The 56581-nt window shown below is 58.4% G+C and carries 53 protein-coding genes (1 of these 53 cut by a window edge); 30 read left to right on the forward strand and 23 right to left on the reverse strand.

The window, feature by feature from the left end; genetic code table 11:
* Window positions 1-210: 210 nt before the first annotated feature.
* Together nfuA and gntX are read right to left on the reverse strand one after the other, a co-directional pair.
* Window positions 211-786, reverse strand: a complete 576-nt coding sequence (gene nfuA / locus AB3U87_RS19185; protein ID WP_125289892.1) for a Fe-S biogenesis protein NfuA — start codon at window positions 784-786, stop codon at window positions 211-213.
* Between the two features lie 59 nt (window positions 787-845).
* Window positions 846-1526, reverse strand: a complete 681-nt coding sequence (gene gntX / locus AB3U87_RS19190; protein ID WP_370734939.1) for a DNA utilization protein GntX — start codon at window positions 1524-1526, stop codon at window positions 846-848.
* A 34-nt stretch (window positions 1527-1560) separates the two neighbouring features.
* Between gntX and bioH the strand changes: the two genes are divergently transcribed.
* Together bioH and AB3U87_RS19200 are read left to right on the forward strand one after the other, a co-directional pair.
* The gene (gene bioH, locus AB3U87_RS19195; RefSeq protein WP_394150133.1) at window positions 1561-2337 is read left to right on the forward strand and encodes a pimeloyl-ACP methyl ester esterase BioH; all 777 of its coding nucleotides are present in this window, start codon (window positions 1561-1563) and stop codon (window positions 2335-2337) included.
* Window positions 2338-2479: 142 nt separating this feature from the next.
* Complete coding sequence (locus tag AB3U87_RS19200) at window positions 2480-2749, forward strand: YdgH/BhsA/McbA family protein (RefSeq protein WP_253461199.1); 270 nt, start codon at window positions 2480-2482, stop codon at window positions 2747-2749.
* Window positions 2750-2767: 18 nt separating this feature from the next.
* On the opposite strand, the gene AB3U87_RS19205 is transcribed toward AB3U87_RS19200, so the two are convergent.
* From AB3U87_RS19205 to greB, 5 genes are all read right to left on the reverse strand, one after another.
* Entirely contained in the window at window positions 2768-4477 is a 1710-nt protein-coding gene (locus AB3U87_RS19205; protein WP_370734938.1) for an alpha-amylase family glycosyl hydrolase, read from the reverse strand.
* A 95-nt stretch (window positions 4478-4572) separates the two neighbouring features.
* Entirely contained in the window at window positions 4573-6876 is a 2304-nt protein-coding gene (feoB, locus tag AB3U87_RS19210) for a Fe(2+) transporter permease subunit FeoB (RefSeq protein WP_394150136.1), read from the reverse strand.
* 14 nt (window positions 6877-6890) lie between these two features.
* Window positions 6891-7115, reverse strand: coding sequence for a FeoA domain-containing protein (locus AB3U87_RS19215; protein WP_253457602.1), 225 nt, complete (start codon window positions 7113-7115; stop codon window positions 6891-6893).
* 224 nt (window positions 7116-7339) lie between these two features.
* A complete protein-coding gene (locus AB3U87_RS19220) occupies window positions 7340-9655 on the reverse strand; it encodes a Tex family protein (protein WP_301251846.1) in 2316 nt (771 codons plus the stop codon).
* A 98-nt stretch (window positions 9656-9753) separates the two neighbouring features.
* Complete coding sequence (gene greB / locus AB3U87_RS19225; protein ID WP_253457608.1) at window positions 9754-10233, reverse strand: transcription elongation factor GreB; 480 nt, start codon at window positions 10231-10233, stop codon at window positions 9754-9756.
* 290 nt (window positions 10234-10523) lie between these two features.
* Between greB and ompR the strand changes: the two genes are divergently transcribed.
* Both ompR and envZ read left to right on the forward strand, forming a co-directional pair.
* Window positions 10524-11243 (forward strand): osmolarity response regulator transcription factor OmpR, encoded by a 720-nt coding sequence (gene ompR, locus AB3U87_RS19230; RefSeq protein ID WP_001157751.1) that lies wholly within the window; start codon window positions 10524-10526, stop codon window positions 11241-11243.
* Entirely contained in the window at window positions 11240-12589 is a 1350-nt protein-coding gene (envZ, locus tag AB3U87_RS19235; protein WP_253457611.1) for a two-component system sensor histidine kinase EnvZ, read from the forward strand. The genes ompR and envZ overlap by 4 nt, the downstream gene beginning before the upstream one ends.
* Before the next feature lie 58 nt (window positions 12590-12647).
* On the opposite strand, the gene pckA is transcribed toward envZ, so the two are convergent.
* The 4 genes from pckA to AB3U87_RS19255 form a co-directional block, all read right to left on the reverse strand.
* Entirely contained in the window at window positions 12648-14261 is a 1614-nt protein-coding gene (pckA, locus tag AB3U87_RS19240) for a phosphoenolpyruvate carboxykinase (ATP) (RefSeq protein WP_394150140.1), read from the reverse strand.
* Between the two features lie 286 nt (window positions 14262-14547).
* The gene (gene hslO / locus AB3U87_RS19245) at window positions 14548-15426 is read right to left on the reverse strand and encodes an Hsp33 family molecular chaperone HslO (protein WP_394150142.1); all 879 of its coding nucleotides are present in this window, start codon (window positions 15424-15426) and stop codon (window positions 14548-14550) included.
* Between the two features lie 23 nt (window positions 15427-15449).
* On the reverse strand, window positions 15450-15851 hold the full coding sequence (gene hslR / locus AB3U87_RS19250; protein ID WP_301251843.1) for a ribosome-associated heat shock protein Hsp15: 402 nt from the start codon (window positions 15849-15851) through the stop codon (window positions 15450-15452).
* A gap of 140 nt (window positions 15852-15991) precedes the next feature.
* Complete coding sequence (locus AB3U87_RS19255) at window positions 15992-18130, reverse strand: intracellular growth attenuator family protein (protein WP_301251841.1); 2139 nt, start codon at window positions 18128-18130, stop codon at window positions 15992-15994.
* 406 nt (window positions 18131-18536) lie between these two features.
* Here AB3U87_RS19255 and nudE point away from each other — a divergent pair, with 406 nt between their 5' ends.
* Complete coding sequence (gene nudE / locus AB3U87_RS19260) at window positions 18537-19103, forward strand: ADP compounds hydrolase NudE (RefSeq protein ID WP_253457626.1); 567 nt, start codon at window positions 18537-18539, stop codon at window positions 19101-19103.
* Window positions 19104-19185: 82 nt separating this feature from the next.
* Here nudE and mrcA read toward each other — a convergent pair whose 3' ends face one another.
* Complete coding sequence (mrcA, locus tag AB3U87_RS19265) at window positions 19186-21732, reverse strand: peptidoglycan glycosyltransferase/peptidoglycan DD-transpeptidase MrcA (protein ID WP_253457629.1); 2547 nt, start codon at window positions 21730-21732, stop codon at window positions 19186-19188.
* Window positions 21733-21848: 116 nt separating this feature from the next.
* On the opposite strand from mrcA, the gene pilM reads away from it, so the two are divergent.
* The 12 genes from pilM (at window position 21849) to trpS (ending at window position 31775) form a co-directional block, all read left to right on the forward strand.
* The gene (gene pilM, locus AB3U87_RS19270) at window positions 21849-22673 is read left to right on the forward strand and encodes a pilus assembly protein PilM (RefSeq protein WP_394150145.1); all 825 of its coding nucleotides are present in this window, start codon (window positions 21849-21851) and stop codon (window positions 22671-22673) included.
* Complete coding sequence (locus AB3U87_RS19275) at window positions 22673-23212, forward strand: PilN domain-containing protein (protein ID WP_253457637.1); 540 nt, start codon at window positions 22673-22675, stop codon at window positions 23210-23212. Before pilM ends, AB3U87_RS19275 begins: the two co-directional genes overlap by 1 nt.
* On the forward strand, window positions 23205-23702 hold the full coding sequence (locus AB3U87_RS19280) for a HofO family protein (RefSeq protein WP_253457640.1): 498 nt from the start codon (window positions 23205-23207) through the stop codon (window positions 23700-23702). Before AB3U87_RS19275 ends, AB3U87_RS19280 begins: the two co-directional genes overlap by 8 nt.
* Window positions 23692-24144 (forward strand): hypothetical protein, encoded by a 453-nt coding sequence (locus AB3U87_RS19285; RefSeq protein ID WP_394150147.1) that lies wholly within the window; start codon window positions 23692-23694, stop codon window positions 24142-24144. The genes AB3U87_RS19280 and AB3U87_RS19285 overlap by 11 nt, the downstream gene beginning before the upstream one ends.
* Window positions 24044-25306: a DNA uptake porin HofQ gene (gene hofQ / locus AB3U87_RS19290; protein WP_394150149.1), complete on the forward strand. Its 1263-nt coding sequence runs from the start codon at window positions 24044-24046 to the stop codon at window positions 25304-25306. Before AB3U87_RS19285 ends, hofQ begins: the two co-directional genes overlap by 101 nt.
* Window positions 25307-25695: 389 nt before the next feature.
* Window positions 25696-26217 (forward strand): shikimate kinase AroK, encoded by a 522-nt coding sequence (aroK, locus tag AB3U87_RS19295; protein ID WP_034934892.1) that lies wholly within the window; start codon window positions 25696-25698, stop codon window positions 26215-26217.
* Between the two features lie 38 nt (window positions 26218-26255).
* Window positions 26256-27347: a 3-dehydroquinate synthase gene (gene aroB, locus AB3U87_RS19300; RefSeq protein WP_394150151.1), complete on the forward strand. Its 1092-nt coding sequence runs from the start codon at window positions 26256-26258 to the stop codon at window positions 27345-27347.
* A 62-nt stretch (window positions 27348-27409) separates the two neighbouring features.
* On the forward strand, window positions 27410-28417 hold the full coding sequence (locus AB3U87_RS19305) for an SPOR domain-containing protein (protein ID WP_301251834.1): 1008 nt from the start codon (window positions 27410-27412) through the stop codon (window positions 28415-28417).
* A gap of 119 nt (window positions 28418-28536) precedes the next feature.
* Window positions 28537-29355, forward strand: a complete 819-nt coding sequence (gene dam / locus AB3U87_RS19310; protein WP_253457652.1) for an adenine-specific DNA-methyltransferase — start codon at window positions 28537-28539, stop codon at window positions 29353-29355.
* Window positions 29356-29408: 53 nt separating this feature from the next.
* Window positions 29409-30095, forward strand: a complete 687-nt coding sequence (rpe, locus tag AB3U87_RS19315) for a ribulose-phosphate 3-epimerase (protein WP_125289868.1) — start codon at window positions 29409-29411, stop codon at window positions 30093-30095.
* Window positions 30079-30756 carry a phosphoglycolate phosphatase gene (locus AB3U87_RS19320; RefSeq protein ID WP_253457655.1) on the forward strand — a complete coding sequence of 226 codons (678 nt, stop codon included), beginning with the start codon at window positions 30079-30081 and terminating at the stop codon, window positions 30754-30756. Before rpe ends, AB3U87_RS19320 begins: the two co-directional genes overlap by 17 nt.
* A gap of 17 nt (window positions 30757-30773) precedes the next feature.
* The gene (gene trpS, locus AB3U87_RS19325) at window positions 30774-31775 is read left to right on the forward strand and encodes a tryptophan--tRNA ligase (protein ID WP_125289866.1); all 1002 of its coding nucleotides are present in this window, start codon (window positions 30774-30776) and stop codon (window positions 31773-31775) included.
* A gap of 59 nt (window positions 31776-31834) precedes the next feature.
* Here trpS and cysG read toward each other — a convergent pair whose 3' ends face one another.
* The 3 genes from cysG to nirB are packed head-to-tail and all read right to left on the reverse strand — an operon-like array spanning window position 31835 to window position 36111.
* Window positions 31835-33199, reverse strand: a complete 1365-nt coding sequence (gene cysG, locus AB3U87_RS19330; protein WP_301251828.1) for a siroheme synthase CysG — start codon at window positions 33197-33199, stop codon at window positions 31835-31837.
* Window positions 33200-33256: 57 nt separating this feature from the next.
* Window positions 33257-33583 carry a nitrite reductase small subunit NirD gene (nirD, locus tag AB3U87_RS19335; protein ID WP_394150155.1) on the reverse strand — a complete coding sequence of 109 codons (327 nt, stop codon included), beginning with the start codon at window positions 33581-33583 and terminating at the stop codon, window positions 33257-33259.
* On the reverse strand, window positions 33580-36111 hold the full coding sequence (gene nirB, locus AB3U87_RS19340) for a nitrite reductase large subunit NirB (RefSeq protein ID WP_301251827.1): 2532 nt from the start codon (window positions 36109-36111) through the stop codon (window positions 33580-33582). Before nirB ends, nirD begins: the two co-directional genes overlap by 4 nt.
* A 219-nt stretch (window positions 36112-36330) precedes the next feature.
* Here nirB and AB3U87_RS19345 point away from each other — a divergent pair, with 219 nt between their 5' ends.
* Window positions 36331-37611: a cytosine deaminase gene (locus AB3U87_RS19345; protein ID WP_394150157.1), complete on the forward strand. Its 1281-nt coding sequence runs from the start codon at window positions 36331-36333 to the stop codon at window positions 37609-37611.
* Window positions 37612-37641: 30 nt separating this feature from the next.
* Here AB3U87_RS19345 and tsgA read toward each other — a convergent pair whose 3' ends face one another.
* Window positions 37642-38823: an MFS transporter TsgA gene (gene tsgA / locus AB3U87_RS19350; RefSeq protein WP_253457673.1), complete on the reverse strand. Its 1182-nt coding sequence runs from the start codon at window positions 38821-38823 to the stop codon at window positions 37642-37644.
* A gap of 266 nt (window positions 38824-39089) precedes the next feature.
* Between tsgA and ppiA the strand changes: the two genes are divergently transcribed.
* The 4 genes from ppiA (at window position 39090) to argD (ending at window position 42206) form a co-directional block, all read left to right on the forward strand.
* Complete coding sequence (gene ppiA / locus AB3U87_RS19355; protein WP_253457676.1) at window positions 39090-39662, forward strand: peptidylprolyl isomerase A; 573 nt, start codon at window positions 39090-39092, stop codon at window positions 39660-39662.
* 72 nt (window positions 39663-39734) lie between these two features.
* Complete coding sequence (locus tag AB3U87_RS19360; RefSeq protein ID WP_301251824.1) at window positions 39735-40295, forward strand: putative adenosine monophosphate-protein transferase Fic; 561 nt, start codon at window positions 39735-39737, stop codon at window positions 40293-40295.
* Between the two features lie 32 nt (window positions 40296-40327).
* Complete coding sequence (locus tag AB3U87_RS19365; protein ID WP_253457682.1) at window positions 40328-40903, forward strand: aminodeoxychorismate synthase component II; 576 nt, start codon at window positions 40328-40330, stop codon at window positions 40901-40903.
* Window positions 40904-40988: 85 nt separating this feature from the next.
* Entirely contained in the window at window positions 40989-42206 is a 1218-nt protein-coding gene (argD, locus tag AB3U87_RS19370) for a bifunctional acetylornithine/succinyldiaminopimelate transaminase (RefSeq protein ID WP_394150159.1), read from the forward strand.
* Between the two features lie 94 nt (window positions 42207-42300).
* Here argD and AB3U87_RS19375 read toward each other — a convergent pair whose 3' ends face one another.
* Complete coding sequence (locus tag AB3U87_RS19375) at window positions 42301-44379, reverse strand: YccS/YhfK family putative transporter (protein ID WP_253457687.1); 2079 nt, start codon at window positions 44377-44379, stop codon at window positions 42301-42303.
* Window positions 44380-44437: 58 nt separating this feature from the next.
* Window positions 44438-45070 (reverse strand): cAMP-activated global transcriptional regulator CRP, encoded by a 633-nt coding sequence (crp, locus tag AB3U87_RS19380; RefSeq protein WP_017803012.1) that lies wholly within the window; start codon window positions 45068-45070, stop codon window positions 44438-44440.
* A 305-nt stretch (window positions 45071-45375) separates the two neighbouring features.
* Here crp and AB3U87_RS19385 point away from each other — a divergent pair, with 305 nt between their 5' ends.
* Window positions 45376-45780, forward strand: coding sequence for an OsmC family protein (locus AB3U87_RS19385; RefSeq protein ID WP_253457690.1), 405 nt, complete (start codon window positions 45376-45378; stop codon window positions 45778-45780).
* Here AB3U87_RS19385 and AB3U87_RS19390 read toward each other — a convergent pair.
* The 3 genes from AB3U87_RS19390 to AB3U87_RS19400 all read right to left on the reverse strand — a co-directional run bounded on the left by AB3U87_RS19390 (window position 45773) and on the right by AB3U87_RS19400 (window position 48070).
* Window positions 45773-46642, reverse strand: coding sequence for a phosphoribulokinase (locus AB3U87_RS19390; protein WP_125289852.1), 870 nt, complete (start codon window positions 46640-46642; stop codon window positions 45773-45775). The genes AB3U87_RS19385 and AB3U87_RS19390 overlap by 8 nt on opposite strands.
* 221 nt (window positions 46643-46863) lie before the next feature.
* On the reverse strand, window positions 46864-47079 hold the full coding sequence (locus tag AB3U87_RS19395) for a YheU family protein (RefSeq protein ID WP_253457694.1): 216 nt from the start codon (window positions 47077-47079) through the stop codon (window positions 46864-46866).
* Window positions 47036-48070: a hydrolase gene (locus tag AB3U87_RS19400; RefSeq protein ID WP_301251899.1), complete on the reverse strand. Its 1035-nt coding sequence runs from the start codon at window positions 48068-48070 to the stop codon at window positions 47036-47038. Before AB3U87_RS19400 ends, AB3U87_RS19395 begins: the two co-directional genes overlap by 44 nt.
* An 83-nt stretch (window positions 48071-48153) precedes the next feature.
* Here AB3U87_RS19400 and AB3U87_RS19405 point away from each other — a divergent pair, with 83 nt between their 5' ends.
* The 5 genes from AB3U87_RS19405 (at window position 48154) to tauD (ending at window position 52466) form a co-directional block, all read left to right on the forward strand.
* On the forward strand, window positions 48154-48756 hold the full coding sequence (locus tag AB3U87_RS19405) for a LysE family translocator (protein ID WP_301730892.1): 603 nt from the start codon (window positions 48154-48156) through the stop codon (window positions 48754-48756).
* Window positions 48757-49033: 277 nt separating this feature from the next.
* Window positions 49034-50011 (forward strand): taurine ABC transporter substrate-binding protein, encoded by a 978-nt coding sequence (tauA, locus tag AB3U87_RS19410; RefSeq protein ID WP_253457700.1) that lies wholly within the window; start codon window positions 49034-49036, stop codon window positions 50009-50011.
* A 9-nt stretch (window positions 50012-50020) separates the two neighbouring features.
* Window positions 50021-50788 (forward strand): taurine ABC transporter ATP-binding subunit, encoded by a 768-nt coding sequence (gene tauB, locus AB3U87_RS19415; RefSeq protein ID WP_253457703.1) that lies wholly within the window; start codon window positions 50021-50023, stop codon window positions 50786-50788.
* A complete protein-coding gene (gene tauC, locus AB3U87_RS19420) occupies window positions 50785-51612 on the forward strand; it encodes a taurine ABC transporter permease TauC (protein ID WP_253457706.1) in 828 nt (275 codons plus the stop codon). The genes tauB and tauC overlap by 4 nt, the downstream gene beginning before the upstream one ends.
* On the forward strand, window positions 51609-52466 hold the full coding sequence (gene tauD / locus AB3U87_RS19425) for a taurine dioxygenase (protein ID WP_125289843.1): 858 nt from the start codon (window positions 51609-51611) through the stop codon (window positions 52464-52466). Before tauC ends, tauD begins: the two co-directional genes overlap by 4 nt.
* A 10-nt stretch (window positions 52467-52476) precedes the next feature.
* Here tauD and AB3U87_RS19430 read toward each other — a convergent pair whose 3' ends face one another.
* Window positions 52477-53202, reverse strand: coding sequence for an NUDIX hydrolase (locus AB3U87_RS19430; RefSeq protein WP_253457709.1), 726 nt, complete (start codon window positions 53200-53202; stop codon window positions 52477-52479).
* A 210-nt stretch (window positions 53203-53412) separates the two neighbouring features.
* Between AB3U87_RS19430 and prs the strand changes: the two genes are divergently transcribed.
* Both prs and AB3U87_RS19440 read left to right on the forward strand, forming a co-directional pair.
* The gene (gene prs, locus AB3U87_RS19435) at window positions 53413-54285 is read left to right on the forward strand and encodes a ribose-phosphate diphosphokinase (protein ID WP_394150164.1); all 873 of its coding nucleotides are present in this window, start codon (window positions 53413-53415) and stop codon (window positions 54283-54285) included.
* A complete protein-coding gene (locus tag AB3U87_RS19440; protein WP_370734926.1) occupies window positions 54275-55762 on the forward strand; it encodes a nicotinate phosphoribosyltransferase in 1488 nt (495 codons plus the stop codon). Before prs ends, AB3U87_RS19440 begins: the two co-directional genes overlap by 11 nt.
* 37 nt (window positions 55763-55799) lie before the next feature.
* Here the strand turns inward: AB3U87_RS19440 and AB3U87_RS19445 are convergent, their stop codons facing one another.
* Window positions 55800-56581: the 3' end of an ABC transporter ATP-binding protein gene (locus tag AB3U87_RS19445; protein WP_301251817.1), read on the reverse strand. Its footprint extends 1120 nt past the window's final position; the window shows 782 of its 1902 coding nt (coding positions 1121-1902); its start codon lies beyond the right edge, outside the window; its stop codon occupies window positions 55800-55802.

The raw sequence follows: 56581 nt of genomic DNA on the forward strand, positions 1-56581 counted from the left end.
AGAAGCAGAAGCAGAAGCAGAAGCAGAAGCAGAAGCAGAAGCAGAAGCAGAAGCAGAAGCAGAAGCAGAAGCAGAAGAGTTGGGCCTGTGCAGCCATTTAACCAATCGGTATCAGAATTTATGTCCTGATTTTTTAAGGCATGAAAGAGGCTGTATAAAAAAACCGGGCGGCCCATGACTCACCCGGTTCATTGCGGTAGTTTAGCGCACTCAGTAGAAAGAGTGTTCGCCACGCTGGTGCTCGGTCAGATCGCGCACACCTTTCAGCTCGGGGAAGGTCGCCAGCAGCTCTTTCTCGATACCTTCTTTCAGCGTCACATCAACCATTGAACAGCCGTTACAGCCGCCGCCGAACTGCAGGATAGCGAAGCCGTCGTCGGTGATTTCCATCAGCGATACCTTGCCGCCGTGGCTCGCCAGCTGTGGGTTAATGGTGGCCTGGAGCTGATATTCCACGCGCTCGATCAGCGGCGCGTCGTCGCTCACCTTACGCATTTTGGCGTTTGGCGCCTTCAGCGTCAGCTGGGAACCCAGATTATCGGTGACGAAATCAATCTCGGCGTCTTCCAGGTAGGGCGCGCTCAGTTCATCAACGTAGGCGGAGAGCTTCTCGAACTTCAGCTCGGTGTCGGTGGCTTCTACCGCATCGGGTGGGCAGTAAGAAACGCCGCATTCCGCACCGGGCGTACCCGGATTGATAACGAATACGCGAATCTGGGTGCCCTCTTCCTGTTTTGACAGCAGTTTTGCGAAGTGCTCTTGCGCAGAATCAGTAATTCGGATCATGGCGATTGCTCAATAGTTGACTAAATTAGTGGGTTTATTTTACGCTCATCGCCGACGCTCTACAAGGTGCGGCAAAGGCACAGGACCTGTACGCTGGCCGCACCCGCACGCAGCAGGAGCCGGGCGATTTCTTCAACGGTGCTGCCGGTGGTGACGACGTCATCCAGTAAAGCGATATGCCGTCCTTTCACCTCGATTTCAACCTTAAAGGCGCCCCGCAGATTACGCCGTCTGGCGCGGGCCGATAAAAAGTGCTGAACCCGTGTCCTTTTTTTCCGGCTCAGGCCGCCCGGCGCGCAGGGAATGGCAAGCCAGTGCGCCAGATAGCGGGCCATATCGTCCAGCTGATTATAACCACGCCGCCAGGCGCGGCTGCGATGCAGCGGAACGTAGAGCAGCAGATCGGGACGCTGGAGCCTGCCTTCACGACGGGCCGTTAACCAGGTTAGCAAAATCAGGCGCGCCAGCATCACCGATAGTGCTGTTTGCTGCGAAAACTTCAGTTTTTTGACCAGCTCTTTTAGCGGCGGCTGCCAGTCGGCGACGAAAATCAGCCGCTGCCACGAGGGCGGATGACGCTGGCAGCGGCCGCACTCCTCATTGGGATAAAAGGTAGATAAGCCACAGCGCGGACAGCAGCAGGGCGGTTTCAGGGCGCGCTGGCAGTAACTGCATATACCGTGATGGGCCAGCGTCAGCGGCATCCGGCATAGCCAACAGGCGGCGGGCATTGTTAGCATAGCGTCCTCCATGACAAAAACAGGATAGTAATAGATGGCTCAGCTTTACTGGCAGACAATCGGCACGGGAGATCGCGATCTTGTGATGCTCCACGGATGGGGACTGAACGCGGGCGTCTGGCAGAACATCATTGCGCGACTCAGCCCGCATTTTCGTCTGCACCTGGTGGATCTGCCCGGCTATGGCCGCAGCGAAGGGTTTCCGGCGATGGGCGTGGAGGAGATGGTGGCGAACCTGCTGCCCTTTGCGCCTGCCCGCGCCGTCTGGCTGGGCTGGTCGTTAGGCGGCCTGGTGGCGAGTTCGCTGGCGTTGCAGCATCCGCAACGCGTCAGCGGGCTGGTCAGCGTGGCTTCTTCACCCTGTTTTACCGCGCAGGACGACTGGCCGGGCATCAAACCCGAGACGCTAAGTAATTTTCAGCAGCAGCTGAGCGAGGACTTTCAGCGTACCGTCGAGCGCTTCCTGGCGCTGCAAACGCTGGGCACGGAAACGGCCAGGCAGGATGCGCGCCAGCTCAAAAGCGTGGTGCTCTCGCTGCCTGCTCCGGAAGTCAGCGTGCTGCAGGGCGGGCTGGAAATTCTGCGCACCGTCGATCTGCGCGAACCGATGCAGGCATTACAGGTGCCGCTGCTGCGTATTTACGGCGCGCTGGACGGCCTGGTGCCGCGTAAAATCGCGCCGCTGCTGGATGCGCGCTGGCCCGACAGCGAAGCGGTTATCATCGACAAGGCCGCACACGCGCCTTTTATTTCCCATGCCGAAGCGTTCTGCGAGCAACTGATTGATTTTGGATTGAAATTGCCGCGTTAATTTTGTTCAGAAAACTGGCGAATTGCGGGTTACCGATAATAATTATCAGGGGCTGCTGACCGCTTTACCTCTGAGTGGACAGGCTTCCTGTCCAGCATTCTCATCCGGCAGCCGACGACAATAACATTAACCGGGAGTGTCTCTGATGAAATTAAAAACGATGGCCGTTGCCTTTCTGGCGCTGTCCCTGCCTTTTGCCGCGCTGGCGGCGAAAGAGGTGACCCGAGAAGAAGTCAAAACCATGAACCTGGAAAAAATCGGCACGGTGCACACCACGGCGGAAACCACTTCGCCAATGGATGCCAAAGCGGTGCTGTCGAAGCTGGCGGATGAGAAGGGCGGCAAATACTATCTGATTATCGCCGGCCGTGAACACGGTAAATTCAGCGCGACCGCAGACGTTTATAAGTAAGCTTTCGGCAGGCAGAATTCATTCTGCCTGCTGTTTCTCTCCCACGTTTTTCAGCCACAGAAAGTGCCACGGCGGCAGCGTCAGCGGATGATTACTGTTAAAAATGCTGTTACCGGCAATATTACGGTAGAGCCGATTGTCCGGCAGCGTCCAGCTAACTTCTTTACCGCTCAGATTATAAATACAGAGCATCTCTTCATGCGTCTGCGCCGATCGACGTCGCAAAATAAACAGTGAGTTATCGCTTTCCAGCACTTCGGCAGGGTTATCGGGATGAAAAGCGGGCTGGCGCGTTCTTAACTGAATCAGCTGGCTCAGCCCATGGTACACCTTATGGCGTAAAGAGCGGGTATCGCTGAGCGCGGCTTCAATCTCGCCGATAGCGTATTTTTCGCGGTTAATGGCCCGGTTGTGGCCCGCTACTTTTACCCCTTCCATATCGTTACGTGAACCCAAAATGCTCTGAATATAAACCGCCGGCACGCCGGGAAAAGCCAGCAGGACCGCATGCGCCAGCATAAAGCGCTGGAAGCGCACCTCGTCGCTGTCCTCTTTTTTATTCAGCGCATCCATATAGGTAACGTTGATCTCATAGGGGCTGCTGGTGCCGTCAGGATTGTTTTTATAGGAGATCAGCGCGCCTTCAAGCGCCAGATCCCTGACCAGCGACACGATTTCGGTTTCCGGCAGGATGCCGCGCAGCGGATTCAGGCCGATGCCGTCGTGCGAGGCCAGAAAGTTAAACCAGGTGGTGGTGCCGTTGCCGACGCCCAGCGAGGCTGCCCACTGCTTGAGCGCGCGTGAGGAACCATAATGGATAGCGTGCAGCAACAGCGGCGGCAGCGAGAACTGATAGACCATCTGCGCTTCATCGCGCCCGTTGCCGAAGTAGCTGATATTGTCTTTATGCGGCACGTTGGTTTCGGTAATGATCACCGTGCCGGGCGCAACTTCCTCCGCGATAGCGCGGAACAGCTTCACCAGCAGGTGCGTTTTTTCCAGATGGATGCACGAGGTGCCGGGCGTTTTCCACATATAGCCCACCGCATCCAGCCGCACGTAGTCCGCGCCCTTTGCCAGATAGTCGAGCAGCACCCTGACCATGCTCAGCAGCACCTCTGGCCTGGCGAAATTCAGGTCGATCTGATCGGCGCTGAAGGTGGTCCAGATAAAACGGGTTTCGCCGTTTGCCAGCGTAAAAGGCGTCAGCAGCGGCGAGGTTCTGGGCCGCGTTACCGCGCTGAGATCCGTGCCGGGCGGCATACTGATAAAGAAATCGTCCCAGCCGGGATCCTGTGCCAGATAGTGCTTAAACCAGGCGCTGTGGGCAGAAATATGGTTGCAGACGAAATCGAACATCAGCCGCGTATGCTGATGCAGTTCCGCCACGTCTGACCAGTCGCCGCAGATGGTATTGACCCGATGATAGTCAATGACCGAAAAGCCATCGTCGGAGGAGTAGGGGAAAAAAGGCAGAAGATGAACCAGGGTAAAGCACTTGAGATGCTGCTGATAAAAGCGGGAGAAGGTGCGCAGCGTGGGCGCCTCGCGCTCGCGGAACTGATCGGCGTAGGTAATCAGCACCACGTCTTTTTCGTCCCAGTGCGCTTTACGCTGGTAGCCGAGTTCTTTTTGCGTCTGCCTGATGGCTTCCGTCAGCTGGTTCAGCGTATCGGCGGGAAAAGCGCCCTCATAGATCTTATCGATTAAGTTATTGATAATTTCCATTTTTATAAAGTGAGCCACCGCATTGGTTTACAGCCACGTAATGTTCACTGTAGACCCTGGAAGCGAAATCGCAACTTCCTGCGGCGGCTGACGCTTTAGTGGCAGCTGCCTTTTTTACTGCATCCCATGCAGCCATTGGCATCAAGGGTTCTGACCGACAGCCGGGCTGGCGGCAGCCTGATGTTTTTCATCACCGCCAGCAGCAGCAGATTAAACAGGGCGACCGCGACCAGGACTATCGCGCTTGACTGCGGATGGCTGGTGAAGGTGGCAAGCTGATAAAACGTTGCCGCCAGGCTGTAGGCCAGGCTCAGCCCCCAAAAGTTTGAGAACAGCATCCAGCCGGTGCTGCTTTCGCGCGCTACCGCGCCCATCACCGACACGCAAGGCACGTAAAGCAGCACGAAAATCAGATAGCTATAGGCGGCGGTATCGCTGGCAAATTTGCTGTGCATCATGCCCATCGCGCCGCTTGCCATATCGCCGTCGCCTTTGCTGGCATCAAGCGGATGCAGCAGCACGCTCAGGCTGAATGTTTCCTTCACGCTTTGCCAGGTTTCCGTTACCGCCCCTTTCAGCTCCGCCAGCAGGCTATAGCTCTGTGGATCGAAGGTTTCTTCGTGCAGCGCCTCGGCGGTATAAAGCGTATTCAGCGTGCCGATAACCACTTCTTTCGCCATCGCGCCGGTGAGCAGCCCGACCGTAGCCTGCCAGTTATCGCTGCTGACGCCAATCGGAGCGAGCAGCGGGGTCAGCTGACGGCTTACCGTCGCCAGTGCCGAATCATTGATGCTGGAAACGGGCTGGCCGCTGAACGAAAAGCTGTTCAGACCGCCGATAATCACGCTCACGATCACGATGACCTTGCCGGCGCGCAGCACAAAGCTTTTCAGCCGCTGCCAGGTTTGCAGGCACAGGCTTTTCAGATGCGGCACGTGCCAGGCAGGCATTTCCATCATAAAAGGCGTCGCCTCGCCGCGCAGCAGCGTGTGCTTCAGCACCAGGCCAGTGACGATCGCGGCCAGGATCCCCAGCAGATAGAGGCTGAATACCACCAGCGCACCGTGCTGGCCGAAGAAAGCCGAGGCGAAAATGGCAAAGATAGCCAGCCGCGCGCCGCATGACATAAAGGGCGCCATCAGCAGCGTAATCAACCGTTCGCGCGGCGCGTCAAGCGTGCGGGTGCCCATCACCGCAGGCACGTTGCAGCCGAAGCCGACGATCAGCGGCACAAAGGATTTGCCGGGCAGCCCCAGCGCCTGCATCAGCCGATCCACGACAAAAGCCGCGCGGGCCATATAGCCGGAATCCTCCATAAAAGAGAGAAACAGATACATCAGGCCAATCTGCGGGATCAGCGGCATCACCGTATTGATGCCGCCGCCGATGCCCTGCGCCAGGAACAGCGTCAGCATGCCAGGGAAGTGCAGCGTTGCGCCCAGCCACTGCATGCCGTCGACAAAGATGGCCGCGCTACCCTGTTCAAACAGCGGTTGCAGCGCGCCGCCCAGGTTGATGGCGAGAAAGAACATCAGATAAATCACCGCCAGGAAAATGGGGATACCCAGCCAGCGATGCAGCACCAGTGCGTCAAGCAGCCCGAAGAGACGAGGCGGAATGGCCGTCTGTTTTCCCCTGGCGCGCTGGCACAGCTTTTCAATCGCGGCATAGCGAGCCTGGCTGATGGCAAGCGGCGCTGCTTCCGGGCCGATTTGCGCCGCCAGCGCTGCGGCGCGCTCACCGGCCTGAATACGGCACCAGACGTCGCCTTCCAGCATCTGCAGGGCCAGCCAGCGCCGACGCGAAAGCGGCAGCTGAACCGGCATGGCGGCCTGGAGCGTGGCAACGTGGCGCTCCGTTTCTTCGGGATAATCAACGGTCAATACCCTGGCCCGACCGTCAAAGTCGTCAATCGCCGCCTTCAGCCGATCAATGCCCGTGCCGCGTGTGGACACCAGCGGCAGTACAGGGCAGCCCAGCGCTTTTTCCAGCTGCGCCACATCAATATGGATATGCTGACTTTCCGCAATATCCAGCATGTTCAGCGCGACGATGCAGGGTACGCCCAGCTCGCGCAGCTGTAGCGTCAGGTACAGATTGCGGGCCAGGTTGCTGGCGTCAACCACGTTGATCAGCAGATCCGCCTCGCCGCTCAGAATATAGCTACAGGCGATCTGCTCATCCAGCGAGCCTTGCTCCGACATGGTGGTCAGTGAATAGGTGCCAGGCAGATCCACCAGCTGCACCTTGTGCTGCGCGGTGGTAAAGGAACCTTCCTTGCGCTCCACGGTGACGCCAGCCCAGTTGCCGACGCGCTGGCGGGCGCCGGTCAGCTGGTTAAACAGGGTCGTTTTCCCGGCGTTGGGATTGCCGATAAGGCCGATCGTCGTGGTTTTCATAGAGTCGCTCGCTTTCAGTTCAGGCAGTCAAGCTGGATAAGGGAAAGATCTTTGCGGCGCAGCGCCAGGCTGGCATAGCCGTTTTCGATTTTGACGGGGCCGCCGAACGGCGCCACGGCCTTAACCTGAAAGCGAGAACCGGGACAAAGCCCCTGCAACAGCAGTTTTTGCCGGAAGCCCGGACTGATAGCCGGAGAGAAACCTTTGATTGCGTAATAGCGATTGGCAAGAAATTTCATAGCACCACCCTGGCAGGCTACGCTGCCGTGATAATTGACTGGGGTGATTATATTGAGAATGATTATTACTTCAGTTGATGTAGGACAAATTTACGCCGAAGGAAGTTATCTGGAAAGTAAACAGGAAACAAAAAAGCGAAGGGCGCGCAAAAAAAATGCCGGTTAAGCGTGCGGATCGGGCGAGCCGCACGCTTTTTGCAGAACGGGCGCGTTAGCGCCCGCGATCAGGACTTCTTGCCGAAGGCGGCGGCCAGCGCATCACCCATCGCGCTGTTGCCCGCAGGCTGTGCGGCAGGACGCGGACGCGCTTTATTCTGCGCAGGGCGACCGGCGTCGCGACCGGCGCTGCGGCGAGCGTTGGTTTCGCCCGGCTGCTCGTCAAGACGCATGGTTAAGGCGATACGCTTGCGCTGGAGATCGACCTCCATCACTTTGACTTTGACGATATCGCCCGCTTTCACCACCTTATGCGGATCGTCGACGAACTTGTCGGCCAGCGAAGAGATATGCACCAGGCCATCCTGATGCACGCCGATATCGACAAAAGCGCCGAAGTTGGTGACGTTGGTGACGGCACCCTCCAGCACCATGCCCGGCAGCAGGTCATTCAGGGTTTCCACGCCTTCCGCAAACTGGGCGGTTTTGAACTCGGGACGCGGATCGCGGCCCGGTTTCTCCAGCTCTTTGAGGATGTCACTGACCGTCGGCACGCCAAACTTCTCGTCGGTGAAATCCACGGCGCGCAGATCGCGCAGCGCGGTTGAGTTGCCCATCAAATCGCTCAGCGCCTGCTCGGTGGCGGCCAGGATGCGCTCGACGACCGGATAGGTTTCCGGGTGAACGGTTGAGGCATCCAGCGGGTTATCGCCCTGGCTGATACGCAGGAAGCCCGCGCACTGTTCAAAGGCTTTCGGCCCCAGGCGGGCGACCTTCAGCAGCTGCTGGCGATTGCGGAAGCGGCCGTTCTCGTCGCGCCAGTTAACGATATTCTGCGCAATCATCTTGCTCAGGCCGGCGACGCGGGTCAGCAGCGGCACGGAAGCGGTGTTCAGATCCACGCCCACGCCGTTAACGCAGTCTTCCACCACCGCATCCAGCTTTTTCGCCAGCTGGCTTTGGCTGACGTCGTGCTGATACTGGCCGACGCCGATCGATTTCGGATCGATTTTCACCAGCTCGGACAGCGGATCCTGCAGGCGACGGGCAATGGAAACGGCGCCGCGCAGCGAAACGTCCAGATCCGGAAACTCCAGCGCGGCCAGCTCGGAAGCGGAATAGACGGAGGCGCCCGCTTCGCTGACGATGACCTTCTGGCCTTTAACCTGGGGGAACTGCTTTTGCACATCCAGATAAAAACGTTCGGTTTCGCGCGAGGCGGTGCCGTTGCCGATCGCCACCAGCTCAACCTGATGCTTTGTGCAAAGCGCGGCGACCGCAGCGGCGGCTTTGGCGGCCTGGCCGGTATGCGGATAAACCGTATCCGTGGCGACCAGCTTGCCGGTGGCGTCCACCACAGCGACCTTCACGCCGGTGCGCAGACCCGGATCCAGACCCATCGTGGCGCGCATACCCGCAGGCGCGGCCATCAGCAGATCGTGCAGATTACGGGCGAACACGTTAATCGCCTCGTCTTCCGCGCGTTCGCGTACCGTGCCCATCAGCTCGGTTTCAAGATGCAGCATCACTTTAATGCGCCATGTCCAGCTCACCACCGCTTTGCGCCAGCTGTCCGCCGGGGCGTTGTTCAGGCGCAGGTTGAGATGATTGGCGATGATCTGTTCGCCCTGGCTTTCGCGCGGCGGCTCGTCAAACTGCGGATCGGCGTTCAGTGCAAGCTGGAGTACGCCCTCGTTGCGGCCACGGAACATGGCCAGCGCGCGATGCGAAGGCACGGTAGACAGCGGTTCGTGATGATCGAAATAGTCGCGGAACTTGGCGCCTTCTTCCTGCTTGCCTTCCACCACTCGCGATACCAGATGGGCGTTTTTCCACAGATAGTCACGCACTTTCGCCAGCAGCGTGGCGTCTTCCGCAAAGCGCTCCATCAGGATATAGCGCGCGCCGTCCAGCGCGGCTTTGGTGTCGGCCACGCCTTTCTCGGCATCGACAAAGCCTGCGGCAAACTGCTCCGGCTCGTGGGAGGGATCCTGCCACAGGGCGTCGGCCAGCGGCGCCAGGCCCGCTTCGATAGCAATCTGTCCACGCGTGCGGCGTTTCGGCTTGTAGGGCAGGTAAAGGTCTTCCAGCTCGGTTTTGCTCAGCGTGCTGCCGATAGCCTCGGCCAGCTCGTCGGTCAGCTTGCCCTGGTCGCCAATGGATTTCAGGATCGACTGACGGCGCTCTTCCAGCTCGCGCAGGTAGCCCAGGCGCGCTTCCAGCTGGCGCAGCTGGGTATCGTCCAGGCCGCCGGTCGCTTCCTTACGGTAGCGTGCGATAAACGGCACGGTGTTTCCTTCATCCAGCAGACGGACAGCGGCATCAACCTGTTCTGCCCGTGCCTGCAGCTCACTTGCAATTATGCGGCTCAGCGAATCTTTCATTGTCGGTTACTTTATGGCTTGAGAAACTGCGGCAAGTCTACGGATTGCCGACGGCAATTGCCAGCGTATGGCCTTAAGGAGGCCGCAGATCCGCAGGATTAGGATTGTTTAACGTAGGTGATGTCGTTGACGTACCAGCCCGCCTCGCCAACGGGCGTCTGCACCACGGCCAGATCGCCTACCTCTTTTTTCAGCAGCGCGCGCGCCATAGGCGAGTCGATAGAAATGTAGTCTTTGCGGCCGAAGATCTCGTCGTAGCCGACGATGCGAAAGCGCTTGAGTTCCCCGTCGTCGTTTTCCACTTCGACCCAGGCACCAAAGAACACTTTGCCTTCCTGCTGCGGCGAATAGTCCACGATGCGCAGCTGCTCCAGACACTTGGTCAGGTAGCGCACGCGGCGGTCAATTTCACGCAGGCGTTTCTTGTTGTACTGGTAGTCGGCGTTTTCGCTGCGGTCGCCCAGGCTGGCGGCCCAGGTCACTTTTTTTGTCACTTCCGGACGCTCTTCGCGCCAGAGATAGTCCAACTCGGCTTTCAGCTTGTCGTAACCTTCGCGGGTGATCAGTTTGGTTTTCATTGTCGTCCTTCTCTTTCTCGGGAGTGCGCGCATTATTTTGTTGCGGCCCGGCCGGCGATGCAAATACCTTCACGTTTTTTCTGGCCCGCCGTTACTGATTGTTTGTCCTGATCTTTCAGTGCAAAAAGAGGGCGGCTGAAGGGGTAGTTTCGCGGATAAATTAAAGATAAGCTGCTGTTTAATATGCTTTGTAACAATTTCGGCTAGAATATAAACCATTATTGACTGTTACATTCAGGCATCTTTTTTAAGAATACCGGCACAGGCAATAGCGCCTTTGGAGTATCGAAATGCAAGAAAACTACAAAATCCTGGTCGTGGATGACGATATGCGTTTGCGCGCGCTGTTAGAACGTTATCTGACCGAGCAGGGTTTCCAGGTGCGCAGCGTCGCGAACGCTGAACAAATGGATCGTCTGCTGACCCGCGAATCCTTCCACCTGATGGTGCTGGACCTGATGCTGCCGGGCGAAGACGGTCTTTCTATCTGCCGCCGTCTGCGTAGCCAGAGCAACCCGATGCCGATCATTATGGTCACGGCGAAAGGGGAAGAAGTGGATCGTATCGTAGGGCTGGAAATCGGTGCCGACGACTATATTCCCAAACCGTTTAACCCACGCGAACTGCTGGCCCGTATCCGCGCCGTGCTGCGTCGTCAGGCCAACGAGCTGCCGGGCGCGCCTTCGCAGGAAGAAGCGGTTATCGCTTTCGGCAAGTTTAAGCTGAACCTGGGCACGCGCGAAATGTTCCGCGAAGACGAGCCGATGCCGCTGACCAGCGGAGAATTCGCCGTGCTGAAGGCGCTGGTGAGCCACCCGCGCGAGCCACTTTCCCGCGACAAGCTGATGAATCTGGCGCGCGGCCGCGAATACAGCGCGATGGAGCGTTCTATCGACGTGCAGATTTCCCGTCTGCGCCGCATGGTGGAAGAAGATCCGGCCCATCCGCGCTATATCCAGACCGTGTGGGGTTTAGGCTACGTCTTTGTACCGGACGGCAGTAAAGCATGAGGCGACTCCGCTTCTCTCCCCGCAGTTCCTTTGCCCGCACGCTGCTGCTGATCGTCACCCTGCTGTTTGTCAGCCTGGTGACGACCTATCTGGTGGTGCTGAATTTCGCCATTCTGCCCAGCCTGCAGCAGTTTAATAAGGTGCTGGCGTATGAGGTGCGAATGCTGATGACCGACAGGCTGCAGCTGGAGGACGGCACGCAGCTTGAAGTGCCGCCAGCGTTTCGCCGGGAAATCTATCGCGAGCTGGGTATTTCGCTGTATACCAATGCGGCGGCGGAAGAGAGCGGATTACGCTGGGCGCAACACTACGAGTTTCTCAGCCAGCAGATGGCGCAGCAGCTCGGCGGCCCAACAGACGTACGCGTCGAAGTAAACAAAAATTCGCCGGTTGTCTGGCTGAAAACCTGGCTTTCGCCCGATATCTGGGTGCGGGTGCCGCTGACCGAAATTCATCAGGGTGACTTCTCGCCGCTGTTCCGCTACACGCTGGCGATTATGCTGCTGGCGATAGGCGGCGCATGGCTGTTTATCCGCATCCAGAACCGACCGCTGGTGGAGCTGGAGCACGCCGCGCTTCAGGTGGGCAAGGGCATTATTCCGCCGCCGCTGCGGGAATACGGCGCGTCTGAAGTGCGATCGGTGACGCGGGCGTTTAATCAGATGGCGGCAGGCGTGAAGCAGCTGGCCGACGACCGCACGCTGTTGATGGCAGGCGTCAGCCACGATTTGCGCACGCCTTTGACGCGTATTCGCCTGGCCACTGAAATGATGTCGCAGGAAGACGGCTACCTGGCGGAATCGATCAACAAAGATATTGAAGAATGCAACGCCATTATCGAGCAGTTTATCGACTACCTGCGTACCGGGCAGGAGATGCAGACCGAGCGTGCGGATCTCAATAGCGTGGTAGGCGAGGTCGTGGCGGCGGAAAGCGGCTACGAGCGGGAAATCGAGAACGCGGTAATGCCCACGGAACTGATGCTGGATATCAATCCGTTGTCGATCAAGCGCGCGGTCGCCAATCTGGTGGTTAATGCCGCTCGCTATGGCAACGGCTGGATCAAGGTCAGCAGCGGCAGCGAGCTACAGCGCGCCTGGTTCCAGGTAGAGGATGACGGGCCGGGGATCAAGCCCGAGCAGCTTAAGCACCTGCTTCAGCCTTTTGTGCGCGGCGACAGCGCCCGCAGCACCAGCGGCACCGGGCTGGGGCTGGCGATCGTGCAGCGTATTATCGATGCGCATCAGGGATCGCTGGAAATTGGCGAAAGCGAGCGGGGCGGATTGTGTATCCGCGCCTGGCTGCCTTTGCCGCCCAGCACCGCGCCTGCGGTCGTGACGGGATAAGCCGCAACAATGAAAAAGGCCGGATGTCAGACATCCGGCCTTTTTTATCACGCCTGGCCTACAGCTGCGGGCCGGCGGATACCAGCGCCGCACCGGCGGCCGTATCGGTATACTTATCAAAATTAGTAATAAACAGCTGCGCCAGGTCGCGCGCTTTCTCTTCCCACTGTGCGGCATCGGCGTAAGTGTTGCGCGGGTCGAGGATCGCACTGTCCACGCCTGGCAGTGCCAGCGGCACCGTCAGGTTAAAGATCGGCAGCGTGATGGTTTCCGCCCCGGCAATCTCATCGCTGAGGATAGCGTTGATAATGGCGCGTGTGTCCTTCAGCGAAATACGTTTGCCGCTGCCGTTCCAGCCGGTATTGACCAGATAAGCTTCCGCGCCCGCCGCCGCCATGCGTTTTACCAGCACCTCGGCGTATTGCGTCGGATGCAGCGTCAGGAACGCCGCGCCAAAGCAGGCGGAAAAGGTCGGCGTCGGTTCGGTGACGCCACGCTCCGTACCGGCCAGCTTGGCGGTAAAGCCCGACAGAAAGTGATACTGCGTCTGATCCGGCGTCAGACGCGACACCGGCGGCAGCACGCCGAAAGCGTCCGCCGTCAGAAAGATCACCTTACGGGCGTGTCCCGCTTTCGACACGGGCTTCACGATGTTGTCGATGTGGTAAATCGGGTAGGAGACGCGGGTATTCTCGGTCTTGCTGCCGTCGTCATAGTCCACCGAACCGTCGGCGCGTACCACCACGTTTTCCAGCAGCGCATCGCGACGAATAGCGTGATAGATTTCCGGCTCCGCCTGTTCAGACAGCTTGATGGTTTTGGCGTAGCAGCCGCCTTCAAAGTTGAAGACGCCGTCATCGTCCCAGCCGTGCTCATCGTCGCCGATCAGCTGGCGGTTTGGATCGGTCGACAGCGTGGTCTTGCCGGTGCCGGAGAGGCCGAAAAACACCGCCACATCGCCTTTTTCGCCAACGTTGGCCGAACAGTGCATCGACGCGATACCCTTCAGCGGCAGCAGATAGTTCATGATGGCGAACAGCCCTTTCTTCATCTCGCCGCCGTACCAGGTGCCGCCAATCAGTTGGATGCGCTCGGTCAGGTTAAACGCGACAAAGTTTTCGGAATGCAGCCCCTGCTGTTGCCAGTCGGGGTTAGTGCATTTCGCGCCGTTCATCACCACAAAGTCAGGTTCGAAGCTGGCCAGCGCCGCCTCATCCGGCCGGATAAACATGTTCTTAACGAAATGCGCCTGCCAGGCCACTTCGGTAATAAAACGCACGCTGAGACGCGTATCCGGGTTAGCGCCGCACCAGGCATCCACAACAAAAAGACGTTTGCCGGAGAGCTGTTTGGTGACTTTGGCTTTCAGATCCTGCCAGATTTCCTGCGAAAGCGGCTGGTTGTCATTTTTGCCTTTGCCCTGATCGTTCCACCACAGCGTGTCGCGAGTTGTCTCGTCACGCACGATATATTTATCTTTGGGGGAACGGCCGGTAAAGATGCCGGTATCGACGGCAATCGCGCCGGATTGCGTTTCGATACCGCGTTCATATCCGCTCAGTTCGGGACGCGTTTCTTCCCTGTACAGCGTGTCGAAATCCGGGTTGTAAAGGATCTCAACCACGTCCGTGATGCCATAATCGACGAGATCCTGCTGGGTCAGGTCACGCATGTTACTGCTCCTTTGTCGGGTCGGTTGTAATTACAGATGAAGGGAAATCACGTGCCGTTAACCGTAGTGGTTATCAAATTCTTAATAAAGTGTAAATTGCGATCGCGCGCAGTTTACACGGCTAAAGGCAGAGGAAAAGCAACAGGAGGCAGAAATGAGAGGCGACACATGAAACGCTTATTATCGCCTCAGCGTATGCATTTGCGTAAGGGTTTTGCGGAATGACTACGGTAAAAAGGCATAGGATGGTCAGAGAGATGCGCCGCCTGGCGACGGCGCAGTATTATCAGTGCACGCGCTCGTCGCCGGCGGCAGAGTCGTTGCGGATCGCTGCGATATCTACAGCATCGTAAATATAGTGGCTGCCGCAGTAGTCGCAATGCATATCGATCTTGCCGTCTTCGGCCAGGATCTCATTCACTTCTTCTTCCGGCAGGCTGCGCAGAACTTCACCGCAGCGTTCATGCGAACAGGTGCAGCGGAAGATCACGTCCTGCGGATCGTAGAGCGTGACTTCTTCCTGATGATACAGTCGCCACAGCACTTCGTTGGCCGGCAGGCCCAGCAGCTCTTCCGTTTTAATGGTGTCGGTCAGCGTCGCCAGATGCTCGAAGTCCTCTGTTTTGGCGTCCTGCGCGGGCAGAACCTGCAGCAGAATACCACCTGCGCCAGCCTGGCCTTCCGCTTCGCCGGTACGGATAAACAGGCGGGTCGGCAGCTGCTCCGAACGCATAAAGTAGTCTTCCAGACACTTGGCCAGGGTTTCGCCTTCCAGCCCAACCACGCCCTGATAGCGTTCGCCTTTGGCCGGCGTGATGGTGATCACCAGGTAGCCGTTGCCGACCATCTCTTTCAGGCTGCTGTCCGGCGCGATCTCGCTGTTAACACGGGCCACACCGCGCATTTCCTGACGATTGTTACCGTTGATCACGGCCAGGTTCAGCGGGCCGTCGCCCTGAAGCTGCACGGTGATGTCGCCGTCGAACTTCAGCGTGGCGGTCAGCAGGCTGGTGGCGACCAGCAGCTCGCCCAGCACTTTCTGTACCGGCAGCGGGTAATCGTGACCGTTGATAATCTGCTGCCAGGTGTCGGAAACCGTCACCAGTTCGCCGCGTACGGCGTAATTTTCAAACAGATAACGGTGCATTTGGTCTTGATGAGCCATAATTCTCTCTCGTTGTGGCAAGCTTATTCGTCGCCAGAATTTTTAAATTTCATCAGGTCCCGGCGCTCTTTTTTGTCAGGGCGACGGTCAGGATGCGGCATAGTCAACGCGTTCATTTTTCGCGCCAGCGCTATCTTTTCCCGCTTTTCAATACTTTCAGCCGTTTCGGCATACATCTGCTGGGCTTCCGCGGCCGGACGACGCTGGTCGCCCGTTGCCAGAACGATGATCGTACGTTCATCATTGCCCTGGCGTAAGGTTAGCTGGGCGTTCAGCTCCACCAGCTTGCTCGGCTTGCTGCGCTGGCCGTTGTAGTGCACTTTGCCGCCTTCAATCATCTCACGTGCGACCGCGCGGGTTTTATAGAAGCGAGCGGCCCACAGCCATTTATCGAGCCGAACCGCTTCTGCGGATTTCTCTTTCATCGCTGCTCCTGTTTGGGAATATCCCTATGTATGGGTTGCCTGTCGGAAATCAAGGTGCCTCTCCGGCTTAAGCCGGAGAGCGTCATGCGGGATGGCGCAGAGAGGACGATAACCTTAAAAATAGCATAAAACCGACGGGCTCAGAACAGCGGTCGGATAGTCTGCGGCGTGCTTAGCGCGGGGTTAAAACACTTATCGTAATAGTCCTGAATCGCCGTGGTGCGCACGCGATTGAGATGAATACGTCTGAGGGCCAGCAGACCGTTAAAGATAAAGCTTAAGGCAACGATCAGCAGCAGCAAGGTGGTGCCGAGATAGTGGCCCAGTCGGGTGGCGTCCGGCTCGCTGTGCAGCGCGATATGCCGCGTGCCGTTGGCGTCGGTGGTAATGCTGGTCACGATGCCGCTGGCGGAAAACGGCGTGTGCAGCAGCATTCCCGCCAGGCGCTGTAATTCCGGCCACTGGTCGGGCGCGTTGAAGTCGAACAGGGAGATGCCGGGCGCCTGCTGATTGACCAGCTGGCGGCCTTCATCGCTGAGGATCAGAAAACCGCCGGGCGGCGGGCTGTTAAGCGCTTCCGCCGCGCGTCTTGTTTCCCGATAGAAAAACGAAGAGGTGGCGGTGTTAACCAGGTTTTCCAGCGCTTCGGCGCTGACCGGTCGCAGCAGCACATTGGTGCCGGCCAGCGCGCCAGAGTCCGCCCGACGCACCAGCGTTTCCCAGTCTTTAGCGTTGCCAAGGTTGACCAGCGCGTTTTTCAGCCTGACGCAGTCCTGCTCCTGGCTGCACAGATCCTGCGTTTTCAGCACGATATCGGAAAAGTCATCCAGCAGGATCATGCCTGATTTTTGGATAGCCGTGGCGAGCTGCGGATTAAGCTTGGGATCGGTGCTGTTCTGTGGATGCAGCTGCAGGCTGGTGGTGTTCAGCAGGGCGGTAGCCTTATCGATAATATCCGACTGCGGCTGGGGCAGGGGAGCGGCGTTATTCCAGTAGACGGCCGAACAGTCGAAAGGCATAAACGCGTAGCTGCGGTTGCCCTGATAGGTCGCCGGGACTGAACACATGCCTTCACCGCTGACTTTAAGGGAGTCGCCGATGCGCAAGGCAACGTTTTCCAGATCGCCCACGCTGTGCACCTGGACGCTTTCTGTGCCTTTCAGCCAGGCGATGCTTAGCTTGAGCGGCATACTTAGCGGCACCAGAAAAACCAGCAGCACCAGCACCAGCAGCGAACCTGTAGCCAGCACCAGGTTTTTGCGCCAGCGATGAATAGGGAAATTGCGGACTTCATCCTGTAGCGACAGAAAGCGGCCCTGACGCACGACCTGACGGTTAAGATAGATATCCACTTCGGTAGGCTGGCCTAAATCGTGCGCCACGTAAGGCTGCCAGTGGGGAGGATAGATCAGATCGATAATGCCGAGTGAAATATTGCTGACCTGGCCTTGGTTGGATTCGCCGAACAGACCCCAGCGTTTGGGCGCGCCGCGCAGGCAGTGGATTTCCCGCAGGTCTTTCTCGCCTGGCCGCCGCCAGAGCGACCAGGCGCTGATAAGGATAATGACCAGCGCGGTGACCACCAGCCACGGCATCATTACCGCCGGGCTAATCAGGCTAAAAAAGAGCAGCAGCAGCCCCAGGCTGATAGCTACCGCCTCGCGCGTGCCGTCGGGACGGCTGAGCATATACTCTTCAGGCGTCTCTTTACGCACGCTAAGCAGCTCAATGTTTTCGCTTTCTTCTTTTCTGATCGAGGCGTTTTGCGCCGCAGGCCGCGTTACCGTCCCCAGCGCAGGCGGCTCGTAAACGTAGTTGACCAGCGAATGCCCGTTGAGCGAAACCACCAGCGGAATAGTTTGCGTTTTGATCAGCTCGACGTAATTTTCTTCGGCGATGTACTGTTCCCACAGCGGCGGCAGATGCACTTCAACCGCATCCAGATAGTAACGCCATTTGTGCGGATCGTCGGTGGAAAGGCCGTAGCGGGTAATAGAGCGGGTAACCGGATAGACGTTGCTGCTTTGCGAGGTTAGCGCCAGATTATCGTTTGCATGTGTATTGCCGCCGGGAAGCGGAATGCTGCGGTGCTTCGCTAAAGAGCCGATGTAGCGTTCAACGGCTTTACGCTCGTCGTCGCTCAGCTTGCGAAAAGGCGGACTAATGAATGGCAGCGGTTTCGCCAACGGCGGGCGATGCCGCATAGCGTACCAGAAAAAACAACCCGCTCCGAGTGAACAGGCCAGCATTACAGCCAATATAATGACTATTGTGCTCATGCTTTTCTCCCTGCCATCCTGCTCCTGCCATTGTGCTGGAAATTACCGGCCTGAATCATAGTTATATCGATATTGTGACGGCTTCAGGCAGCGCTGGCAATCCGCGAAGTTTAATAAAATAACGCGCAAAATCATAAAATTAGAATAATAGTAGATTAGCCCCGAGCGAGATGGTAACAAGCCATAGGCCGTAGCAATATCGGTATATTCTTATTTTGTAAAACACGCATTGACTTTTTTAAAACTTTTTAATTACTTACGGGTGGATTTGTTATAACGGTGTAAAATAATTCATGCGCTGATTGGCAACCTTCTTTCACTGCCGCACAATAGCGTAACTGTCGGTAAATTTACCGCGACTGGCGAGCTATTACGCTCATTTTTTTGGCTTTTCCCTGGGGCCACTATGACCGGACAACTGCAAAAACCTAAAATCCTGAATGTTGAAACCGTCGCGCGGTCGCGTCTGTTTACCGTGGAGGCCGTGGATTTAGTGTTCAGCAACGGTGCTGAGCGCGTTTATGAGCGAATGAAACCCACTGAACGTGAAGCCGTGATGATCGTCCCCATTGTGGACAACCATCTTATTCTTATCCGGGAATATGCCGTCGGACTGGAAAATTATGAGCTGGGGTTCCCTAAAGGCCTGATCGATCCGGGCGAAACGCCTGCGGAAGCCGCCAACCGCGAGCTGAAGGAAGAGGTAGGTTTTGGCGCGCGTCAGCAGGAATGGCTGGGCAAGCTCACCATGGCGCCGTCCTATTTTTCCAGCAAGATGAATATCATCGTGGCGGAAGATCTTTACGAAGAGCGGCTGGAAGGCGACGAGCCGGAACCGCTGCCGCAGGTTCGCTGGCCGTTGGATAACCTGATGGCGCTGCTGCAGGAGCCTGATTTTTGCGAGGCGCGCAACGTCAGCGCGCTGTTTATGGTGCGGGAGTGGTTGATTCGCCAGGGGCGGCTGAGCTACTAAAAACGCGACAGCATTCCAAAGAAAAGCCCGGTAAAAACCGGGCTTTTTTGTGGCCATCAGGCACGGGCGACAGGGCCCGGCATCAGAACAGCTCGTGGCTTTCGCCGTTGTCCATCAGCGTGGTGCCGACATCATGGACGGAATACTCGGTCGGCTGTGTGCCGTTGATAAAGTACTCCTGACGGGTATTACCGCCGCCGTTGGCCAGCTTGCCGGTACGGCGATCGATGGTGACGGTAACCACGCCTTCAGGCGGCGTCAGCGGCTGCACCGGTACGCCATCCAGCGCGACCTTCATGTAGTCGTCCCACGCTGGCTGAGCGCTCTTCGCGCCGCCTTCATAGCCTGAAATCTGATCTTTAATCGCGCCGGAAGCGGTCGTTCGGCCCAAATCGCGGCGGTGATCGTCAAAGCCGATCCACACAGAGGTCACCACGCCCGGACCATAGCCTGAGAACCAGGCGTCTTTCGAGCTGTTGGTGGTGCCCGTTTTACCGCCGATATCGTTGCGCTTCAGATCGCGTCCTGCGCGCCAGCCGGTGCCCATCCAGCCCGGTTCGCCAAAGATATTGGAGTTCATCGCGCTTTTGATCAGGAAAGAGAGCGGCGTGTTGATCACGTGCGGCGCGTACTGTTCATCCTGCTGTGGCGGCTGGGAAACCTGCTCCAGCTGCGGCTGCGGAACGACTGCGTTGCCGCCCTGCTGCGATACCGTCGGGTTTTCCACGCTGTCTTCATTCAGCGCTACCGCTTTCTGCGTCTCGCCGTAAATCACCGGCAGATTGCATTCCGGGCAGGCTACTTTCGGCCTGGCTTCAAACAGCGTATTGCCCTGTTCATCCTCGATCTTGCTGATAAAGAAAGGATCGACCAGGAAGCCGCCGTTGGCCATCACCGAATAGCCGCGCACCATCTGCAATGGCGTAAACGAAGCGGAGCCAAGCGCCAGCGATTCGGTGTGCACGATATTCTGCGCCGGGAAGCCAAAGCGTTGCAGATACTGCGCGGCGTAATCAACGCCCATCGCACGCATAGCGCGCACCATGACCACGTTCTTGGACTGACCCAGCCCCTGACGCAGGCGGATCGGGCCGTCGTAGGTCGCCGGTGAGTTTTTTGGCCGCCAGTCGGCGCCCGAGCCGGCATCCCAGCGGGAGATCGGCACGTCGTTCAGGATAGAGGCCAGCGTCAGCCCGCGATCCATCGCTGCGGTATACAGGAACGGCTTGATGTTCGAGCCTACCTGGCGCAGCGCCTGGGTCGCGCGGTTAAATTTGCTCAGGTTAAAGTCGAAACCGCCTACCAGTGCGCGAACGGCGCCGTTGTGCGGATCCAGCGAAACCAGCGACGAGTTAACGTCCGGCACCTGCGCCAGCCACCAGCCGGTATCCATCTGGCGTACCCAAATCTGCTGGCCCGGCTGCACCACTTCGGTCACGGAAGTCGGCGTGCGGCCCTGGACGGTATCGGATTTATAAGGCCGCGCCCAGCGTACGCCAGCCAGGTTCAGCGTCACGCTGCTGCCGTCGCGCATCAGTACCGTGGCTTCTTCGCGGTTGGCTTCGGTTACCACCGCCGGGAAGAGCGGGCCGTAAACCGGCAGCGCCTTCAGCGTTTTCAGGATCTCCGTACGGCCCCAGGCGGTCTGGCCGACTTTCCACAGCACGTTGGCCGGGCCGCGGTAGCCATGACGCATATCGTAATTCAGCACGTTGTCCTGCAACGCTTTCTGCGCGCCCAACTGTAATTTACGGGTAATGGTCGTGGTGACTTTAAAGCCGTCGTTATACGCGTTGTCGCCGTAGCGTTTCACCATCTCCTGACGCACCATCTCGGTCAGATAAGGGGCGGAGAAGGCGATTTCCGGCGCGTGATAGTGCGCTTCCAGCGGCGAAAGGCGCGCTTCGTCATACTGCGCCTGCGTAATGTAATTCTGATCCAGCATGCGGCTGAGCACGACGTTGCGACGAGACAGCGCGCGAGTAGGGGAATAGAGCGGGTTAAAGGTCGATGGCGCTTTAGGCAGACCGGCGATCATCGCCATCTCGCCCAGCGATAATTGATCGACATTTTTGCCGAAATAGACCTGTGCGGCAGCGCCCACGCCGTAGGCGCGGTAGCCCAGATAGATTTTGTTCAGGTAAAGCTCAAGGATTTCGTCTTTGCTCATCATTTGCTCAATGCGAATGGCGAGAAAAGCCTCCTTGATTTTACGCATCAGCGTACGCTCGGGGCTGAGGAAAAAGTTACGGGCCAGCTGCTGCGTGATGGTACTGGCGCCCTGGGAAGCGTGGCCGGAAACCAGCGCAATGCTTACCGCGCGGAAAATGCCGATAGGATCGATACCGTGATGCTCATAAAAGCGGCTGTCTTCGGTAGCGATAAAGGCCTTGACCATGACGGGCGGGATCTGCCCAAGCTTTAACGGGATGCGGCGCTTTTCGCCGTATTGAGCAATCAGCTCGTTATCCGCGCTGTAGACCTGCATGGGCGTTTGCAGCCGGACATCTTTCAGCGTGGCGACGTCGGGCAGCTGCGGCTGTATGTACTGATACAGACCATAAATCGAGCCGGCTCCCAACAAAATGCAACACACTGCAAGGATCAAAAAATACTTTACGAACTTCACCTGATATTTTCCATCTTAAGTCGCCTGGACAGTTTATAAACAATCGCGCGGTAGTATAAAGGCAAGCCAGAGGCCTGGATACATCATTTTTCTACTGAGCAGGGAGACCGCGCGAAATGGCATTTCAGACATGGCAAGTCGGCCTGGATATTCAGAACGGACAGCTTTGCGCCCTGGGTATTCAATACCGTCGTAACGGCTGGCAACTGCGCCACTGGTGGCAACATGCGCTGCCGCACGATACGTTAACCAACGGGCTGGTGCAACGGCCCGACCCGCTTATTCCCCTGCTGCGACAGTGGCGAAAACGGCTGCCGCGGCAGATCTCGCTGCGCGTCGGCTTTCCCGCCCGGCTGGCGTTGCAGCACGCGCTGGCGCTGCCGCAAACCTCACTGCGTGAACCAGAGCGTAGCAGCTATATCGCGGCCGCGGCGAAGCGATTTTTTCCGATAGAGCCTGAAAAACTTGCGCTTGACTACCGCCAGGCAGCTGCCGACAGCGGGCAGCTGTGGCTGACCGCCGCCCGCCGGGACGCGGTTCATGACTGGCTATCGATGCTGAAGACGGCGGGACTCAACCCTCGGGTGCTGGAGCTGGCCCCGGCCGCGCTGTTTGCGCTGGCGCAAAGCCTGCGGCTCAGCCCGGATGCCGTGCTGGTGCACCGTTTACCCGACCACTGGCTCTGGTTTGGCGCGCGGCTACAGCCGCCATGGGGGTGGTGTCCCGCTGATGAAGCGGCCAACCTGGCGGCGCTGCGCGAAAAATACCTCGCCGATGCGGCCACGCTTTACTATAGCTCGGCCTTGCCGGAAGCGCTGCCTGCCAATGCGCTGTGGCTGGAGCCGCTGGCGGCTTTCGCTTTTAAGTCGCTGCCGTTGCCCGCGTACAGCGGCGCTTTTGCGCTGGCCGCCGGGCTGGCGCTGCGGCCGGAGGACGCCTGATGGTCTGGGTAAATTTTCTTCCCTGGCGTCGGCAGCGGCAGCGCCAACAGCTGCGCCGCGACGGCCTGTTGCTTATGGCGCTACTGGTTCTGTTGCTCGCGCTGACGATGCCCTTACTGGAGCAGCAGACGCTCGGCAAGCGGCAGCAGACCGGCTTGCGCTGGCTGAAAGAAACCAACGACCAGCTCGACAGGCTCAGCGCTCGCCTGGCTCGTCTGGAAGCCCGGCGCGATACGCTTCGACGCGCGCTGGCCATCAGTGAAGGCAGGCAGGCGCGCCTGCGCGAGTGGCAGGCATTTACGCGTGACCTGGCCGCAACCCTGCCAGCGGCGCTCTGGCTGAGCGAAATCAGCAAAACCGCGCAGAGTCTGACCGTCACCGGATTTTGCCTGCGGCTGGCTGAAGTTGAGGCGTTTCGTCAGCAGTTAGAGCGGTTTCACCTGTTTCAACAGGTCAACACCGGCAGGCTCAGCCGCGACGGAAAGGGCATTATCCGCTTCAGCCTGGAGGCCACGCTGCCGGAACAGGAACATGAGTAGCGTTCTGCTGCATCGCTGGCTCGCTTTGCCGTTCTGGCTAAGGCTGCTGTTGCTGGTGCTCTGCTTTATCACGGGCGCGCTGATGGTACGCCAGGTCTGGCTGCGGCCTCTTCAGCAGCAGGCTTTACAGGTGGCGCAGCAGCGGCAACAGGAGCACAAGCGCTATCGGCTGCTGCTGCACAATTTGCAACAGCGAAGCTCGCTGCACGAAGCCGAAGCGGATATCGCTGGCCTGCAACTGGCGTTACGGCCTGGGGCGGCGCGGCCTTTCTCGTGGCTACAGCTGAGCGAGGCGGCGGGCAACCGTTTACAGGGCTGGCAGCCAACGCCTCAGGGCGGCGAATTAACCCTGCTGCTTAGCTGGCCGCAGCTGCAGTCCGCGTTTCGCTATCTGAGCGAGCGGCAACCCGCCGTCAGGCTGGCGCAGTTCAGCCTGAAGCGGGTGGATGAACAGCTGCGGTTAAATCTGGTGGTGCAATATGAACGCTAGTGCCTTTTTAAAAGATTGGCTAAAACGCCCGGTAATACTGGTGGCTGCGCTGCTGCTGGGGTGTAGCGCGCTGGCGGCCCGCGATCCCTTTTCGCCGCCGGAAAACATGTTTTGTGACCCCCTGTTACCCATGCCGCCGCCGCAGCTGCGCGGCATCATCGGTCGGCCAGCGAACTACCGCGCCTGGCTGGTGACCCGTAGCGGCAGCGGTAAATTATGGGCTGCGCAGAGCTGGCCGGACGCTTACTGGCAGCTGCGGGACGTCACCGCGCTGGGCATTACGCTGGCGGCCGCCACGCCGTGCAGCGCGCCTTTAAGGATTAACTTGCAAGGAAGCCTTTATGAAACACATTCGCCTGTGGAAAGTTCTTCTCCTGCTGCCGCTATGGCTGGCAACGCCATTGCGGGGCAGCCCGGCGCCGCTTTCCCTGGCATTCGATGACGCGCCTGTCGGGCAAATTCTTCAGGCGCTGGCGGACTATCAGCAGCTGAATTTGCTGGTTGCGCCCGGCGTCGAGGGACGGCTTTCCGTCCGTTTAAAAGAGGTCAGCTGGCAGCAGGCGCTGACGCTGGTTTCCCGCCTGGCGAAGCTGAAGGTGAATAAAGAAGGCAACGTGCTGCTGGTTTTCCCGCAGGGCTGGCAGGAAGAGCAGCAGCGACGGCAAACGCTTGAGCGGGAGGAGGCGGAAAAGGCGCTGCCGCTTGATACGCTGGCGTTGCCGCTGCGCTATGCAGAGGCGGAAAAAGTCTACGGCAGCCTGCAGAGCGCGCAGGCGAAGCTGCTGAGTTCGCGCGGCAGCGTGACGGTAGATAAACGCACCAACAGCCTGATCCTGCGCGACACCCGAGCCGCGCTGAACGAGATCCAGCGCTGGGTCACGGCATTGGATACGCCGCTGGAGCAGGTCGAACTCGCCGCGCATATCGTTACCCTCAGCGAAGAGAGCCTGCGCGAGCTGGGCGTGCGCTGGGGCCTGGGCGGCGAAGAGCAGATCGCCCGCGCGCTGCGGGTCAGCCAGCTGCGCGTTGATCTGCCGGTGGCTAATCCCGCACTGGCCTTAGGCTTTACCCTGGCGCGCCTGAACGGCAGGATGCTGGATCTGGAGCTGAACGCGCTGGAGCAGGAAAACAAACTGGAGATTATCGCCAGTCCCCGACTGTTCACCTCGCATCAGCAGCCCGCCAGTATTAAACAGGGCACCGAAATCCCCTATGAGGTCTCCAGCGGTAGCAACGGTAAAACCAGCGTGGAGTTCAGGGAGGCGGTCTTAGGCATGGACGTAACGCCTTACGTGCAGCCGAACGGCCGCATCATGCTAAAGCTGCATATCAGCCAGAACCTGCCCGGCAGTACGGTACGCAGCGGCGAGGGCGAATATATCGCCATCGATAAACAGGAGATCCAGACCCAGGTCACGCTGAAAGATGGTGAAACGCTGGCGCTGGGCGGCATCTTCCAGCAGCAGCGCGCAAAAGGGCAGAGCCAGGTGCCGTTTCTTGGCTCTGTACCGCTGTTGGGCGCGCTTTTTCGCCATGCGACTACCGGCCAAAAAAAACGTGAGCTGGTGATCTTCATAACCCCAAGACTGATTCGTGACGAGTAAAGCTTTTTTGTAACAAACTGAGCGAGCGAGTGCTTTTTTAGCGGATTGCAGCCATATGCGTTTGACGCAAGGGCGGAATTAGCTTACAAGGTTTAGCGATTTTTGAATTACAGGCCTCGGTTTGGCTTTAAGAAAAAGCATTTACCCGTTTTTTATCGTGCGCAACCGGCGTAACCGATGCTGTGACATCGGCGTGATAAATGAAGCGGACTGAACGCGCCAGCTGTGGGCGCAATGGGCAAGGTCAATTTAATCGGTTGCCAAAACACCTTCAGTGTTGAGATAATTTTCCTCTGACTCTCGCACTATCGCTCATGAGGTTTCAGTTCATGTCCTGTCCGCTGTAGGACGGGGTATCATTAACGAATTGTCTTAGTAATACCGAAAAAATGGCAGAGAAACGCAATATCTTTCTGGTTGGGCCTATGGGTGCCGGCAAAAGCACTATTGGGCGTCAGTTAGCTCAGCAACTCAATATGGAATTTTTCGATTCCGATCAAGAAATTGAGCGACGTACCGGAGCGGATGTGGGCTGGGTGTTCGACGTCGAAGGCGAAGAAGGCTTCCGCGATCGCGAAGAAAAGATCATTAACGAACTCACCGAGAAGCAGGGCATTGTCCTGGCGACCGGCGGCGGTTCCGTTAAGTCTCGCGAAACACGCAACCGTCTTTCCGCTCGCGGCGTGGTGGTCTATCTGGAGACCACGATCGAAAAACAGCTGGCTCGTACGCAGCGCGATAAAAAGCGTCCTTTGCTGCAGGTGGATTCTCCACCGCGCGAAGTGCTGGAAGCGTTGGCGGACGAACGTAATCCGCTGTATGAAGAGATTGCTGACGTCACCATTCGTACCGATGACCAAAGTGCTAAAGTCGTCGCAAATCAAATCATTAACATGCTGGAAAAGAGCTAGCGGCTCTGCTCCGCCTGCGGGCCGAAAAGGAGTGCTTCATGGAGAAGATTACCGTCACTCTGGGGGAACGCAGTTACCCCATTACCATCGCTGCCGGACTGTTTAACGATCCGGCTTCTTTTTGGCCGCTTAAGGCGGGCGAGCGGGCAATGCTGGTCACTAACGACACGCTGGCACCGCTCTATCTTCAACCTGTTCGTCAGCAGCTGGAAAGCACTGGTATAGAAGTGGACCAGGTGATCCTGCCCGATGGCGAGCAGCACAAAACGCTGGCGGTGATGGATCGGGTCTTTACCGCGCTGCTGGAAAAACCGCACGGTCGCGATACCACGCTGATTGCCCTGGGCGGCGGCGTGATTGGCGATCTGACCGGTTTCGCGGCGGCCAGCTACCAGCGCGGCGTGCGATTTATTCAGGTTCCTACCACGCTGCTGTCGCAGGTGGACTCCTCCGTTGGCGGCAAAACGGCCGTTAATCATCCCCTTGGCAAGAACATGATCGGCGCGTTCTATCAGCCGGCTTCGGTAGTGATCGATATCAACTGCCTGAGCAGCCTGCCCGCTCGCGAGCTGGCGTCAGGTCTTGCGGAAGTGATCAAATACGGCATCATCCTCGACGGTGAGTTCTTCTGCTGGCTGGAAGCTAACCTGGATGCGCTGCTGGCGCTGGACGGCAAGGCGATGGCCTACTGTATTCGCCGCTGCTGCGAGCTGAAAGCCGAGGTCGTCGCCGCCGACGAGCGCGAAATGGGGCAGCGCGCGTTGCTGAATTTGGGCCACACTTACGGACACGCCATCGAAGCGCATATGGGCTACGGTAACTGGCTGCATGGCGAGGCCGTGGCGGCTGGCATGGTGATGGCCGCGCGTACCGCAGAGCGGCTGGGCGAGTTTTCCGCTGGCGATACCGACAGGATCATCAGCCTGCTGCAGCGTGCCGGACTGCCGGTGCACGGCCCGGAGAGCATGGCGGCGACGGATTATCTGCCGCATATGCTGCGTGATAAAAAAGTGCTGGCGGGCGAGCTGCGTCTGGTGCTGCCGCTGGCTTTAGGACAGGCCTGCGTGCGCGGCGGCGTTGCGCATGATACGGTGCTGGCAGCGATTAACGACTGTCAGAAACCGGCCTGAGCCGTTAGTTAACTACTGGCGTACACGTAAAGCGGCGCGGCTGCTTTACCGGAGGAGGTGAAATGGACGATTTTAAACCGGAAGATGAGTTAAAGCCTGATACCAGCGATCGCCGTCCACAGCGAGCGCGAAAAACGTCCTCTGCCCCTAAGGTGCCGGTATCACGCCAGCATCTGATGATGGGGGTAGGCGTGCTGGTGCTGCTGCTGATCGTGCTTGGCATCGGTTCAACGCTGAACTCGTCGGACAGCGGCGATAAAAAAGCCGCCCAGACGCCGGCCACCTCCGGCGGCAGCGATAAAAATATCGATCTGACCGGCTCTTCTTCCATGAGCGGACAGAGCGGCGCGCAGCAGCCTGGCGCTGATGCAAGCGCCTCTGGCGCGGGCGGGCAGCCTGCCGAGGGCTCAGCCGCATCCGGTAATGCACCTCAGGAACTGAGTGCCCCGCCGGTCGCCTCCACGCCGACCGAAGCGCAGCCCGTGCAGACCCCGGCGGGCCAACAGCGCGTCGAGCTGCCGGGCGATCTCAATAGCGCGCTCTCTAACCAGCAGAATCAGGTGGATGCGGCCAGCACGGATATGCAGGGCAGCTCGCTGCCGCTGGCACCGGCGACCGTTGCGGGCGGCGGCACGGCTGGCAAACCGGTCACCGCGCCGCAGACGTCTCAGCCTGCGCCTGCACGTTCGGCTACGCGTCAGCCTGCCGCGCCTCAGCAGCACACCAGACCCGCCACGCACAAACCTGCGGCGGCGAAACCGGTCGCGAAAGAGAGCCACAGCGCGCCGGTAGCCGCGCCTGCTGCGGTAACCGGCGGCAACTATACGTTGCAGCTGAGCAGCGCTTCGCGTCCCGATACGCTTAACGCCTGGGCGAAAAAGCAGAACCTGAGCGGCTATCACGTGTATAAAACCACGCGCAACGGCCAGCCCTGGTACGTACTGGTAAGCGGCGCTTACGCCACGCCGGCAGATGCAAAACGCGCGGTAGCTTCGCTGCCGTCAGAGGTGCAGGCGAAAAACCCCTGGGTGAAACCTGTCAGCCAGGTGAAAAAAGAGTCAGCAAATTAACGGCTATTGAGCCTGACGATGTTCTCTGCCAGCCCGCGTTATGCGGGCTGGTAATTTAAAGCGCAGATATGCTGTCGGTGTAACCGCAGCCAGAAGAGTAAGTGTAATAAAACGACGGCATGAAAAAAAATCGCGCTTTTTTAAAATGGGCGGGCGGCAAGTTCCCGCTGCTTAACGATATCCAGCGTCACCTGCCGGAAGGGGATTGCCTGATTGAACCCTTCGTTGGCGCAGGGTCCGTATTCCTCAATACGCATTTCTCGCGCTACGTGCTGGCGGATATCAACAAAGATTTGATCAACCTGTACAACGTGGTAAGAGATCGCGCGGACGAGTTTGTGGCGGATGCCAGCCAGCTGTTCACGACCGAAAGCAACGACGCTGAGTTCTACTACGCTCGCCGGCTGGAGTTTAATCGATCTACTGATGCCTGGCGCCGCAGCGTGCTGTTTTTGTACCTTAACCGCCACTGCTACAATGGACTGTGCCGCTACAATTTAAGCGGCGAGTTTAACGTACCTTTTGGCCGCTACCGCAAACCCTATTTTCCTCAGGATGAGCTGTACTGGTTCTCCGAGCGGTCGCAAAACGCCACCTTTATCTGCGAATCATACGCTGATACGCTGGGTCGGGCGGAGCCGGGATCGGTGGTCTACTGCGATCCGCCCTATGCGCCGCTGTCGGCCACGGCAAATTTCACCGCTTACCACACCAACAGCTTTAGCCTGGCGCAGCAGCAGCACCTGGCGGAGCTGGCGGAGAAGCTGGCGCGTGAAAGCCGTATTCCGGTACTGATCTCCAATCACGATACGCCGCTGACCCGCGAGTGGTATCAGGCCGCTCAGCTGCATCAGATTAAAGCTCGTCGCTCGATCAGCCGCAGCGGCAGCGGGCGTTTGCAGGTCAACGAGCTGCTGGCGCTGTTTAGCAGCGACTGATCCTCAACAGCACTACGTGCCTGTCGCCAGGCGCGCTAAATTGGGAGAAATGGATGAAAAAGTTTTTGCTCGCTCCGTCAATTCTGTCTGCAGACTTTGCTCGCCTGGGCGAAGACACGGCCAAAGCGCTGGCTGCCGGTGGCGATGTCGTGCATTTCGACGTCATGGATAATCACTACGTGCCCAATCTGACTATGGGGCCGATGGTGCTGAAAGCGCTGCGTGATTACGGCATTACCGCCCCGATCGATGTGCACCTGATGGTGAAACCGGTCGATCGCCTGATCCCCGATTTTGCCAAGGCTGGCGCCAGCTATATCACCTTCCACCCGGAAGCGTCCGAGCATGTTGACCGCACGCTACAGCTGATCAGAGAGCATGGCTGTAAAGCAGGGCTGGTGTTTAACCCGGCCACGTCGCTCAGCTATCTGGACTACGTTATGGACAAAATCGACGTGGTGCTGATCATGTCCGTTAACCCGGGCTTCGGCGGTCAGTCGTTTATTCCCGGCACGCTGGACAAGCTGCGCCAGGCCCGTAAGCTAATCGACCAAAGCGGCTACGATATTCGCCTGGAAGTGGACGGCGGCGTGAAGACAGAAAACATCGGCGAAATCGCCGCGGCCGGCGCCGATATGTTCGTGGCCGGATCCGCTATTTTCAATCAGCCTGACTATAAAAAAGTCATTGATGATATGCGCACGGAACTGGAGAAATCTCGTCATGGCTCATTTCACTGATATTCGCGCGCTGGCGTTCGATCTTGACGGCACGCTGACCGACAGCGCGCCGGGCCTGACCAGCGCGGTAGACGCCGCTTTGCAGTCGCTCAACCTTCCGGCGGCGGGTCTGGCGCGCGTCTCCACCTGGATTGGCAACGGCGCGGACGTGCTGATTGAACGCGCGCTGACCTGGGCGCTGGGACACGCGCCGGAAAGCGATCTGCTGCGCGACGCGCGGGTGCTGCTTGATAAGCATTATGCTGTCGTTGTCGAAAGCGGCAGTAAACTCTTCCCCGGCGTGAAAGAAGGCCTGCAAAAACTGGCGGCCACCGGGATGCCGATGGCTATCGTGACCAACAAGCCGACGCCGTTTGTCGCGCCTTTGCTGGCCTCGCTCGGCATTGACGACTGCTTTTCGCTGATTATCGGCGGCGACGACGTGACGGCGAAAAAACCGCATCCGGCCCCGCTGTTTCTGGTGCTGGGCAAGTTTGGCCTGCTGCCCGGCGAACTGCTGTTCGTGGGCGATTCCCGCAACGATATTCAGGCGGCGAAAGCGGCGGGCACACCCTGCGTAGGGCTGACCTACGGCTATAACTACGGCGAGCCGATTGCGAGCAGCCAGCCGACGCTGGTGCTTGACCATTTTAACGATTTGTTGCCCGCATTAGGGCTGTAACGACCAGGACGAAAAAGATGAAACCCATCGTATTTAGCGGCGCGCAGCCTTCCGGCGAACTGACCATCGGTAACTATATGGGAGCGTTGCGTCAGTGGGTCAGCATGCAGGACGACTACAACTGCATTTACTGCATTGTCGATCTTCATGCCATTACGGTACGTCAGGATCCGGCTGCGCTGCGTAAAGCGACCCTGGATACGCTGGCGCTCTATCTGGCCTGCGGCATCGATCCCCAGAAAAGCACTATCTTCGTGCAGTCGCACGTGCCGGAGCACACGCAGCTGAGCTGGATCCTGAACTGCTATACCTATTTCGGCGAGCTGAGCCGCATGACGCAGTTCAAGGACAAATCCGCACGCTATGAAGAGAATATCAACGCGGGCCTGTTCGATTATCCGGTGCTGATGGCGGCGGATATCCTGCTTTACCAGACCACGCAGGTGCCGGTTGGCGAAGATCAGAAGCAGCATCTGGAGCTGAGCCGCGACGTGGCCGCGCGTTTCAATGCGCTCTATGGCGATGTGTTTAAGGTGCCGGAGCCGTTTATTCCGAAATCCGGCGCGCGCGTCATGTCGCTGCTGGAGCCGACCAAAAAGATGTCCAAGTCGGACGATAACCGCAACAACGTGATCGGCCTGCTGGAAGATCCGAAGTCGGTGGTCAAGAAGATCAAGCGCGCCATGACCGATGGCGACGAGCCGCCGGTCGTGCGCTATGACGTAAAAAACAAAGCGGGCGTTTCTAACCTGTTGGATATCCTGTCCGGCGTGACCGGCACCAGCATTCCCGATCTGGAAAAGCAGTTTGAAGGCCAGATGTACGGGCACCTGAAAGGCGCGGTAGCCGATGCGGTTTCCGGGATGCTGAGCGAGCTGCAGGAGCGCTATCATCGTTATCGCAATGATGAGGCTTTCCTGGAGCAGGTTATGCGTGACGGCGCGGTGAAAGCTCGCGCTCAGGCGCAGGAAACGCTGAAAAAAGTCTACGAAGCCGTAGGCTTTGTCGCCCAGCCGTAACGGCTAACCTGAACGGCGCCCTTGAAAGTCAGTCCGGGGCGCCGTTTTTTATGGGCTGGCTAAAACCAGCGCAGCGGCTCGCGTAAGGCCACCACCCGACCGATGATAATCAACGACGGGCTTTGCGCCTGCGTGGCCAGCTCGGCCAGCTCGCTCAGCTGCCCTGCCACAACGCGTTGTCGGGTCGAGGTGCCGTTTTCCACCAGCGCCACCGGCATCCCGCCGCTCATACCGTGCGCCAGCAGCTGCCGCTGGATCTCCGCCGCCTGCGTCAGACCCATATAGAACACCAGCGTCTGCCGCTCCGCCGCCAGGTTTTGCCAGTCCAGCTCACCGTTTTTCTGCACGTGGCCGGTCACCAGCCGCACGCTCTGCGCATAATCGCGATGGGTAAGCGGGATGCCGCTGTAGGCCGAGCAGCCCGACGCGGCGGTAATGCCCGGCACCACGGAAAAAGGAATGCCCGATCCGGACAGCGCCTCCAGCTCCTCCGCGCCGCGCCCAAAAATAAAGGGATCGCCGCCTTTCAGCCGCACCACGCGTTTTCCCTGGCCCGCCTGCTCCAGCAGGATTTGATTGATCTCCTCCTGGGGTACGCAGTGATAGCCCGCGCGTTTACCGACGAAGATCCTTTCCGCATCGCGCCTGACCAGCTCCAGCACCTCTTCAGATACCAGCCTGTCGTAAACCACCACGTCCGCCTGCTGGATCTGCTGTAGCCCTTTCAGCGTCAGCAGGCCCGCGTCGCCTGGCCCGGCGCCGACCAGCACCACTTCGCCCTGTTGCGCCAGCGGCTCGTTAAACAGCGCTTCCGTCAGCTTTTCCGCCTGCTTATCGTCCCCGTTGGCGAGCGTTTGCGCCAGCCGGTCGTGGTGGAACAGTTTTTCCCAGAAGCGCCTGCGCTGCCCGGCTTCGTTAAAGGTTGATTTTACCCGTGGTCGTAACGCGCCCGCCCACGCGGCAACTTTGCCCAAATGCTGCGGCAACAGCGCTTCGATTTTTTCCCGCAGCAGGCGAGCCATCACCGGCGCGTCGCCAGCGCTGGAAATGGCAATCATCAGCGGCGAACGATCGACCACGGAAGGCATGATGGCGCTGGCCTGGGCAGGCGCGTCCACCACGTTGCAGAACATCTGCCGGGCGCTGGCGTAGTCGCTGACCTGCTGATTGACCTCATGACTGTCCGTCGCCGCTATTGCCAGCCAGCAGCCGTCAAGGTGTTCAGGGCTGAAGCGCGCTTCCCGCAGCGTCAGCTTCCCGGCCTGCTGCCATTCGTAAAAGGGGGAGGAAAAATGCGTGGCGCAGACGCGGACATCCGCCCCAGCCTTCAGCAGCAGCCGCGCTTTGCGCTCGGCCACGGCGCCGCCGCCGACCAGCAGGACGGTCTTATGGCGCAGGTCGCAAAAAAGAGGAAACCAGTTCACAGGAGGCTCGCAATAAAAAAGGGCCGCAATGCGCGGCCGTGAAAAAGAGAGAAGGGCTTATATCGCCACTTCCACCAGGCCGTCGCGGACTCTGGCGGGCCAGGCGGGGATCGAGCGGCTCTCATCCTCCATACAGAGGCCGTCGCTCAGGCGAAAACGCTGCTTCTTCAGCGGGCTGGCAACCCACAGGCTTTGCTGGTGCTCGGCAATCAGGCCACGTGAGAGCACGCTGGCCTGGGCAAAGGGATCGATATTGCTCAGGGCGAACACCGCTTCATCGGCGCGAGGGCGAAACAGGGCAACCTGTTCTCCCGCCACCAGCGCACAAACGCCGGTGGCGGGCTGAATACTTTCTAAAGGGCAAACGCTATGCCACTGGCTCATGGCTGTTCCTCCATAACAACGGGAATACGCTCTTCGGGCCGCGCGGGCCGGTGCTGCTGACGCTCCGGCACGCTCTGCACCAGCGGGTCGCGGCTGTCGCTGTTGATAAAGTGGCGGAAGCGGGCAAGCCGCTCCGGTTGCGCAAGGGTTGCCTGCCACTCACAGACGAAGCGCTCGCGCAGGCGGGCCAGGTCGGCCTCCAGCTGCGCGTTGAGGCCCAGCTTGTCGTGGATAATGACCTGGCGCAGATAGTCGATGCCGCCGTCCAGGCTCTCCAGCCACAGCGAGGTGCGCTGCAATTTATCGGCGGTGCGGATATAAAACAGCATAAAGCGATCCAGATAGCGGATAAGCGTGTCCCGATCCAGATCCGCCGCCAGCAGATCGCCGTGGCGCGGCTTCATACCGCCGTTGCCGCAGACGTAAAGGTTCCAGCCTTTTTCCGTAGCGATGATGCCGACATCTTTGCTTTGCGCTTCCGAGCATTCACGGGTGCAGCCCGACACGCCAAATTTCATCTTGTGCGGCGTGCGGATGCCCTTGTAGCGGTTTTCCAGCTCCACGCCCAGCCCCACAGAGTCGCCGACGCCGAAGCGGCACCAGCTGCTGCCCACGCAGGTTTTCGCCATGCGCAGCGCTTTGGCGTAGGCGTGGCCGGTTTCAAAACCGGCTTCGATCAGCGTCTGCCAGATGGCGGGCAGATCGTCTTTCTGCGCGCCGAACAGACCGATGCGCTGCGAGCCGGTGATCTTGGTGTAAAGGCCGTAGCGGCTGGCAACCTCGCCAATGGCTATCAGCCCGGCTGGGGTGATCTCGCCGCCCGCAGAGCGCGGAATCACGGAGTAGGTGCCGTCTTTCTGAATATTGCCAAGAAAGCTGTCGTTGCTGTCCTGCAAAGGCACCAGCGAAGGCTGGAGGGCATAATCGTTCCAGCACGAGGCAAGTAATGACGCTACCGTGGGTTTACAGACCTCGCAGCCGTAGCCCTGGCCATATTTGCTAAGCAGCTGCTCAAAGGTTTGGATCTCTTCCACGCGGATCAGGTGATACAGCTCCTGGCGGGAATAGTGAAAATGTTCGCAAAGGTGGCTGTTAACTTCAATGCCCTGGCGGCTCAGCTCGGCGTTCAGCACCTGGGTCATCAGCGGCACGCAGCCGCCGCAGCCGGTGCCGGCTTTGGTTTCCGCCTTCAGCGCCGCCACGGTATGGCAGCCGTTGTGGATCGCCAGCACCAGGTCGCCTTTGGTGACGTCAAAGCAGGAACAGATTTGCGCCGTTTCCGGCAGCGAATCCACGCCCAGCGCCGGTTTGCTTCCCGCATGGGCGGGCAGGATCAGCGTGTCGGGGTTGTCCGGCAGTTCGATGCCGTTAAGCATCAGCTGCAGCAGATTGCCGTAGTCGCTGGTATCGCCCACCAGCACCGCGCCCAGCAGCTTTTTATTGTCCGCGCTGACCACCAGACGCTTATAGACCTCTTTGTTTTCATCCAGGTAGAGATAGCTGCGCGCGCCTTCCGTCCGGCCGTGCGCATCGCCGATACCGCCGACGTCCACGCCCAGCAGCTTGAGCTTCGCGCTCATATCCGCGCCGGTAAAGGCGTTCTCCCGACCCAGCAGGCTGTCTGCCGTAACCTGCGCCATTTTGTAGCCCGGCGCCACCAGGCCATACACGCGTTCCTGCCAGGCGGCGCATTCGCCAATGGCGTAAATATCTGCATCCGTAGTGCGGCAGCTGTCGTCAATCACTACGCCGCCGCGCGGGCCAATGGCAAGGCCGGCTTCTCTGGCGAGACGATCCTGCGGGCGAATGCCGGTGGAAAACACGATAAAATCGACCGCCAGCTGGCTTTCATCCGCAAACTGCAGGATTTTTCCGCCTGACGGGCCGTCAATAATCTGTCGGGTATTTTTGCTGGTATGAACGGCAACGCCCATTCCTTCGATTTTTTTCCGCAGCAGCTTTCCGCCCAGCGGATCGAGCTGTTCCGCCATCAGCACGGGCGCGAACTCCACCACGTGCGTTTCCATGCCCAGATTTTTCAGCGCGCCGGCGGCCTCCAGCCCCAGCAGACCGCCGCCGATCACCGCGCCGCTACGGCTGTTACGGGCGCAGGCTTCGATTGCGTCCAGATCGTCCAGCGTACGATAAACAAAGCAGCTGTTCCCGTCGGCGCCTGCAATTGGCGGCACCCAGGGATAAGAGCCGGTCGCCAGCACCAGCTTATCGTAACTCACCGCGCGGCCCTGGTCGGAATACACCACCTTTTCCTGGCGGTCGATTGTTAAGGCCTTTTCACCAGTTAGCACGCTTATTTTATGCTTTTCGCAGAAGCCTTCCGCCACCAGCGAAAGGGCCTCGGCGCTGTGATGGGTGAAATAAGCGGAGAGATGCACGCGATCGTAAGCCACGCGAGGCTCTTCGCAAAAAACCGTGATGTCGAACTGCTCCGGCGCGGCCTTTTCGGCCAGCTCTTCCAGCAGGCGATGCCCTACCATGCCGTTGCCAATAATAACGAGTCGGGTGCGCATTTGTGCCTCACATTACAAAATAATGCCGCTACAATAGCGCGCAAAACTCCAGGGTTATTGATGTATATCAAGCCAGTTTTTAAATACCCCTTTATGGGTAGAGTGATGATTTTTAAGCTTTTTTAAGTAAGTTATGGATTTTACTGGTATTGCTCCCGTCTCGCTCCGCCACAAAGGATGGTATGGTTAAAAAAACCACCGACGTTCAGGAGCGTGTTTATGCAGGCTATTCCATTAAAAAGCATTCACCATGTGCGATTGCCGTGGCGTGAGGGACTCTGGCAGATTGCTATCCGCGACGGCAAAATCGCCACGATCTCGCCCCAGTCGCACGGCGCCGCGCCGGAAGGATCGCTGGATGCGGAGGGCGGGCTGGCTTTTCCGCCTTTTATTGAGCCGCATATCCATCTTGATACCACCCAGACCGCAGGCGAACCGGCCTGGAATGAATCCGGTACGCTGTTTGAAGGCATTGAGCGCTGGGCAGAGCGCAAAGCGATGTTGGATCATGAAGATGTCAAAACCCGCGCGCGGCAGACGCTGAAATGGCAGATCGCCAACGGTATCCAGCATGTGCGCACGCACGTAGACGTGTCCGATCCCTCGCTTACCGCGCTGCGGGCCATGCTGGAAGTGAAAAGCGAGATGGCACCCTGGGTCGATATCCAGATCGTCGCGTTTCCGCAGGAGGGCATTCTCTCGTACCCCGATGGCGAAGCCCTGCTGGAAGAGGCGCTGCGGCTGGGCGCGGACGTGGTTGGCGCTATCCCGCATTTTGAATTTACGCGCGAGTATGGCGTGGAGTCGCTGCATAAAACTTTCGCGCTGGCGCAGAAGTATCAGCGCATGATTGACGTGCACTGCGACGAAATCGACGACGAACAGTCGCGCTTTGTGGAAACCGTCGCCGCGCTGGCGCTGCGCGAGAAAATGGGCGCCCGCGTCACCGCCAGCCATACCACGGCGATGCACTCTTATAACGGCGCTTATACCTCGCGTCTGTTTCGGCTGCTGAAGCTTTCCGGCATTAATTTTGTCGCCAATCCGCTGGTGAATATCCATCTTCAGGGACGCTTCGACAGCTATCCCAAACGGCGCGGCGTAACGCGGGTAAAAGAGATGCTGGAGGCGGAGATCAACGTCTGCTTTGGCCACGATGACGTTTTCGATCCCTGGTATCCGCTCGGCACCGCCAATATGCTTCAGGTGCTGCATATGGGGATGCATGTTTGTCAGCTGATGGGGTACGGCCAGCTGGATGAAAGCATTAAGCTGATTACGCATAACAGCGCCCGGACGCTACAGCTGCAGGATTACGGCATTCAGAGCGGCAACAGCGCCAACCTGATTATCCTGCCTGCGGAGAACGGTTTTGATGCGCTGCGGCGTCAGGTGCCGACGCGTTATTCGATTCGTCAGGGAAGGGTGATTGCACAAACGCAGCCTGCGGCGAGCACAATTTATTTAGCGGAGAGCGAAAAAGTGGATTTTCGGCGCTGATAAAAAAGGCCGGTTTCCCGGCCTTTCCCGTTAGTGCGAGGACATATGCCCGTGCAGCTTGTGTTTGCTGACGAAGCCCAGCAGCAGGCACATCACGAACACCACCGCGTACAGCATGTTGGCGGTAGAGAGCGCCGCGTGAGCGCCGTGCTTATCCACAATCGGGCCGGTGACCACGAAAGTCAGCATGGTGCCAACGGTGCCGCAGGTCAGAATAAAGTTCACCAGCTTTGGCGAAGAGACTTTAGTCTGGAGCGATCCCAGCGTAATGATGGTGGTGTAGATGGCGCTGGAGAAGAAGCCCAGGCTCATCATGATCCACTTCAGCATGCTGGCGTCGCTGCTGCTGATAAACCAGTACATCAGCGCCGTCGCCAGCAGCGCCAGTACGGTGACGATGCGCTGCGGATCGAAGAAGCGCAGAATGGCGCTGAACGCCCACATGCCGATCATATAGGCGGTCCAGAAGTTGCCGACCAGCGCGCCAGCCTGGGTCAGATCCATGCCCATGGTTTTTGTGGCGTACAGCGGCACCCAGCCGATAAAGCCAAGCTGGCCGAGGATGTAGCAGAGCGCGGCGACAGACAGGAACAGCACGCCGATGCCCCATTTCTCTTTTTCCACGTTCTGAACGGCGGCTTTTTTGCCCAACACGGGAAACTCAAAGCAGAGCGCCAGCACAAAAATAGCCAGGTAGATCACGCCGATACAGACATAAACCCAGTACCACGGCAGCGAACGCGCCAGCAGCGCGGCGGCGATAATGGGAAAAATAGTGCCCGCCATGCTGAAGAAGGAGTCGGTAAACAGCAGGCGCGAACCGCGCTGACGGCCTTCGTACAGATGGGTGATGAGGAAAGTACCAATCGACATGGTGATGCCGCTGACCACGCCCAACACGAACATACAGAGCGAGAAGACGCTCAGCGAGTGGCTGGTCATTAGCCCCAGTATGGCGAGCACCATCAGCACGAAGCCGAAAATCAGCTGTCGGCGCAGAGGAATGATTTCCATCAGCCAGGCGTTAAGAAACACGGCGACTAAAATGCCGGCGTTCAGGAAGGTGAAGGTGTTGCTCATCTGCGCAACTGGCAGATGAAAATAGTCAGCAATATTCTCCAATACCATACCGGTGACGATTACTACCGCGCCGGTTAGCGCATAGGAGAAAAAGCTGATCCAGGTAAGCCCGATTCGATCGCGATTAGTCATAGTTGTGGCCCGTGGAGTCAAGAGTTGTGAGGCTGGACGCTCACGCTAAGCGCGGGCAGTTTAGCTGGATTCGTGATCTGCTTAAATAAATAATGCAAGTTTCCCCAGCGATTTCAGGATATTCGTGATGAATATCACCGTTTTTTGCCTGGCGAAAGCGTTTGCGTCGGCCCGGCACGCGTAAAAATAGGTAAAACGCTGGCGCAGGGATAAGCGCCTCTTTACAATCAGCTTTCGGCCTGTAGCCCTTAAGTAAGGAATCTTTTATGTTAAAACGTACTTTGACAGCGGTCGCCACCGTGTTTGCGTTATCTACGCTCTCTGCTTCTGCCCTGGCGGCAAAAGGAGATACGCACGTGCTGCTGACCACCTCTGCTGGCAATATTGAGCTGGAACTCAATAATCAAAAGGCCCCAATTTCCACGAAGAACTTTGTTGATTACGTCAACAATGGCTTCTACAACAACACCGTTTTCCATCGCGTGATCCCGGGCTTTATGGTGCAGGGCGGCGGCTTTACCGCCGATATGCAGCAGAAACCTGGCGCCGCGCCGATTAAAAACGAAGCGGATAACGGCCTGCTGAACAAGCGCGGCACCATCTCCATGGCCCGCACCGCCGATAAAGACAGCGCTACCAGCCAGTTCTTTCTCAATGTAGCGGACAACGCTTTCCTGGATCACGGCCAGCGTGACTTTGGCTATGCCGTCTTTGGCAAAGTGGTGAAAGGCCAGGAAGTGGTGGATAAAATCGCTCAGGTGCCGACCCAGAATATGGGGCCATACCAGAACGTGCCGGTTAAACCTGTCGTGATCCTTTCCGCAAAAATCCTGCCTTAACGCTCCGGTCGGGGGATTGCTGCTGATAATCAGCTAAGCTTTTAGCAGCAATTACCCCTTCAAGGAGAACTCATGTCCAGAAAGCTCACCGACAAGCAAAAAAATACGCTCTGGCAGCAGCGTCTGCCGACCAACTTCCTGGCGAGCTTTTTATTAACGGGTTCCCTGCCCGAACTGGGCACGCGCAATCCGGGTCTGCCTCATCTGCGCGCCATGCACCGCGCGCTTTTTCAGGATGTGCTGGAGGAGGCGGGCGAGCTGCGCGAAGTCGATATCGCCATCGGCGACACGCCCTGCTGCCACTTTGAATACATCGAGAAAGAAGGCAACGCGCTGATGCAGGCGCTGGAAGAAGAGAACGGTCTGGCCGATCTGCCGCTGGATCGCATGGCGGAAAGGCTCGCCTGGTACTACTGCGAGCTGACCGTGCTGCATCCTTTTCTGCGCGGCAACGGACGCGCCCAGCGGCTTTTTTTCGAACAGCTGATTATCCATGCCGGTTGCGACATTCAATGGAGCCTGATCGACAGCGAAAGCTGGCAGGCGGCCGTTAAGGCAAGCCTGGCGGGGGACTTATCGCTGCTGGAAGCCGCTTTCGGCAAAGTCATCAGCGAGCGGGACGAAAACGCGTAGAATAGCGGCGTTTCTTTTTTCCCGGAGCTTGTATGCTGCTGCTGATCGATAACTATGACTCTTTTACCTGGAACCTTTATCAATATTTTTGTGAAGCAGGCGCAGATGTTCACGTCAGACGTAACGACGAGCTGACGCTGGCGCAAATAAGCGAGCTAAAGCCTGAACATCTGGTGATTTCGCCGGGGCCGTGCACGCCCAACGAGGCGGGCATCTCGCTGGAGGCTATCCGGGCCTTCGCCGGAAAAATCCCGGTGCTTGGCGTTTGTCTGGGGCATCAGGCGATAGCGCAGGCTTTTGGCGCGCGTATTGTGCGGGCGCGTGAGGTAATGCACGGTAAAACCTCGCTGATTGAGCATAATAACAGCGGCGTTTTTAACGGCCTGAATCATCCGCTACGGGTAACGCGCTATCATTCGCTAATCGTCGAGGCTGCCTCGCTCCCCGCCGATTTTGAGGTGACGGCCTGGTCGCTGCGCGACGGCGAGAAGGACGAGATCATGGGCGTGCGGCATCGTGATTTGCCGCTGGAAGGCGTGCAGTTTCATCCGGAAAGTATCCTCAGCGAGCAGGGGCATCAGCTGCTGAAGAATTTCCTCAGGCAATAAATTTGGTTGCCTTAAAGTGATTTTTTATGCATATTTTGTGATTATAATTTCAGTGGCTCTGTAACGTAAAAAAATGAGGTTGGCAATGGCAGCGGATAAATTAGCGGTAACGCGTTCGACGTTTGATGAAGTGATTTTGCCTGTTTATGCACCAGCGCAGTTTGTGCCGGTTAAGGGAAAAGGCAGCCGCGTCTGGGATCAGCAGGGTAAAGAGTACGTCGACTTTTCCGGCGGTATCGCCGTTACCGCGCTGGGCCACTGTCATCCGGCGCTGGTGGAAGCGCTGAAAACGCAGGGTGAAACCCTGTGGCACACCAGCAACGTCTTCACCAACGAACCCGCGCTGCGCCTGGCCAGCAAGCTGATTGCCGCCACCTTCGCCGAACGCGTGTTCTTCGCTAACTCCGGCGCGGAAGCCAACGAGGCGGCCTTTAAGCTGGCTCGTTATTACGCGACTAAACGCCATTCGCCTTTTAAAAGCAAAATTATCGCGTTTCATAACGCCTTCCACGGCCGCACGCTGTTTACCGTTTCCGTCGGCGGCCAGCCGAAATATTCCGACGGTTTTGGCCCTAAACCGGCGGACATCGTCCACGTGCCGTTTAACGATCTTAACGCGGTAAAAGCGGTTATCGACGACCATACCTGCGCCATCGTGGTGGAACCTATCCAGGGCGAAGGCGGCGTGATGCCGGCTACTCAGGCGTTTATGCAGGGGCTGCGCGAGCTGTGCGACCAGCATCAGGCGCTGCTGGTGCTGGATGAGGTACAGAGCGGCATGGGCCGCAGCGGCAAGCTGTTTGCGTATGAACACTACGGCGTCCAGCCCGATATTCTGACCACCGCCAAAGCGCTGGGCGGCGGCTTTCCGGTCAGCGCCATGCTGACCACCAACGAGATCGCCTCGGTGATGGCGCCCGGCGTGCACGGCACCACCTATGGCGGCAACCCGCTGGCCTGCGCGGTAGCGGAAGCGGCGCTGGATATCATCAATACGCAAGAAGTGCTGAACGGTGTAGAGGCGCGCCGCGAACAGTTTGTCGCCGCGCTGAAAGCGCTGGACGCGCAGCTGGATCTGTTCAGCGACATTCGCGGCAAAGGCCTGCTGATTGGCGCGGCGCTGAAGCCGCAGCATGCCGGTAAAGCGCGCGATATTCTGAACGCCGCCGCCGCCGAAGGCGTAATGATCCTCAATGCCGGGACGGACGTGATCCGTTTTGCGCCGTCGCTGGTCATTGAACCGACCGATATCGAAGAGGGCATGAACCGCTTCGCCACCGCCGTGAAAAAACTGCTGGCTTAACCCGTCAGGCCGGAAGCCTCGCGCTTCCGGCTAAACAGGCGCATCGTCTGCACCAGGCCGCTTACACGCGCCGAAAAACTTTTGCTCAGCATCATCAGGCTGATTTCCGTAAATGGCGCGACAGCCAGCGGCCATGATGAGGTCGGCTGCTCCAGGCCAACGAAGAAATAGTGTGCATCACGCCAAGATGTTCCAGAATGCGCTTTATGTGCCTTTCCATTACCGTGGTCGCGCCCTGCTGAAAGGGCGTATCCGTCTCCAGCACGTTGTTTGTGGAACTCGGCCCGTCATACTCCAGCCGCTGCTGGCAGCGCTGTAGCGCAATTTCGCACGCCTGTAGATAGCGCTCGGCCAGCTGCGGCGTCAGCATGGTATGTTCACGCGCTAAAATGGTCATGGCGTTGATATGCTCAACGATAAACTGACTGTGCGTAACCCAAAGCTTCATATCGGCCAGGTAGCGGGCGTCGAAACCCGGCTCCTGCATCGCCTGGTTCAGCGAGTTAAACAGCGCATTGTGCGCCTGGTTAACGCGCATACGCTGCCAGGCAAGCTTCTGCGGACTCTCTTCGTCCCCCAGCAGTTTCTGGAGCGCTTCCTGATAGGTTTCCAGCGCGTCGTGCGCATTCTGCCGCAGCAGGCCGCTTTGCCACTGCGGCCACAGCCAGATCATCCCGGCAAAGGCGATCAGGCAGCCCATCAGCGTATCCAGCAGGCGCGGCAGCAGAAAGTCGGCGCCGTTCAGCGACAGCAGCTGAAGCGAATATACCGCCGTCACGGTAAAGCCGATCGTCGCCAGGCCGTAATATTTGCGGATCACCAGATAGCCCGCCAGCGTCAGCGTCAGCATCACCAGCAGCACAGCCGATTCCGGCACCTGAAAGCGTAGCGTCAGCGCGGCCACCACCAGCCCGCCCAGCGTGCCCAGCGCACGGTGCTGAATGCGTACCCTTGTCGCGCTGTAGCCGTTCTGGCTGACAAACATCACCGTCATCAGCAGCCAGTAAGGCTTGGGCAGATTAAAGGAGAGCGCCAGGGTGCTGGCGAAAGCGAGCATAACCGCAAACCTGGCGGCGGTGCGCAGCGCGGCGGATTTCAGCGACAGATAGCTTCTGATGGCAGATAGCAGCGGCAGTCGTTTCTGACGATCCGCCATGAGATCGCGCTGGTAAAGCGGACGCTGGGTACGCAGCACGCGGGCGATACGGCTGAAATGCCAGGCGCAAAAGTTGCCGACCGGGTTGGCGGGATGCTGGCGGGCAATTTTTTCCAGCGCCTGCAGCTGTTTATCCATGCTGAAACGTGTCGGCAGACGGTGATAGAGAATATCGTCCGCCAGCTCGCGCAGCCTGGCCGCAATGGTCTGCGCGTTCCAGCGGATCACCGCCTCGGCATGGCTCTGCTCCACCAGTTTCTGCACCTCTTCCGGCTGATGCAGGCTGACAGCGATATGCTCCTGCAAATCCAGCGCAACCTGAAAAGCGCGGGTCAACCGCTTATGGTGATTATCGTTGCTGGCGGCCAGCATGTGCATTTGCTGATAGCAGGTATTGATAAGGTCGACCGCTTTTTGCTGGCGAGCCAGCAGCGGCGGCAGCGTTTTTTCCGGGTCGGCGAGCTGCGTCAGCAGGCTGTATTTGGCCTCGCAGTAGCCGGCCAGCTCGCGATAAAGCAGGCTGAGCGTTTCCCGCATCGGCTGCTCTTTCCACAGCCAGAACCAGAACCAGTTAAAGAGGCCGTACCAGACCGTGCCCAGGATATAAAGCGACGGCGGCTGCCAGATGGGCATCCGACCGGCCAGGCTCAGGGTAAAGATGCCGGCAATCAGCGCGCCGGGCAGCAGTCTGCCATGCAGCGGGCTGATTTCGCCGGTCACGCCCAGCAGCATGGCCATGGAAAACAGGATAATGGGCAGGGGAACGGCATAGTCGCCAAGATACTGCACCAGAAAGCTGCTGAAGGCGAAAAGGCCGCCGCCGATCAGCAGACGTTTAAAGAAGCGTTTATGGGGCGTATCCAGACCGGCGATATTGCAGCAGGCCGGCACCAGCGAGAACAGCAGGCCGTTTTGCAAATTGCCCAGCAGCCAGCCGACGGCGACGGGCAGGCAAAGCACCAGCGTCTGCCGCAGGGCGTAGTTAACTTCGGGATGGTAGATGAGTCGGCGCCACATTGCTTTGTACCCGCTGAAAAGGCGCAACGAAGGCATTGCGCCATGCAATCAGAGCGGTTTAGCGTGTACCGTAGACCACGATGGTTTTACCGTGTGCGGAGATCAGATTCTGATCTTCCAGCATCTTCAGAATACGGCCGACGGTTTCGCGCGAGCAGCCGACGATCTGGCCAATCTCCTGGCGGGTAATTTTGATCTGCATCCCATCCGGGTGGGTCATAGCGTCCGGCTGTTTGGCCAGATTCAATAGCGTTTGCGCGATGCGACCTGTCACATCGAGGAAAGCTAAATTGCCCACTTTCTCGGAGGTAACCTGCAGGCGGCGCGCCATCTGTGAAGAGAGACGCATCAGGATATCCGGGTTGACCTGGATCAGCTGGCGAAACTTCTTATAGGAGATTTCCGCCACTTCACAGGCCGTTTTTGCCCGCACCCATGCGCTGCGCTCCTGGCCTTCTTCAAACAGGCCAAGCTCGCCGATAAAATCGCCCTGGTTAAGGTAAGACAGGATCATCTCTTTACCTTCTTCATCCTTGATGAGCACCGCTACCGCGCCTTTGACGATGTAGTAAAGGGTTTCTGCTTTCTCACCCTGGTGGATCAGCGTGCTTTTGGATGGATACTTATGAATATGGCAATGTGACAGGAACCATTCAAGTGTCGGGTCTGTTTGCGGTTTGCCGAGAACCATTCGCTGTTATCCTCTGTTGTTATCGTGCCTAAATACAGGGGCAGAGTTCCCTGACAGGCGTTGAAATAGTCAAGCGCTTCCCATGCAGGAAAGTTATTCGGCTCTCTGTTGAGTGCCGGGCTCGTTATGTCGTCCCGTTTCGTCTGGTCTGTAGAGTACTGACGAAATACAGCCTTGTTTGTAGCACAGCTTTGCATGGGTGTCTTCTGTTGTCTCGCTTCAGCATAGCGGGAAATCTGCCGCGCTGCTGTTTTAGTTGCCTTAAGCCGACCGCGGCTTAACTAAATGAATTAGAGGAGTTTGTTATGCAAGCGAGCGTCAAATGGGTGGAAGGGCTGACCTTTTTGGGAGGATCCTCATCGGGCCATCAGATCGTGATGGACGGCAACGCGGGCGATAAAGCGCCCAGCCCGATGGAAATGCTGCTGATGGCGGCAGGCGGCTGTAGCGCGGCGGAAGTGGTTGCCATTCTGCAAAAAGGGCGTTTCACGGTAGACAACTGCGAGGTGAAGCTGACGTCAACCCGGCGCGAGAAGCCGCCGCGCCTGTTTACCCGCATCAACCTGCATTTTATTGTCAGCGGCAGCGGGCTGACGGATAAGGCGCTGGCGCGCGCGGTCAGCCTTGCGGTCGGGAAATATTGCCCGGTCGCGCTGATGCTGGGTAAGGGCGTGACCCTTACCCATAGCCATGAGATGGGCGTTACTTGATAGCTTTGCCTTCCATCAGGCGCTTGACCAGCGGCCCCATAATCAGCTCCATCGCCAGGCCCATTTTGCCGCCCGGCACCACCAGCGTGTTGATATGGGAGATAAAAGAGCCTTGCAGCATCGCCAGCAGATAGGGGAAGTCAATCTGTTCCAGCGCCTGGAAATGGATAACCACAAAGCTCTCGTCGAGCGAAGGAATGCCGCGCGCGGCAAAAGGGTTGGACGTATCCACGGTAGGGACACGCTGAAAGTTAATATGGGTGCGGGAAAATTGTGGCGTAATGAAGTTAATATAATCGTCCATTGAACGCACCACGGAATCCATCACCGCCTCGCGTGAATGACCGCGTTCGCTGGTATCGCGGATCATTTTTTGGATCCACTCCAGGTTGACGATAGGCACCACGCCCACCAGCAGATCGACATGCTGCGAGACATTGTTCTGCGGCGTCACCACGCCGCCGTGCAGCCCTTCGTAAAACAGCACGTCGGTGGGTTCCGGCAGCGGCTGCCACGGCGTAAAAGTGCCGGGCACCTGGTTCCAGGGCACCGCTTCGTCATAGGTGTGCAGATATTTTCTGGACTGGCCGCTGCCGCTGCGGCCATATTCCGCGAAGGTTTGCTCCAGCAGCGAAAAATCGTTGGCCTCCGGGCCGAAATAGCTGATATGGCGGCCCATATCACGCGCTTTGCGGATCGCCATATCCATTTCGGGACGGGTATAGCGATGGAAGCTGTCGCCTTCCACTTCCGCCGCGTGCAGGTTCAGCTGCTGAAAAATTTTGCGGAAGGCCAGGCTGGTGGTGGTGGTGCCCGCGCCGCTGGAACCGGTCACGGCAATCACTGGATGTATGGCGGACATAAACGAGTTTCCTGTGAACGTTATTCCGCCATTGTTATCACGTTTTGCTATAGCCTGTCATCTTCTGCCCAGGGGTGAGCGCGCGGCAGAGGTTATGCAATAAAGCCAAGCGCGAACAGCGGTTTAGCCGTCAGGGAAACGAGATCGCCGTCTTCCGACTAGCTAAGCGGTAAGAAGAACACGGCGTCGCCGATAGGCTTTTGCCCCCTCAGCGGGAGGCGTTAACGGATCTGGCCTTTAGGCATGATATTGACCGTCTCGTGCAGCTCTGACCAGACCAGCACCGCCTCGCCGTTTGTCAGCTGACGACGAACGTCATTGACTTTTTGCTCCAGCGAGCGCTCCTGCTCGCCATAGTCGGTGCCTTCCCGCAGCACGAAGGCTTCAATCAGGTTAGCGAGCGTGTCCGGGTCCAGTTCTTTCCAGGGAATAATCATCGTTGTCCAGCCAGGTTGAAAGCCATTGCGGTATACGCTGCTCCAGCCACATTTGCGGCCTGCGCAGCGTTCCCCCCACGAATCCCACATGTCCGCCGTGCTGCGTCAGCTGATACGTTACGCAATCGGGCAGCCTGTCGGTTGCAGGAATAACCTCGTCGGTCATAAAGGGATCGTCTTTAGCATGAATAATCAGCAGAGGTTTACGCACGCCGGAAAGCAGCGGCAGCGCGCTACAGCGGCGATAGTAATCCGTCGCGTCCACAAAACCGTGCGCTCTGGCAGTAATGGCGTCGTCAAACTCCCTGAGTCTCTTAAGCGCCTTAAGCTGCGTCAGATCGACAGGCAGCGTGCCGGGCCAGGCGTGCAGTTTGCGGGTGGCGTTCTGCTTCAGCAAGTTTAGCAGGTAGCGCTGATAGACACGCGAGAATCCCTGCTCCAGCCGCTGGCTGCAGGGTTCCAGCATCAGCGGCGCGGAAACGATAACGCCGGCATCCAGCAAACAGCTGTCGCCCTGTTGGCCCATCAGGCAGCCCAGCATATTACCGCCAAGCGAAAAGCCCACGGCAGCGGTCGCCACCGTTCCCCAGGTTTCCCGTAGCCAGCGTAAAAAATAGCTGGCGTCTTCGGTTTCGCCCGAATGATAAATGCGCTCGAGACGGTTCGGTTCGCCGCCGCAGCCGCGAAAATGCATCACCACGCCCAGCCAGCCGCGCTGTCGACAGGCCTGCAAAAGCCCGTGCGCGTAAGGGCTGTGAAAGCTGCCCTCAAGGCCATGAAAAAGCACCACGCGCGGCTTGTGGCTCGCCTGCGCCGGATCTTCGCTCCAGGCAAGATCGACAAAATCACTGTCCGGCAGCGTCAGGCGCTGCCAGTGCGGCTGCAAAGCGATACGGCGACGGACCAGGCGCGGCAGGATGGTTTGCAAATGCGCGTTGCTCATGCCCGCCAGTGGACGAAAAGTATTTTCCAGCGACCCGTCAAAATTCATCTTCAAAAGGCTTCCCGGATCCTTGTCATACTGTTAGCTTCGATAAGTTTGTTGTTAAGTGGGGTGAGGAGCGCCCGTTTCATATGGAACTGAAACTGTTTTTGTCGATGCTGGGTTTTTTGTGGGTCGCTGCGATCACGCCAGGCCCTAATAATATGTTACTCACCGCCTCGGGCGCCAACTTTGGTTTTCTGCGTTCGCTGTGGCTGCTGATCGGCATCATGATCGGGATGCAGGTCATGCTGCTGCTGGTCGCGTTCGGTATTGGCGGCCTGATCCTGCTTTATCCTGCTTTGCATCTGGTGTTGAAAATCGCCGGGAGCGTCTATCTGCTGTGGCTGGCGTGGAAAATCGCCACGGCGAAATATGAGCGGCTGGATACCGGCACTCTCCCCACAGCGCCAATGCCGTTCTGGCAGGGCGGCCTGCTACAGCTGATCAATCCCAAAGCCTGGCTGATGGCGCTGGGCGCGGTCGCCAGCTTCAGCCTGGGCGGTGAGGCTTATCGGGGATCGGTAATGGCTATCAGCTTTGCGATGGCGCTGGTCAACCTGGTTTCCGGCCTGATCTGGCTTGGCTTTGGCACGCTGATTGGCCGCCTGCTGCGCAGCCGTCGCGCCTGGACGCTGTTCAATATGGCGATGGGCGTGCTGACAGCGGCCTGCGTGCTGCTTATCTGGCGCTAAGCAGAGTGCCTGGCGAACGTCGCTTCGGGCAAAGTGCTTTCCCCATTCTCAATTCGTAAGCAGCGGGCGCCGTTACGGCGGGTTTTTGAACCCGCTACTTACGCTGCTGCCAGCCTCTGACGTCTTAAAGGCAATCCCACTCTCCGGCATTAAAATCCTGTTTTTCTTCTAAGGACTTATCGTTATAACCGATAATTTTTTATTACTTTATCGCGGCAAGCGCTCTCGGTTACAAAGGCGTTGTTCACTTTTATAACAATAACGACCGGAGCAAAGCATGGCGCATAAATTTACTCTTTCACTGCTGGCCTTCAGCCTTTCTTTTTCGGCGCTGAGCGCACAGGCTTTGGACGTTACCGTGGCGTATCAGACCTCGGCAGAACCGGCCAAAGTGGCCCAGGCCGATGACGCTTTTGCCAAAGCCAGCGGCGCAAAAGTGGACTGGCGCAAGTTTGACAGCGGCTCCAGCGTGGTCAGAGCGCTGGCTTCGGGCGATGTGCAAATCGGCAATATCGGCTCCAGCCCGCTTGCCGTAGCGGCCAGCCAGCAGGTGCCGATTGAGGTGTTTCTGCTGGCGTCGCAGCTCGGCAGTTCCGAAGCGCTGGTGGTGAAGAAAAGCATCAAGGATCCCAAAGATTTGATTGGCAAACGTATCGCCGTGCCTTTTATCTCCACCACTCACTACAGCCTGCTGGCCGCGCTAAAGCACTGGGGCATCAAGCCGGGCCAGGTGCAAATCGTCAATCTTCAGCCGCCCGCGATTATCGCTGCCTGGCAACGTGGCGACATTGACGGCGCCTACGTCTGGGCGCCGGCGGTGAACGAGCTGGAGAAGGAAGGAAAGGTACTGACCGACTCCGCGCAGGTCGGCAAGTGGGGCGCGCCAACGCTGGACGTCTGGGTTGTGCGTAAAGATTTCGCGCAGCAGCATCCTGAAGTGGTCACCGCTTTCGCCCGTAGCGCGCTGGAGGCGCAAAAAGCCTACCTCGATAGCCCTGAGCAGTGGCTGAAAGATGACAATCACCTCAACAAGCTGTCGCGTCTGAGCGGCGTGCCGACACAGCAGGTGCCGGGGCTGGTAAAAGGCAACACTTACCTGACGGCGCAGCAGCAGGTTGAACAGCTGGGCCAGCCGGTCGATAAGGCTATCGGCGATACCGCACAGTTTTTAAAAGAGCAGGGCAAAGTGCCGCAGGTTGCCAGCGATTACAGTGGCTTTGTCACCAACCGCTTTGTTAAAAATCTTACCCAGTAAGGAGCCGCCATGCTTTCAGTCTCGCATCTGACGGCCCGCTACGACGGCCACCTCGCGCTTGAAGATATTAACCTGACGATTGCCGGGGAAGAGCTGGTGGTGGTGCTGGGGCCTTCAGGCTGTGGCAAAACCACGCTGCTGAATCTGATTGCCGGTTTTCTGACGCCGGAGTCGGGCAGCATTACGCTGGACGGCCAGCGCGTAACCGGGCCGGGAGCCGAGCGCGGCGTGGTGTTTCAGCATGAAGGGCTGCTGCCGTGGCGCAACGTGCTGGATAACGTCGCCTTTGGCCTGCAGCTGGCCGGGATGGATAAAGCGACGCGCCATCAAACGGCCCGTCAGATGCTGAAAAGCGTCGGACTGGGCGGCGCGGAAAAGAAATTTATCTGGCAGCTTTCCGGCGGGATGCGCCAGCGCGTAGGTATTGCCAGAGCCTTAGCCGCCGATCCGCAGCTGCTGTTGCTGGATGAGCCCTTCGGCGCGCTGGATGCCTTTACCCGCGAGCAAATGCAGGAGCTGCTGCTGAACCTGTGGCGGGACAGCGGCAAGCAGGTGCTGCTGATTACGCACGATATCGAGGAGGCGGTTTTTCTGGCCAGCGAGCTGATCCTGCTGTCGCCCGGCCCCGGCAAAATTATCGAGCGTCTGCCGCTGGCGTTTGGCCGCCGCTATGCCGCCGGCGAAGCCTGCCGCAGCATTAAATCCGATCCCGCTTTTATCGCCACGCGGGAATATGTATTAAGCCGGGTGTTCCAACAGCGCGAGGTGTTTTCATGAGCCTGTTATCCACGGAGAAAGTCGCGGTGCGCCGATTGAGGCTGCGCTGGCCGTTTGGCCGTCAGCTTACCCTGAGCGTGGCGACCCTGCTGGTGCTGCTGGGCATCTGGTGGGCAGTAACCGCTTTTGGCCTGATCGCGCCGCTCTTTCTGCCCGCGCCGCAGCAGGTTTTCCATCAGCTGCTGGTGGTTGCCGGCCCGCAGGGTTTTATGGATGCGACGCTCTGGCAGCATCTTGCCGCCAGCCTGACAAGGATAGCGATAGCGCTGCTGGCGGCCACGCTGATCGGCGTGCCGGTTGGTATCCTGATGGGGCTGAACGCCACCGCGCGCGGCATCCTTGACCCGCTGATTGAGCTGTATCGACCGGTGCCGCCGCTGGCCTATCTGCCGCTGATGGTGATCTGGTTCGGTATCGGCGAAACGTCCAAAATCCTGCTGATCTATCTGGCCATCTTCGCGCCCGTGGTGATGTCCACGCTGGCGGGCGTCAAAAGCGCGCAGCAGGTTCGTCTGCGCGCCGCGCAGTCGCTGGGCGCCAGCCGCTGGCAAACGCTGTGGTTCGTGGTGCTGCCCGGCGCGCTGCCGGAAATTTTAACCGGGCTGCGGATCGGTCTTGGCGTCGGCTGGTCAACGCTGGTGGCCGCCGAACTTATCGCCGCCACGCGCGGGCTGGGCTTTATGGTGCAGTCCGCCGGTGAATTTCTGGCAACCGATGTGGTACTGGCAGGCATCGCCGTTATCGCGCTGATTGCTTTTTCGCTTGAGCTGGGGCTGCGAGCCTTACAGCGCCGTTTAACCCCCTGGCATGGAGTCACATCATGAACGAACGTCTGTCTGTTACCGCGCTTGGCCCCTATATCGGCGCGCTGGTCGCTGACGTGGATCTCAGCCGCCCGCTGAGCGACGCGCAGTTTGAGCAGCTTTACCATGCGCTGATCCGTCATCAGGTGCTGTTCTTCCGCAATCAGCCCGTTACGCCTGCCCAACAGCGAGCGCTGGCGGCCCGTTTTGGCGATCTGCACATCCATCCCGTCTATCCGCACGCGCCGGATGTGGAAGAGATTATCGTGCTGGATACGCATGATGATAACCCGCCGGACAACGATAACTGGCACACCGACGTGACCTTTATCGAGACGCCGCCGGCCGGGGCGATCCTGGCGGCAAAGCAGCTGCCGGAAACGGGTGGCGATACGCTCTGGGCCAGCGGCATTGCTGCTTACAACGCGCTTTCAGAGCCTTTTAAGGCCCTGCTTGCCGGCCTGCGGGCGGAGCACGACTTCACCAAATCGTTTCAGGAATTTAAGTATCGCGGCAGCGAGGAGGAGCATGCGCGCTGGCGGCAGGCCGTGGCGAAGAATCCGCCGCTGCTGCATCCGGTCGTGCGCACGCATCCGGTTAGCGGCAAGTCGGCGCTGTTTGTTAATGAGGGATTCACCACGCGCATTGTCGATCTCAGCCCGAAAGAGAGCGACGCGCTGCTGAATTTCCTGTTTGCGCATATCACCAAACCGGAGTTCCAGGTGCGCTGGCGATGGCAGCAGGACGATGTGGCGATTTGGGATAACCGCGTGACCCAGCACTACGCCAATGCAGACTACCTGCCTGCACGGCGGATTATGCATCGCGCCACTATTCTGGGCGACAAGCCTTTCTATCAGCCTGGCCGGGCATAAACGCCACGGCCTAATCGGCAGGCATAAGATTACGCGTAAAGTTGTGCACGTCGGCCTCTTTCCTGCGGCGGTACAGTTTGGCTTTGCGCGCGCCGGTAGCTACGCTCTCGCCCGTTTCCTCAAACATCTCTGAGGAATCAAAGCGGCGGATCAGGCTTTTCCGCTGCACCGGGCGGCCAAGGATGGCTTCGGTGGCTTCCTGTAGCTGAGTCAGCGTAAAGCGTTCCGGCAGGCAAAACACCGGCAGTAGCGTATACAGCGTTTTTTGCCGCAGCCTTTTTAAGGCGCTGGTAATAATAGTCTGGTGATCGAAGGCGATATCCTTGCGCTGCATCACGGTGTTGACCGGCAGCCACGCGGCGTCGCTGACATCGCCGCTGTACGATCGACAGCTCTCCTGCGCAATCAGCGCATACCAGGCGGTGGTCAGGCTCCAGCCGCGCGGGTCGCGATCGGGGCCGGAAAAAGTTTCGAGCTGTTCCAGCCACGGCGGAACCACACCGGTTTTCTCCTGCAGCTTCCTTAACGCGGTGGCGCGCGTTGAGGCATCATGCTGCATATCGATAAACCCTCCCGGCAATCCCCACCAGCCTTTTTGCGGATGATTGGCCCGCTGTACCAGCAGTACGCAGAGCTGTTGCTCGTGCAGCGTAAAAAGTACGCTGTCGACGGTCACAATGGGAGAGGGGTAGCGCGAGGCGTCGTAGCTGGCCAGATACTCTGATTCTGAAAGCATAAGCTTTTCCGTAAATAATTGTCGCTCAGACACATTAGCATTGCGGACGGATATCCTGCAATGTACGACCGCCTTTTCATTTTTTTAATCATTATTAATCAGCTTGTTAATTGATTTTTCCTTCAGGGAGGTAAATTCCGCTTGCTAAATAATGTCACAGGGACAATTATATAAATGTCACAAAGACATTATTAGCCCCGGAGGAAAACAATGCTGCTGGAACTCTTTCTTGATGGAAACAAAGTCGCGCTGGAAACAGGCCGCTTTCCCGATGGCGCAGTCCGCGTAAGGCTGCTGCCGCCACGGCTTCCCCGGGCGGAAAAATTGAAAATCCGCGCCACGGCCATGCGCAATATGGACGATTTGATGCTGCTGGCGCAGGTTATGGACGCCGCCCGCAGCCAATACGATTTGCACTGGACAACGCTGGAGCTGCCCTGGCTTCCCTATGCCCGTCAGGACCGCAGTATGCAGGAAGGCGACAGTTTCGCCCTGAAGATCTTTGCCGGTTTTTTGAATCAGCTGGGCTTTGACCGGATACGGGTGCTGGATCCCCATAGCGACGTGGCGGGTGCCGTGGTCAATAACATGGTGGCTATTCCGCAGCACCTTTGCCTGCGACACAGCGCGAACCTGATAGAAAAACTGCAAAGCGGCATGATGCTGATGGCGCCGGACGCGGGCGCGCTAAAAAAAATCCACGCTGTTGCGCAGCAGGTGGCGGCCCGCGAGTACGGCATCCTGGGGAAACACCGCGACCTGAGCAGCGGTGCGCTGAGTGGTTTTTCACTGCTGCAGGGCGACGTAGCCGGCAAAGATGTGCTGATAGCCGATGATTTGTGCGATGCGGGCGGCACCTTTATCGGCTCGGCCGCGGTGCTGCGTGCGGCGGGCGCGCGTTCGGTCAGCCTGTACGTTACCCACGGCTTGTTTAGCCGGGGCGTCGCCGCGCTGTTGCAGCAGGGCATCGACCATATCTGGACGACGACTTCAGTAGCCGATCCGGCGATAGCCGGGGAGCGGGTTGAACTGATTGATATTGAAACTATTTATAACAACGAAGGAGCGGCCCATGCGCATTAATCCCATTCTGGCTATCGACGGCTATAAAACCTCCCATCGCGAACAGTACCCGCAGGGAACCAGCCGCATTTACTCAAATTTTACGCCGCGCGGTAACCGCTTTTTTACCTCGCCGCTGTCGGATAACCGGCTGGTATTCTTTGGGCTACAGGGCTTTCTGCAGTGGTTTATGGTCGATCTGTTTAACGAGGCGTTTTTTGCCCGACCCGAAGAGGAAGTCGTCACGGAATACCAACAGCTGATGGACAGCTATCTGGGCAAAGCGCGTATTGATGTGGAACACATCCGGGCGCTGCATCGGCTGGGCTATCTGCCGCTGGAAATCAAAAGCCTGGACGAAGGCAGCAAGGTGCCGATGCAGGTGCCGGTTCTGACCATTACCAACACCGTTGATGATTTTTTCTGGCTGGTTAATTACCTGGAAAGCGTGATGTCAGCAGAATTATGGAAAGCCTCTACTAACGCCACTATCGCTTACCATTACCGGCTGGTCTGCGAGCGTTGGGCGGCCCTGACCTGTGATGACCAGAGCCATCTGGATTTTCAGTGCCATGACTTTTCGCTGCGGGGCATGTCCGGGCTGCACGATGCCGCCCAGGCGGGCGCCGGCCATCTGCTGAGCTTTACCGGCACCGACAGCATTCCTTCGATTCTTTATCTTCGTCAGTACTACACGCCGCCCAAAGACTATTTTATTGCGGGCAGCATTCCGGCGACGGAGCACAGCGTTATGTGCATGGGCGAAGAGCAGGGAGAGATCGCCACCTTTCGTCGTCTGATCACCGAGCTCTATCCCCACGGCTTCGTTTCCATCGTCTCGGATACCTGGGATTACTGGAAGGTGCTTACGGAATACAGCCGCGAGCTGAAAGCAGACATCATGGCGCGGCAGGGGCGTCTGGTTTTTCGCCCGGACAGCGGCGACCCGGTGGAGATCCTTTGCGGAACCAGCGACGATAGCGACAGCGATCCGGCGCGGACGCCACAGCAAAAAGGCTCGGTAGAGGTGCTGTGGGATATTTTTGGCGGCACCGTTAATGCGAAAGGCTACCGGGTGTTGGATGAGCACGTTGGGCTGATCTATGGCGACTCGATTACGCTGGAGCGGGCTAACCAGATCCTTGCCCGTCTGGAGGCTAAAGGTTTCGCCAGCAGCAACGTGGTCTTCGGCGTCGGATCTTATACTTATCAATACAGTACGCGCGATACGTTCGGCTTTGCGATGAAGGCGACATGGGGCGAGGTGCGGGGCGTTGAGCGTGAGATTTTCAAGCAGCCGAAAACCGACGGCGGCCTGAAAAAATCCGCCAGAGGGCTGCTACGGGTAGAGCGGGATAGCGCAGGCGACTACTACCTGTTGGATCGGCAGAGCCGGGAGCAGGAGCAGGGCGGCGAACTGAAAACCCGTTTTTTAAACGGCAAACTGCTTAACGCTGAGGATCTGTCCACGCTGCGTCGACGCCTGGCGGAGCGGTAATCAGGTCGGGAGAAAGAAACCTTTCTCCCGGCTCTGTTTATGAAGCCAGCATCGTTTCGAGCTGCTCCTGCGCATCCAGCCAGTCCATCTCGCACGCTTCCAGCGCGGATTTCGCTTCAGCCTGCTGCTGCAGCGCCGCCGTAAGATCGGCCTTGCGGCTCTGATCGTACAGCGCGGTATCCGCCAGCTTTGTTTCCGCATCGGCCAGCGTGGCGTTGAGTTTTTCCATCTGCTTTTCCAGCTTTTCGATCTGCTTGCGCAGCGGCTGCGTTTGCGTGCGCAGTTCCGCCTCGCGGCGCTTCTGATCCTTTCTGGCCTGCGCGCTGTTGCCGCTCTCCTGTTTAGGTTCAGCGGCGGCGCTGGTCTGCTTTTGCAGATCGCTCAGCCACTGCTGGTAGTCTTCCAGATCGCCGTCAAAGGCTTCTACTTTACCGTCGTGGACCAGGTAGAGATCGTCAGTGGTGGAGCGCAGCAGATGGCGGTCGTGCGAAACCACCACCAGCGCCCCTTCAAAATCGATCAGCGCTTCGGTCAGCGCCTGGCGCATATCCAGATCGAGGTGGTTGGTCGGTTCATCCAGCAGCAGCAGGTTAGGGCGCTGCCAGACAATCAGCGCCAGCACCAGCCGCGCTTTTTCGCCGCCGGAGAAGCGTTCGGTCTGCTCGGTGACCTTATCGCCCTGAAAACCAAAGCCGCCCAGGTAGTCGCGCAGCTGCTGTTCCAGCACTTTTGGCGCCAGCCGCACCAGATGCTGCAACGGTGATTCATCCGCCCGTAAGAATTCCAGCTGATGCTGGGCGAAGTAGCCGAGCTTGATGC

This window comes from Erwinia plantamica (assembly GCF_043420595.1).
GTDB lineage: Bacteria > Pseudomonadota > Gammaproteobacteria > Enterobacterales > Enterobacteriaceae > Erwinia > Erwinia aeris.

Bases quoted from the DNA above. Each gene is read 5' to 3' on its own strand.
- nfuA (WP_125289892.1), bottom strand. From the start codon at position 786: ATGATCCGAATTACTGATTCTGCGCAAGAGCACTTCGCAAAACTGCTG.
- gntX (WP_370734939.1), bottom strand. From the start codon at position 1,526: ATGCTAACAATGCCCGCCGCCTGTTGGCTATGCCGGATGCCGCTGACG.
- bioH (WP_394150133.1), top strand. From the start codon at position 1,561: ATGGCTCAGCTTTACTGGCAGACAATCGGCACGGGAGATCGCGATCTT.
- AB3U87_RS19205 (WP_370734938.1), bottom strand. From the start codon at position 4,477: ATGGAAATTATCAATAACTTAATCGATAAGATCTATGAGGGCGCTTTT.
- feoB (WP_394150136.1), bottom strand. From the start codon at position 6,876: ATGAAAACCACGACGATCGGCCTTATCGGCAATCCCAACGCCGGGAAA.
- AB3U87_RS19215 (WP_253457602.1), bottom strand. From the start codon at position 7,115: ATGAAATTTCTTGCCAATCGCTATTACGCAATCAAAGGTTTCTCTCCG.
- AB3U87_RS19220 (WP_301251846.1), bottom strand. From the start codon at position 9,655: ATGAAAGATTCGCTGAGCCGCATAATTGCAAGTGAGCTGCAGGCACGG.
- greB (WP_253457608.1), bottom strand. From the start codon at position 10,233: ATGAAAACCAAACTGATCACCCGCGAAGGTTACGACAAGCTGAAAGCC.
- ompR (WP_001157751.1), top strand. From the start codon at position 10,524: ATGCAAGAAAACTACAAAATCCTGGTCGTGGATGACGATATGCGTTTG.
- envZ (WP_253457611.1), top strand. From the start codon at position 11,240: ATGAGGCGACTCCGCTTCTCTCCCCGCAGTTCCTTTGCCCGCACGCTG.
- pckA (WP_394150140.1), bottom strand. From the start codon at position 14,261: ATGCGTGACCTGACCCAGCAGGATCTCGTCGATTATGGCATCACGGAC.
- hslO (WP_394150142.1), bottom strand. From the start codon at position 15,426: ATGGCTCATCAAGACCAAATGCACCGTTATCTGTTTGAAAATTACGCC.
- hslR (WP_301251843.1), bottom strand. From the start codon at position 15,851: ATGAAAGAGAAATCCGCAGAAGCGGTTCGGCTCGATAAATGGCTGTGG.
- AB3U87_RS19255 (WP_301251841.1), bottom strand. From the start codon at position 18,130: ATGAGCACAATAGTCATTATATTGGCTGTAATGCTGGCCTGTTCACTC.
- nudE (WP_253457626.1), top strand. From the start codon at position 18,537: ATGACCGGACAACTGCAAAAACCTAAAATCCTGAATGTTGAAACCGTC.
- pilM (WP_394150145.1), top strand. From the start codon at position 21,849: ATGGCATTTCAGACATGGCAAGTCGGCCTGGATATTCAGAACGGACAG.
- AB3U87_RS19275 (WP_253457637.1), top strand. From the start codon at position 22,673: ATGGTCTGGGTAAATTTTCTTCCCTGGCGTCGGCAGCGGCAGCGCCAA.
- AB3U87_RS19280 (WP_253457640.1), top strand. From the start codon at position 23,205: ATGAGTAGCGTTCTGCTGCATCGCTGGCTCGCTTTGCCGTTCTGGCTA.
- AB3U87_RS19285 (WP_394150147.1), top strand. From the start codon at position 23,692: ATGAACGCTAGTGCCTTTTTAAAAGATTGGCTAAAACGCCCGGTAATA.
- hofQ (WP_394150149.1), top strand. From the start codon at position 24,044: ATGAAACACATTCGCCTGTGGAAAGTTCTTCTCCTGCTGCCGCTATGG.
- aroK (WP_034934892.1), top strand. From the start codon at position 25,696: ATGGCAGAGAAACGCAATATCTTTCTGGTTGGGCCTATGGGTGCCGGC.
- aroB (WP_394150151.1), top strand. From the start codon at position 26,256: ATGGAGAAGATTACCGTCACTCTGGGGGAACGCAGTTACCCCATTACC.
- AB3U87_RS19305 (WP_301251834.1), top strand. From the start codon at position 27,410: ATGGACGATTTTAAACCGGAAGATGAGTTAAAGCCTGATACCAGCGAT.
- dam (WP_253457652.1), top strand. From the start codon at position 28,537: ATGAAAAAAAATCGCGCTTTTTTAAAATGGGCGGGCGGCAAGTTCCCG.
- rpe (WP_125289868.1), top strand. From the start codon at position 29,409: ATGAAAAAGTTTTTGCTCGCTCCGTCAATTCTGTCTGCAGACTTTGCT.
- AB3U87_RS19320 (WP_253457655.1), top strand. From the start codon at position 30,079: ATGGCTCATTTCACTGATATTCGCGCGCTGGCGTTCGATCTTGACGGC.
- trpS (WP_125289866.1), top strand. From the start codon at position 30,774: ATGAAACCCATCGTATTTAGCGGCGCGCAGCCTTCCGGCGAACTGACC.
- nirD (WP_394150155.1), bottom strand. From the start codon at position 33,583: ATGAGCCAGTGGCATAGCGTTTGCCCTTTAGAAAGTATTCAGCCCGCC.
- nirB (WP_301251827.1), bottom strand. From the start codon at position 36,111: ATGCGCACCCGACTCGTTATTATTGGCAACGGCATGGTAGGGCATCGC.
- AB3U87_RS19345 (WP_394150157.1), top strand. From the start codon at position 36,331: ATGCAGGCTATTCCATTAAAAAGCATTCACCATGTGCGATTGCCGTGG.
- tsgA (WP_253457673.1), bottom strand. From the start codon at position 38,823: ATGACTAATCGCGATCGAATCGGGCTTACCTGGATCAGCTTTTTCTCC.
- ppiA (WP_253457676.1), top strand. From the start codon at position 39,090: ATGTTAAAACGTACTTTGACAGCGGTCGCCACCGTGTTTGCGTTATCT.
- AB3U87_RS19360 (WP_301251824.1), top strand. From the start codon at position 39,735: ATGTCCAGAAAGCTCACCGACAAGCAAAAAAATACGCTCTGGCAGCAG.
- AB3U87_RS19365 (WP_253457682.1), top strand. From the start codon at position 40,328: ATGCTGCTGCTGATCGATAACTATGACTCTTTTACCTGGAACCTTTAT.
- argD (WP_394150159.1), top strand. From the start codon at position 40,989: ATGGCAGCGGATAAATTAGCGGTAACGCGTTCGACGTTTGATGAAGTG.
- AB3U87_RS19375 (WP_253457687.1), bottom strand. From the start codon at position 44,379: ATGTGGCGCCGACTCATCTACCATCCCGAAGTTAACTACGCCCTGCGG.
- crp (WP_017803012.1), bottom strand. From the start codon at position 45,070: ATGGTTCTCGGCAAACCGCAAACAGACCCGACACTTGAATGGTTCCTG.
- AB3U87_RS19385 (WP_253457690.1), top strand. From the start codon at position 45,376: ATGCAAGCGAGCGTCAAATGGGTGGAAGGGCTGACCTTTTTGGGAGGA.
- AB3U87_RS19390 (WP_125289852.1), bottom strand. From the start codon at position 46,642: ATGTCCGCCATACATCCAGTGATTGCCGTGACCGGTTCCAGCGGCGCG.
- AB3U87_RS19395 (WP_253457694.1), bottom strand. From the start codon at position 47,079: ATGATTATTCCCTGGAAAGAACTGGACCCGGACACGCTCGCTAACCTG.
- AB3U87_RS19400 (WP_301251899.1), bottom strand. From the start codon at position 48,070: ATGAATTTTGACGGGTCGCTGGAAAATACTTTTCGTCCACTGGCGGGC.
- AB3U87_RS19405 (WP_301730892.1), top strand. From the start codon at position 48,154: ATGGAACTGAAACTGTTTTTGTCGATGCTGGGTTTTTTGTGGGTCGCT.
- tauA (WP_253457700.1), top strand. From the start codon at position 49,034: ATGGCGCATAAATTTACTCTTTCACTGCTGGCCTTCAGCCTTTCTTTT.
- tauB (WP_253457703.1), top strand. From the start codon at position 50,021: ATGCTTTCAGTCTCGCATCTGACGGCCCGCTACGACGGCCACCTCGCG.
- tauC (WP_253457706.1), top strand. From the start codon at position 50,785: ATGAGCCTGTTATCCACGGAGAAAGTCGCGGTGCGCCGATTGAGGCTG.
- tauD (WP_125289843.1), top strand. From the start codon at position 51,609: ATGAACGAACGTCTGTCTGTTACCGCGCTTGGCCCCTATATCGGCGCG.
- AB3U87_RS19430 (WP_253457709.1), bottom strand. From the start codon at position 53,202: ATGCTTTCAGAATCAGAGTATCTGGCCAGCTACGACGCCTCGCGCTAC.
- prs (WP_394150164.1), top strand. From the start codon at position 53,413: ATGCTGCTGGAACTCTTTCTTGATGGAAACAAAGTCGCGCTGGAAACA.
- AB3U87_RS19440 (WP_370734926.1), top strand. From the start codon at position 54,275: ATGCGCATTAATCCCATTCTGGCTATCGACGGCTATAAAACCTCCCAT.